The following is a 57,671-nucleotide window of genomic DNA, read 5'->3' as shown; positions in this document are numbered from 1 at the left end:
AAATCGACCCTCGGGTGGCTTACCTTCTGAGCCTCACCGTCCCAGAGCTCATAGGTCATCTCTTGATAGGTCTTCTCCTGTCGCCCCATGAAGCTGCGCATCGGGCCTCTCGCGCCGGGAGACTTCAGGCCGGATGTCTTCTTGGCGGGATGACCGACCAGGAGATTTCGAAAGTCGCGAATTTCTCTCCAGGCCGCACCGCCGGACACTGCGGGAGCGCCCACGGACGCCGTCAGTTCGGCAAGCGCATCCTGCTGGATGATCACTGCCTGCACGACCCCCCAGAACTCGATGTAGGCTATCATGGGCGACGGAGAAAACTCACGCCGACGGTGCGTCCACAGGGCTTCGCCGGTGTCCTGCAGCAGAAGCATCGCCGTTTCGTACTGAGCGAACCGATCCCGGTGGCCTGGCAGGAGAAAATAGCCCTCTCGTATGTCGGAGGCATGGAAGTGATCGTAGATCGCGCTACGGATACGGAGAAGCCGATCCATCAGCCTTTGCCTCCCAGCTCAGGCCGCTCGTCATCAGCCTGACGCGTCCAGGCCTCGAACTGCTCCTCGGTCATCCAAGTGGCGTCATGCATGGCTTGTCCCCCTCGCGAAAACGCCCTGCTGGCCGCGTCGCGAAGTCGGATGAGGACATTCATCCCGGCGAGTTTGTCGACAGACCAATTGGGACCAAGGAGCGGTCCAGTGAGACGAACTAGACTGTAGGCAGTCTCAGCACCGGCCTCATGAAGCCCTGCGATGCTGGCTGCGCCGGGCGGCCCTTCACCGAACACGTCCGCCACCGAGACGGTCAGGCCTTTCGTGCCAGCGTGAACGCCGTAGCTGGCGGCCTTGTACCGAAGCCGCATCTGGGCCTGATCCGCGGCCTCCTCCAAATGCTGGAAGCTGGGCTTCTCCTTGCCCAAGGCCTCCGCCGCCCACCCATATGGCGACTTAAACGCTGGCCCATACCGGGCGACGACCTCATTATAATCCGCCAAGGTCTGCTTCAATGCTGCGGCGTTTTTCCGCTTTGCCGCGTCTTTGGGGTGGCATCGTTGGTAGACTTCGGCACCGCGCTGGGCTTCCACAAGATCGTGGTCGAGGTAGCGGATCGCCAGCGCTTCTCCGTGGTCGCCCAAGACGATCGCGACGACGGAGATCTCATGAAGCGTCCGCCATCTGGAGAACGCGGCGTCGGCGAAGCCTTCGCGCAGCAGCGCCAAGATCTCGTTGGCCACCTGGATGCCGCGGATATGAAGACGATCGAGCGCCGTGGTCACCGCAACGCGCTTCTTGGAGCGCGACGCCCGGGCCACCGCGATGGCCTGTCCGCCGACGCTCTCGGCGGTCGCGATGAGCATGTCGAGCTTGTCGAGCGCATCACCCCAGAGGAGCTGGATGGTTTCAAGGAACGCCACGCGATCCTTGTCATGTTCGGCCTTGATCGCCGGCCATCGCTTACGAATCGACCTCAGCAGCACGTCCGCAGACTTCTTTACGACCCCTTCCACAGCCCCACTCATGGCGGCCTCAATCTGGTCGGGTAACCCCCGGATCTCAGCGGCGTCTTCCGCCGTAAAGGTGAGCTTCGCCTCGGTGAGGCCGGGGCGTTCGTCGAGTGTGATCGGCCCCTTACCGCCGGCGAGAAGGTGTTTAGCCAAGGCTTCAGTCTCATGCGGATGCAATTTGATCCCTGAGGCTTCAGCGCGGCGCGCGAGGATTTTCTGGAGCTGCAGCTCGGGTAATCGCCGCGCGCTTGCTTCGAGCGCCGCCTGCATGGGCTCCAGAGGCTTGGGTCGGGTTCTCGCTCGGGGTCTTGTCGCCACGCCCGCCTCTCCTATTCGCGCCAGCACTCCACTCAGCCCGTCTTGACCGAGCAAAGAGCCCTTAACACCCTAGTATAGAGTCAGTAGCTCTATCCGCCCGGCTTCCGGCTGATACATCAAGCCCGCCCGCACCCGATATCGGGTCGCGCCCTCACCCAGCTCCAGCACGACATTGAACCGGCTCACGTTCCAGTCGCTGTCGTGGGTCATGTCGTACAGATAGTTCTGCACGATCTTGGATTTGATCAATGCCGTCAGCTCCGCCGTCGATTGCGCCTCGCCCTGTCGGACTCCATGGCCGGGCGTAGCCTGGAGGTATTCGAATCGCTCCGGGCTGGCATGGACTTCCAGATCGCTGAGCTTTAGCGGCGTGGCGTGCAAGGCGTTCAGCGAGAACTCCGTGTCCTCCTCGAACCCCTGATAAACCGGGCGCTCGATCTTGTAGGTCAGCAGCACCCCAAACGGGTTCCCCGCGATGCTGCGCAGCTGGTAGCCGAAGTCCTCGAACGGGAAGCCGGGCAAGTTCCAGTTCTCGTCGGGCGGCGCGTCGTCCTCATGCTGGCTGACGATGACATTGCGGTGCTGAATGTAAGACGTGCCGATAGTGAACGACAGGTGGGTCTTGAAGGGCGACGAGAACGTCGTGTCCACGCAGCCGACGTAGGGGTGGTAGCCGTCGAACGCCTTCGTCAGGGCGTTGACCATGGGGTCGGTCAGGTTGTTGACGTAGACGATGTAGAACTGCGTGCCGTGGTGGTAGTCGACGTCCCGAACCGGCTGGAGCACCTCGACCAGATTCTCAAACATGGCGTCCTGGTTCTTGCCGATGTAGTCGCCGTGTAAGATCGACCGACTGCTCTTGCGGTGCAGGGCCGGGAGCAGACGCTCGTGGATCGGCAACGCGTAGAAGCTCTCCTTCATGTCGAGGGTGTCGAAGATTAGGGCGATCTCGCGCCGGTTGGGTTGGGGCACGAGCGCCTTCTGCAGCTTTTTGTAGTCAATCCCTTTCTCGTCCAACAGCCGAACCGTCTGGGCGACCATGCCGCGGATTTCACGATGCATGCCGGCCGACGACACGCCGAAATAGCTCCGCATCACCTCCAGCATGATGTTGTCACGGGCGTTGATGGTGTGGATGCTCAGCTTGGTCATGGCCGCTGAAGCTTAACAGACGAAACCGACGCTGGCCCGAGGGTAGGTTTTGGGCCAGAACGGGTCTGTGAACGAGGCTCTCCTGACCCGCCTGCTGTGATATCTGGATCGCGACGAGACGGCCCAGGCTGATGAAGTCTTCCTGCGGACGGATTCGCGCCCGAGCGTAATGGACCTTCGGGCCGGATGTGTTGTTGGCGGGATGACCAGCGTGCCCCTTTCCGCACGTCAGATTGCCTGCACCGCTCAAAAAGAACTGCCATGCTGTCCATTCGCTACCCTCACCTCTTCGCGGACATCCAGCGGTTCCGCTACGGCCTCATGCCGATCCGGCTGCCCGACGAGGAGAACTTCCTGGTCGTCAAAGCCAGCAAGGAGGCGATCCTCGCAGCTCGGCTCAAGGGAGGCTTTCGGATTTATCTGATCTCCGACATCGACGGCGCAACGAGTCACCTCGGTCTGGTTACGGCCTTCTTCGATGACCACGACGAACCGATCACGATGACGACGGCGCTCTTCGACGGCGACGGGCTCACGATTGATGTCTCCGCCTTGCTCGTCCAGCCGGCGTTCGATGTCTACTTCATCGATGAGCATGATCGGGAACTGCTGAGCGTCCGGGTCGATAATCCGGGAGCACCTCGGTTCGAACGTGCGATCCGATCCGCCTCGTTCCCCCAGTATGAGCAGGACGGCTTTGCGCAAGTTATGGGTGGGCTCAATGATCGCTTCGCCACTCGCGTGGCCGCGGACGATGACGCGGCGTTGGAGCTTCGGATTGTCGATCACCTCGCTCCCGAGGATCTGGCGATCTTAGACGCACGTCCCACAGCCGCAGCATTCCAATCGGCCGCTCCCGGTCCTTCCATCGCCACACTCGTACGAGAAGATCCCGGCCCGCCACAGGAACGCGACATCGCCGTGATGTTCGGCCGTGTCTTCCCAGCGGACGCCATCTACCTGAACCCTTTCCGTTCCGACACGGGGAAGGAGTTGTGCGACGTCCTGGTAGTCACAGACACTGAAATTCTGTTCGTGGAGGCTAAGGACAGCCCGAACACCGAGGCGTCCCTCGCCCGGACGCTAGATCGCAAGCGACAGACTATCCAAAGCCAGATCGACAAGGCGACCAAGCAGTTGACCGGGGCGCTCCTGTACGCCCGAAAGGGAAACGGCGTCGTCATCAAATCGGACGCGGGCCCGATAGCGCTGTCGCTGGAGGGCCGCCAGCCCCTCGGTCTGGTCGTTGTGCGGGAGATGTTCGACGACACTCAGATCGAGAATAGCGAGCCGATCCTCGCCGCAGTGGAGACCGTTCAGATCCCCTTGATGTTGATCGACTTCCCCGGCCTGCATATGGTGACGCAGAACCTTCGAACACCGTATCAATTCATCGGTGCCCTGCAAAACCTCTTCAACATGGCCCTTGAGCATGGCCGATTTCCGCGATCGATTTGGGGTGGACCGCCACCTGAGGCCTAGCGTCAGTCAAGGTGCGTGCGGGGTTGGGCTTAGCGAGAGCTGCCAGCAGGATCTGTCAGCTTCGCGCAGAGGCTCATGTCGCAGGTCGACTTTCAAACCAGCCTCACCTCATGCCCTGAAGCGGGCCCGATTGCCGCTTTGTAAGCAACTGAACTTATCAACCTAGTTCAGAATAGGTGCACTACACTTCCGGGAAAGCCTCTGTACGATGGCAGCTGGGGGCACTATTATCTTTCAAATCTTAAGATCGAGAATTTCCGAGCTTTCGGCTTAGAAGCGGCAGGCACGTCGCTGGACCTCACCCTGTCGCAGGGATTGAACCTGCTGGTCGGTGAGAACGACGCCGGGAAGACTGCCGTCGTCGACGCCATCCGCCATCTGCTCTGGACCACGAGCCAGGATTTCCACCGCCTGACCGAGGACGACTTCCATGTCGCTGGCGACCAGCGCGCCCTGGACATGAAGATCACCGCCCGCTTCGAGGGGCTCAGCCTGCTTCAGCAGGCAGCATTCCTAGAATATCTGACGATTTCCGATGGTGCCGAGCCTTCCCTGTCCATCTCTCTGTTGGCTCGGAGACAAGATGGAGCGGGCGGACAGAAGGGCCGCGCGAGCGTCTTTTTTCGCGCCGGGGCCGACGCCAAGGGCCCACCGGTCGAGGGGGCCCTAAGGGAGTTCCTACGCTGCACCTATCTCAAGCCGCTCCGGGACGCCGAAGGGGAACTCACCGCCGGCAAAAGCTCGCGGCTGTCGCAAATCCTGAAGTCGCACCCCAACTTTGCGGCAGAGGCGAAAAGCGACTGGTCCGCCGAGGCGCCGACAATCTCTCCCGCCACCCTCGTGGGCATAATGAAGCAGGCGGAATACCTGATCCGATCCAACACCGTCGTCCAGGCGGTGCATACCAACATCAACACCCAATTCCTCGAGGACCTGTCCCTCGGGACCGAGATTCTCACCGCGGCTATCTCTGTGGCCCGCAGCGCCGATCTGCAGCAGATCCTCGAGAAGCTAGAGCTGGCGCTCGACTCCAAAGCCGGCGTTGGTCTCCCGACGCGGCGCGGCCTCGGGTTGAACAACGTTCTGTTCATGGCCACCGAACTCTTGCTCCTCCGGGCGTCGGATGGCATGCCGTTGCTGCTGATCGAGGAACCGGAGGCTCATCTTCACCCGCAGATGCAGCTCCGCCTGATGGAGATGCTCGAGACACGAGCGGCGCCTCCCGCGTCGCCCCCCTTCTCCTCGAAACTCGATCCTCAATCGGAAGGCGGTGCTGAACCGGCCCCCGCCTTGCCGCCTCCGTCGGAGCGGGTTCAGGTCATCGTCACCACCCACAGCCCCATTCTAGCCTCCAAAGCTGATGTCGAGAGGCTGACCCTGATCACCCAACACCAAGCCTTCTCCTTGGCGGCGACCTGCACCCAGCTCGACGGGAGCGACTATGCTTTCCTTCGCCGGTTCCTGGATGCGACCAAGGCCAATCTGTTCTTCGCGAAGGCGGTCGTGGTCGTCGAAGGCGACGGCGAGAACATCATCCTTCCGGCCCTCGCCAAGGCGCTAAAGCGGTCTTTCTCGAAGTACGGGGTTTCGGTCGTGAGCGTGGGCCACCGCGGCCTGTTCCGCTATTCACGGATCTTCCAGCGTAACGACGAACGTAAGATTCCGATCCGTGTCGCCTGCGTTGCGGACCGAGACGTGCCGCCCGCCGCCGCCAGGGTCTATGTTCCACAGCCTTCGAAGCCCAAAGAAGGCAAGCCGGCTGAGAGGAAATTCGCCGACGAGTTCAGTCCGAAGGAGCTTGCCGATCTCGAAAACGAGTTGAAAGAAAGGGACGGCGAGCCAGTTGTCACCTTCGTCTCCCCAAGCTGGACCCTTGAACACGATTTGGCACTTGGCGGCCTGCGCCCTCTCGTACATCGCGCGATCAGGCTGGCGCGACGCGCGAAGAACAGCGGGGCACCGCTCAAAGATGAGGTGATGGCCCAAGTTCGCACCAAGGCCGACGAAGAGCTGGCGGCCTGGATCGTCGAGAGCCTTAGCGACGCTGAGATCGCCGCCAAAATCTACGAGCCCCTGTTCGACAAGAGAGCCTCCAAGGCGGAGACGGCCCAATACCTCGCTGACGAGCTCGAGCGCGCTGACCTGTCTCCGACGGAGCTGCTCGTCCGCCTGCCAGCCTACTTGGTCAGCGCGATCGAATACGTCACGGCGCCGATCGAAATCAACGAGGCCATATGATCCCCGTCGAGATCGAGGATGTCGACATTGACGAAATCGCCGGCTTCATGGGCCGGGAGTTCGATGCTGCGGACTGCCGACAGATCCTCAAGGCGCGCGAGCCCCTTGATGTCCAAGCAGCCCCGGGCAGCGGCAAGACGACCCTGCTGGTGGCCAAGCTCGCTCTGCTGGGCGCGCGCTGGCCCCACGCAAGGCAAGGCATCTGCGTCCTCTCCCACACCAATGTGGCCCGTATGGAGGTCGAAACGAGCCTCCACGATCACCCGGCGGGCCGCGCCTTGCGGGGCTATCCGCACTTCATCGGCACGATCCAGACCTTTGCCCACCAATACTTGGCTCTGCCGTACCTACGGGGTTTGGGCATCACCCCCCGCAGCGTCGATGACGCGCGGTTCACGGCTGCTGCAAAGCGGCTGGCGAAGCTCAACACGTTCTGGCGGGTTAGAAGTCATCTCGAGAGACACCCAAACACTGCAGACCTCACTCTTGCAACGCTGACTCTCTCAGGTCCCGATCTCGATCTGGTTTGCGAGGGGCCCCTCCCCGGACCCCACACCGATACCTTCAAGAGCTTCAATGAACTCAAGACACAGCTCGTCGCGGACGGCGTCTTTCGCTTCAAGGATATGTTCGCGATCGCCCAACGCGCCCTAACGGAGGTGCCCGAACTTGCCGAGGCCGTGAGCACGCGGTTTCCCGTCGTGTTCTTCGACGAGATGCAGGACACCGACGCCCTTCAGGAAGCCTTCGCCCAAGCTGCGTTTGGCGACCGATCGACGATTCAGCGTTTCGGGGACTGCAATCAGGGTATATTCGACGGAACGGACCGCTCCGAGACACCAAGCAGCTTCCCCGCCAAAGCCGCAATCGCCCTCTCTCACAGCCGCCGCTTCGGCCCGCATATCGCCGCGGCGGCGTCTACCCTCACGGTCATCCGCTCCCAGACGATTGTTGGAAATACCAAACGAGCCGAAAAGAGGCACGCTATCTTCCTGTTCGACAAATCCTGCGTCGACCGCGTGCTGCCCGCGTTTGGCGACCATATCCTCGTGGAGTTTCCCGAGCCGCTTCCCACCGGTTTTGTCGCCAAGGCGGTTGCTCTACGAAAAACGGGGGAAGGCACATACTGGCCCCGCCACCTCGGCGACTACTGGCCAGATTTCGATGCGACCCAGACATCGCGGTCGAACGGCCTAAACGCCTTGATCGGCTATGTCCGCAGAGCTCGCGCGGTCCTCAGGGAAGACGGGGCGCTCCATGCGGCGGCACCGATCATCTGGGAGGGCGTCACCGCTTGGCTCCACAATCACGACTGCGAGCTTCCAACGGGCGAGTCGATCGGAAAGAAGTCCGTGCTCAGGGCGCTCGATGAGGCAGATTCCGAGACCTCGGCCTGTCTGCTCGCGGCTGTGCACGACTGCTGCCTCGGACCGGTGCTCGTCGAGACATCCTGGAAGACGATCATTCAGAACGTCGTCACCTCACTGAAGCCATTGATCCCGACCGCCTCGGTGACCGACGACTTCCTCCTCTGGGACCCCGACACTCCGGTGGTCGACCAGAAGGCGACCCAACGCCGAAACACCTACGAGCATCTCGGGGAAGACAGAACGGTCGCAATCGACCTCAGCACCATCGCGGGGGTCAAGGGCGAGACGCACGATGCGACGCTTGTGCTGACGTCCTCCAAGAGCAAGCTTTACGACCTGAAGGAAGCGCTGGACCCACTATCCGGCACGGCCGCCGCCAGGTCAGCGAAAACGATCCCGGCCCAGCTGATGAATCTCTTCGTCGGGATCACACGGCCCAAATCCCTGCTCTGCCTCGCCGTCGTCGGTGATCACATCACGGAAGCCCAGAAGTCCGCTTTGATCGGCAACGGATGGCTGATTCAGGACCTTCGTCCGCTGGGGTGAAGCCAGCAAGGCGAGCAGCGCACGGGTATAGCAAGCCGGAAGGCTTCTTCGAACCAGCGCCAGTCTGGCAAGCCGCTAGAGTGCGCCGCCGGCTGACTTTGGCGGAGTGGTGGGTTGGTTAATCGCTGCCTCAAGCGAGCTGAGCGCCATCAACAGAGGTCCAAGATCGGCACCGCTTGATCTGGAGCCCTCGGACATTTCTGAGAAGCCGCGAGCCTTCGAAGGTTTCCGCTGCTGCATCCTCGTGTGGTCGCCAGCTAGCGCCTGCACGGAACGCTCGTCGGCATCGCTCTCAACCCGCCATCCGCGGTAGATCGGCTGGAAGTCGAGCTCATGATTTACGGCCAAGCGAGCCGCACGATTTATATCGGCGAGTTGCGCCGCGGCCCCAATTTCGAGGAGCTCTTTCAGAACACCCTCTTCGTCGTCATCAAGATCCAAGGAGATGGCGTCTAGCGCTTTGACGACGGACTTCAGAGACACTCCCCCCGAACGGTCTCTGGGCCGCCGCTCGATCCAGATCGTATAAAGTACGGACGCTTGGCGAGGTGTCAGCGGCTCGGACGCCAAGTGTTGGCTGATGGACGCGAGGAATTTTTCCTCATACTCGTTCAGCAGGCCTGCCTGACTTAGGGCCGTCACCCGATCCGCAAACGCCCCTGCCGCTCTCCGATCGGCGACCAGTTCGGCAATCCTCCAGAACGACACGGCGACACTCCGATGGAGCCAAGCTCGAAGAACAATGTTCTGATTCCCCATCGACGCAAATCTGGCGGCATTGGCACGCGCGCATGGCACCCTTCCGAGCTCGGAAAACCAGCCGACTATGCTGCGATCTGACGCGCTCGTTTCTGCGGCGCACAGATCGAGACACCCAACCTGTTCAAAGCATCCCCGGCAATCGCCGTCAGCCTGGTGAAGCCGGTCTCGGTGCGGCAGATGACGCATTTCTCCTGATCGTCCCATCGCGATCCGTCGAGATAGCTCACCGCGGCTGCTTCGCCCCCGAGATGGCGAACAAGCAACCGAATGTCCGAACGCTCGAATGGTGGCGGCAGCCCCTTCGAGGGCACCACGGGGCGCCGCGCCCTAGCAAACTTATCAATGGAGTCTTCAAGGTATTGTCGGCCATCCAAGTCCGGTTTTCTCGTCGAACCTGTCCGGTTTCGGCCCGCTTGAGCGGACGTTGCTGACCGCATTTCCACTGGTTCAGCGGCCGCTGGCGGCCGATTATGTTTCGGCTCAGATGGTCGATCCAGCGGAAGCGTGGCACGGCAGATGTTTGTCCGCCCTCGGCCCCGCCGAACCTCAATCTGAAGGTATCCCGCTCGGGAAAGGTCATCCATAAGCCGGCGGAGTTGGCGAACGCCGATCCCAAGCCCCTCGGCCATACCCTCCTGGCCCCGCCAAGCGCAGCCTTCGCGGGCATTCAGATCATGAAGAACGAAGCCGGCGACAGCCTTTGCTTGCAGTGAGAGATCGGGATCCCGAACGATGCACTGGTGCCAAGCGAACTTGGCCGCGACGAAGTTCTCGGGATCGAGCAGTTCCCGGATCACAGGCTGCTGCTCGCATCAGTGGAGAAACCGGATCCATCGGTGATTTCCAGAGTAGCCAGAGACCCGAAAACCCATTTGCAATCAATGGCCCCAATCGACCTCGTTAGACGGGCCAAGCGTCTGTTATTTCGGCGAAATACGGCTCCCTCTCTGTCCGCCACGGCTCTTCCTGGATAACTGCCGGGTTCCTGCAAACCCGGACGTAGCCCGACAGGAACGCGCCTTCGTTCACCGGAGACAGACAGACTGTCCGTAGTTGGCTTTTCAATCCGCGCCGCCGTGACCGCGCTCGGCGGTCTCAGGGGTCGGGATGAACCCGCGCCGCGACGACGTCGTCCCGAACATGGTGAGGCCGTCGAAGACGGTAGAGCCTGACGCCGTGGTAGTGATCGAGCCGGGCCTGCAGCTCTCCGGCGGTCGCGCCACGGGAAGCGCCCCTCCAGCCGGCCGAAAAGCTTCCGCGATCATGCCGACCCCGGCGCTTGCCAAGGCGGTGCTCGATGCTGTCGAAATAGTCGCGCGCATCGCCGGGCTCCTGACATGCTCGCCTACGCCGTCCTGAAGCAGGATGCCGACATCCTCCGGCGCCGGGTGCGCCCGACAAGGTCGAACACCCGGCCCGTTCACCGGGCGGGCAGCATTCGCCATGGAAAGCCGGGCAGCCGCAGCCCCCGATGGTGTCGGTTCGGAGTCTCCGCAGGACGGCGACGCTGCACGGACGGACTGGGCGGTGGTCCAGCGTCCGGTTCGGCGTGGTTCAGGGACCTGCTCCGGATCCCGGCGCAGGGACGCGTGGCCGCCGGGCCCGCAAGAACCCGGCGGCGGATCCGTCTAGAAGCGGTAGCTCAGGCCCAGCTTGTACGAGGCCCCGTAGCGGTAATAGCCCTGCGGCAGCAGCGGATTGCCGTTGATGCTGTAGGTATTGGCCTCGTCCAGCAGGTTCTGGCCCTCGATCGAGATGTCGATATTGTCGTTGATCTTGTACGAGGCGTGGGCCGTGACCCAGGTGATCGGGTCGGACTCTTCGTTGTAGCCTTCGCCGAGCACATTGATCGCCGTGGTGAAGCCATCGGTGTGATCGGCCGAGACGCTGAGCGACAGCGGGCCGCGCTCGTAGAAGGCGCCCAGCGAATAGACCGACGGCGCGATGCCTTCGAGCGGCCGCTCCTCATCGCCGACGAAGCTCTTCGACCAGTTGCGCGTATATTGCGCGCGCAGGCCGAAGCCGTTGTCCATGAAGTGCTGCAGCCCGACCTCGACGCCATGCACCTCGGCCGTGTCACCGTTGATCGGACGGCTGACGTTGAACAGATACCCGGGGACCCCGATGTCCTGACCCGGCTCCCAGCTGGTGGTGATCTGGTCCTCGATATCCTTCTTGAACACGGCGATGTTGAAGATCGAGTCCGGGCGGAAATAGTACTCGAGCGACGCGTCGTACTGGACAGCGGAATAGGGCTTGAGCGCCGCGTTGCCGCTGTAGATCTGGGTGAACTCGCCCCAGGACACGCTTTCGGTGGTGTTGGTCGGCGCCAGGGTCTCGACCGACGGCCGGGCCATGGTCTTGGCCGCGCCCAGTCGCAGGCGCAGCTCTTCGGTGAAGCGATAGTTGAGGTTCAGCGACGGCAGGACGTAGGTGTATTCGTTCTCCTGGGTGATCTCCGTCGGGTCGTCGTAGATGGCCGTATAGTTGAAGGCGCCGTTCTCGATGATCTCAAGGATTTTCGCGTCCCAGGCCTGGGCGTTGGTGGTCGTCTGCACGACGCGCACGCCGACATTGCCGCTCCAGCGCTCGGCCTCCAGATTGGCCTGGACGAAGCCGGCCCAGGACTCCTCGCCGACCCGGTAGCTTTGCAGCGGGTTCCAGGTCGGAGCCGCGGCGGAATAGTCATAGACCCCGCCGCCCGGCCGCGGCGTGCCGTCATAGGCGGCCAGCGCCGCCTGATAGGTGGCGATATCGAAGGCGAGGAAGGTGCGCGGGAACTGGGCGTCCACCTCGCTCATGAAGTTCGGCAGGTTGAAGCTGTTCGAAATCACGCCGCCGCCGAGGTCGCCGACGTTGATCGCATAGTTGCCGGAATAGTAGTCGGCCCCGCCGGTCAGCGAGTTGTTGACCAGGTCGCGCGACTTGGTGCGGTCGGTGTAGGTGACGCCGAACTGGACATTGGCCAGCCAGCCGCGTTCGACCTCCCACTGCCCCTTGAACGAGGCGCCGGTGATCTCGTCGTCGATATTGTCGCCGGCGAGCGAGAAATAGTGGGTGTTGAAGTCGGCGTCGGTGAACTGGCCGTTGGCCAGACCGGTGGCCAGGTCGCGTCCGTCGGCGAAATTCACCGTGACGTTCGGCACCCGGGCGCCGCTCAGCTCTACGCTCGCCGTGTTGGGCTGATTCATGCGCAGCACGACATAGCTGTCCTGCCCGCCGGAGCTGCGGCTGGAGGTCGAGAGGTAGACGTCGCCGGTCAGGGTCAGGGTGTCCGACACATTCCATTCGGCGTTGACGCCATAGAGCTGGGTCTCGACGACGCGGTAGGTGGTCTGGTTGAGCAGCTCCGGATTGAGGCGCAGTTCGGGATCGGGGTTCGTCATGTCGAAGCTGGTGACGATGCCGTCATTGATCTGCATGTTCGACCAGCGGCCGGGCGCATACAGGGTGTAGAACGACTGTTGGTAGCCGACCTGCGGGGAGTCGAGCTTGGTCGACAGCCCGTCGACGACGAGGCGGAAATTGTCCGACGGCCGCCACTCCAGCTTGGCCGTATAGGCGTTGCGCTTCTTCTCCTCGAGGATCGAGCCGACGCGGAACTGTCCCGGACCGATGAGGCCGTACTCCGCCGGATCCAGCACGCCGTTGTTGTTCGGGTCGATCGCGCCGCCCCAGGTGTTGCCCCAGAGCCAGCTTTCGTCGGTCGGATCGGCGTTGCGCGACCAGCCGCCGTCATTGCCGGCGACGTCCGTGCGGTCGTCGCGCTCCTCGGCCACGATCCCGACCAGAAGGCCGAGTGTGCCGTCAAGGAAGGTGTTGCTGTACACGGCCGACAGCTTGCGGCCGTCCAGCTCGGACATCCGGTTGCGGTCGCCTTCGAGGCGGATGATGCCCTGCTGGCCCGGGGAGTCGAACGGGCTGGCCGAGCGCAGGTTGATCAGGCCGCCGATGGCGCCTTCCGTGTTCGCCGCCTCGGCGCCCTTGATCACATCGGCGCCGCTGATGACGTCGGACGGCAGCACGTCATAGGCGAAGTCGCGTCCCGCGCCGTCGGTGGCGAGGATGCGGCCGTTGAACGTCGACAGGGTGTATTCGGGACCGAGGCCCCGGACGCTGACCGACTGACCCTCGCCGCCGGCCGTCCGGGAAATCGAAACCCCGGTAATGTGGCTTAGCGAGTCGGCGACGTTGTCGTCGGGGAACATGCCCAGTTCGAGGGCGCTGATCGAGTCCTGGACCGTGGCCGCGTCCCGCTTCAGCCGGACGGCGCGGGCGACGCTGCCGCGCACGCCCATGACGATGATCTCGTCGAGCGCCTGGGCCTCCTCGGGGGATTGGGCCTCGGCGGCGCTGGTCGCGGGGTCGGGGATCGCGGGGGCGGTTTGCGCCTGGGCGGCGCCCGCGGAAAGCAGGGCGGCGATGCCGACGCCGGCCATAATGGCGCTACGGTGAGATGGACGACGTGACATGGCGAACCCCTATTCTCGCATGATCGACGATGATTACCCCGACCGCGCCCGACATTTCGGTTCGTGGCCAAAATATGATACAAAAAGTAACTACTGTTTCGCGAAACTGTCAAATCGCTACGTAACGAAAGTTCACACCACGATGACCTTCGTTGCGAAAATGTCGAGCAGGGCCAGGCGGCAAGTCTCTGGCGCGGAGGCGGAGCCCCCGGGTTTCCTTGCGCCAGACAGGCCGTCAGACCTCGACCGGCAGTTTGAGACCATGGCCGCTGAGACGCGCCGCATGGATGACAGCGCCGATCGCCGGGCTGTAGCGCGGCGTCACCAGACGATAGTCCGGCGACCAGGCTGAAAGCCGCCGCCGGAAGGGTTGGAGGATGAGCTCGCCGCTGGCGAACACCCCGCCGGAATAGGACAGGTTCACCGGCTCGCCCGGCGGGTACTGCAGCCGCCGCCGGATGGAGTCCACGACCGCCGCCAGCTCCTGACCCGCCTGGGTGAAGACGCGCCGCGCCGCCTCGTCGCCCTGCGCCGCCGCGACGGCGACCAGACGCGACAGGGCGGCGATGCGGTCCCGCTGGGCCGTCGTCCGGGAATAGACATAGGCGCACAGGTCGAGCTCGGTCTTGAGCTCAAGCTCGCGCATCAACAGGTCGTACAGCGGTCCGCGCGGCAGCCGGCCGTCGGCCATGCGCGAGAACAGGTTGAGCCCCTGAACGGCGATCCAGTAGGCCGAGCCTTCGTCGGAAAAGACCTCGCCCCAGCCGCCGCCGCGGGCGGACAGGCCCTGGCGCTCGCCATAGCCGATCGAGCCGGTGCCGGCGACGATGTTGATACCGTCCTCGCCGCCCAGCGACCCGGCCCAGCCGCAGATCATGTCATTTCCACACGCGTATCGATGATGGCCGAGCAGGGCCTCGGGGATCACATCGAGGAACGGCTGGATCTGGGAATCCTCGCCGTGGGCGGGCAGGCCGAAGAAGGCGAAGATGACGTCATCCGGCGAGGCCCCCGCCTGGCCCAACACCGCCTCGACGCCTTCCTGCAACAGGGTGTGCAGGCCTTCGACGCCGATCTGGATGTAGTAGCTGGACCCACCCTCGTGCCGGGCCAGCTCGCGCCCGGCGCGGTCGGTCAGGACGAAAGCGGTCTTGGTGCCGCCGCCGTCGACGCCCAGAAAACACCCGTCGGACCGGCCCGTCTTTCCCGTCTCCCCCTCCCCCGTCATCAACCCAGCTCGTGGATGCGCACGCCCTGCACGACACGGTTGACCGTGCCCGAGGTATTGGGTTTGTCCGGCCTCAGCCCGAGGCGCAGCGACTCGAAGAAGGCCAGGATCTGCGGCGCGACGATGAAGGGCACGAGCAGGTCGGCGTCATCCGCCGTCTCAAGTCCAGGAATGCTGATTTCGTCGCCCTTGTTCAAGCCGACGCCGTCCTGGGCCGTGATGGCGACGACCCGGGCGGCGGCGTTGTCGCGTCGAAGCTCGTCGAGAAGATCGACATCGTAGCTGCGCGTATAGGCGTTGTTGGAGAAGAAGACGACGATCAGCGTCCGGTCGTTGACGATGGTTTTTGGCCCATGGCGGAAGCCGAGCGGTGAATCGAACATGGTCACCAGGGCGCCATTGGTCAGTTCGAGAAGCTTGAGCCCCGACTCGCGCGCCAGCCCCTTGAAGATGTGGCTGCCGAGGTAGACGACGCGCTCGTAGTTTTCCGCCGCGGCCGCCTGCATGACAGACGTATAGTCGGTGATGACGGTCTGGGTCGCCCGCGCGATGGCGTCGACCCGCTCGTCCATGACCGCGATGCCGCTGAACACCGCGAGGGCGGCGTAGGTCATGGTGGTGAAACTGGACGTCATGGCGAAGCTGCGGTCATGCGTCGGTTCGGGGAGTTGCACGGTCAGGCCGCGCGCGCCCTGACCGTACGCCGCCAGGGCGCCGTCGGCGTTGCAGGTGATGACGAGGTGGCCCAGCGTCTTGACGAGCCGGTCAGCGAGCTCGATGGCCGCGACGCTCTCCGGGCTGTTGCCGGACCGCCCGAAGGAGACGAGCAGGGTCGGCGTGTCCGCCTCCAGATACAGGTGCGGTGCGGAGACGATGTCCGTCGTCGGGACGGCCTCTACCCGGCGGCCGAGACGCGTGGACAGCACCGGCGCCAGGCACTCGCCGGCGAAGGCGGACGTGCCCGCCCCCGTCAGGATGATGCGAAGATCGCGGGCGGCCAGAAGCGGGGCGAGAAAGGCCTCGATCTCAGCGCGGCGGGCCATCAGCAGCTTTTGCGTCTCGCGCAGCATGGTTGGCTGCTGGGCGATCTCGCGCGCCGTCCACAGCGCGCCGAGGCGCTCCAGTTCGGACTCTTCGAGGCCAAGGTGGGTGATGTCAGACATCGACATACTCCGGCTCAGGGGTGCAGGCCGCGCGATAGGCTTCCAGCGTCGCGCCGATATGGGCGATCGTCAGACGGGCCGGATCGGGGCTCAGGGCGCGGTCGCGCAGGGCGGCGTTGGCCCCTGGCAGATACTGGCTGACCAGCGGCAGGGGCGGCGGATTGGCGGTGAGGTTGGCGAACATCCTCTCCTGGGCGGCGGCGATCTGCGGGTCCGGCCAATAGTAGCGGATCCGGTCCGAGAAACTGTACTGGAGGTCGAACTCCAGCTCTGCGCCGGCGGCGTGATAATATTTGGCCCAGTTGCGCGGATCGGCCTTCATCCGTTCGATGGCGATGCGACGGAAGCCGGAGGCGCGGTCCTGGCCGATCCATTCGCGTTCGATGGCGTCCAGCGCCCACAGGGCCTCGCGCAGGGCGAAGGTGACGCCCGGCCCGACCTTGAGGATGGCGAAATGGTCCTCGACCAGCGCCTTCAGCGCACCCGGGGTCTGGTAGTCCGTCGAATGGGCCTCGAAGACGATATGCGGCTCGTCGTCGAGCGCGGCGCTCAGTCTGATGGCCTTCACCCGATCGTAGTCGATGACCTTGTGGTGGTCGAACTCGACGCCGGGCTGGACGACCACGGCGATAACGCGCGGCCAGGCCTGCGACAGCCCCTCCTCCGCGAAGATGGCGCGGTGGGCCTCGATGGTGGCGATCGCCGCATCGGGCGTCGTCACCTCAAGCTCGGGCAGGTCCTCGGCCGCGCCGCCGGGCACGGGCACTTCGGTGCCGATGACATAGACGCAGGGCTCGCCGCCGACCCGCTGTTGCGTCGTCTCGGCGACCTTGATCAGGCGGGCGGCGCGGCGGGCGATGACATCCTCCGGCAGCGGGACCGGATCGTCGGCGCACGACATGGAACAGTCGGCGTGGATCTTGCGGAATCCGGCCGCGACATACTGCTGGATCAGCACCTCGGCCTTCGCCATGGCGTCTTCGGCGGCGAGGCCGGTCCACGGATTGGGCCCCAGATGGTCGCCGCCCAGCAGGACGCGTTCGTCCGACAGGCCGACCTTGCGGGCGATGGCGTGGACGAAGTCGCGGAACATCTCCGGCGTCATGCCGGTGTAGCCGCCGTCCTGATTGACCTGGTTGCAGGTCGCCTCGACCAGGACCACGTCGACGCCGGCGTCGAGGGCATGGACGAAGGCCGCCTCGATCACCAGCGGATGGGCCGAGCAGACCGAATAGACGCCGCAGGCCTGACCGGACTTGTGCCGGGCGACCAGGTCGAGCATCGCCTTCATGAGAATTTCCTTCGGTAACGGACCGCTCCCTCGGTCAATATACGGTCAACCGCAATCAAAACAAGGAAACCGAAACCTCGGTTCAAAAATAACGTCCGGTTGGGCGACCTCCCGGATGCCCCGACGACAACCGACGGCGGCCTCCTTCGAAGAACGCCGAACTGCCGCCTAGGGGGCCGTGGCCAGAAGCGCCGAGGCGATAACGGCCAGCGCCAGGCCGACCATCTTCAGGTCGCCGGGCACGACGCCGATGATCAGCAGCGAGATGACCGCGGTGGCCAGCGGCCCGCCGGCGTTGGTGAGCGGCGCGACCACGATCGCCTTGCCGTAGCGAAAGGCATAGACGAGCGAGAGGGCGCCGAGGGCGTTGAGCATCTGGATTCCCGCGGCCAGCCAAGGCCCGTCCCAGCCCCAGTTGATCGGCCTTGAAAAGTCCGTCATCGCGAGGGCCACCGGCGCCAGCAACAGGCCACTCAGCATCATGTAGAAGAAGATGCTCTCGGCGCGCATGTGGGTGTTGGCCAGCTTCATGAAATAGGCCTGGACGCCCCAGCAGGCCATGATGATCAGGGCCAGCGGGAACCAGGTCGAGCCCTGGGCGAACGAAAATCCCTGGGGCGAGAAGTCGAACAGCGGCAGGGCGATCAGCGCCAGCACCACGCCGATGGCCCCCAGCCGCGACGTGCGCTCCTTCAGCAGGACGAACGACAGCAGGATGGTGATCAGCGGCGACAGGGAAATGATCGGGAAGACGAGATAGGCCGGGCCCGTCGTCACGGCATAGAACAGGATCATCTGGCCGCCGGCGCCGGTCAGGCCGATCAGCAGGCCGTAGAAGATCGACTTTGGGTCGCGGTCGAGCTTCCATTTCTCGCGCTGCATGACGATGACCGCCGGCAGGATCATGGTCACCGCCCACACGCAGTAGACCAGCGTCTCCGGGAAGCCGCGCTGGGCGGATATGCCGGCGAACGCCCCCCACACGCCCCACAGGGCGACGGTCAGGAAGGCGAAGATCAGCCAGCGCCGGGACGTGACGGCGGGCGCGGGCGGCGGGGTTGCAGGCGTCTGGGCTGCGGGCGTCGGGGCCGCGGAGGTATCGGTCATGCGCGGCCGCCTTGCACGGGAATGGCTTCAATCAGCAGGGATTTCTCGAACCGGGCGGGGATGCGGGCCATCGGCCCTGTCACCGCGCCCAGATCCACGCCGTTGACGTAGTCGGTCAGGCGATAGCCGCCCGCGCCAAGACCGCGCAGTTCGACCGGCCCGTCCCACTGCGGGGCATAGAAGGCGTAATACAGCCGGCCGTCCTTCTCGATCGCATGCGCCTCGGGCTTGTCGAAGCCTATGTCATACAGCTCCCCGAGGTACTGGCCCTTGGGCAGCATCTTCGCATTGTAGAGGTCGGCCCATTTGCGCCACACCGCTTCGCGCTCGGGCGTCAGGCGGAAATTGGCGTCCTTGCCCCGGCCCTCGTTCGGCCAGGTGAATTTGGTCGAGATGACCGCGCCGATGCCGACCGACGAGGCGAAGTCGTTCCCGCCGTCGCTGAGTTCGACGTGGTCGCCGGCATAGGCGGCGTCGCGCCCCATCAACGCCTTCAGCGACTTGCCCTTGAGCCGCACCTGCCACGACGACAGCGGATCCGACGACGGGACCTGGTTGGTGTAGGGCAGGTTGTGGAAGGCGTAGGAGGTGCCGCAGGGACAGAATTCGACGACGGCCTCGGGATTGGCCTCCCGCGCCGTGTCGTAGACCATCTTCCAGAAGTCCTGCAGCTTCTCGACCGACTCCTCCGGACGGGCGTGGTTGTGCGCCGGATTGTGGCAGGGCGCGACGCCGTTCATGTGCTGTCCGTCCAGCTTCAGTCCCTCATAACCCCATTCGCCGATGATCTTGCGGATCAGGTTCCGGGTGTAGTCGCGCGTCGGCTGATAGGCGGGGCACAGATAGAAGGCGTTCCACCAGGTCACGTCCTGCACCGCGCCGTTCTCGTCCAGCAGCAGCATGTCGGTGTGATCGTGCAGCAGGTCCGAGCCCGGATCGACCGCCAGCGGGGCCAGCCACAGTTTGGGCTTGAGGCCGGCGGCGCGGATCGCCGTGACGAAGGAGACCATCTCCGCCTCGGTGCGGAATTTGCGCGGGTCGAGGGCCCAGTCGCCCTCATTGGTCTGCCAGCCGTCGTCGAGCACGGCCCATTTGAAGCCCAGTTCCTTGACCTTGGCGTAGGTGCCCTCGACCTCGGCGACGGTGAAGTTGCGGTCATAGCCCCAGGCGCACCAGATCGCCTCGTACGACCCCTCCGGGGCCTTGGGCGCCGCCAGACCGCGGTCGGCCATGACGCGGCGATAGGCGTCAAGAGTCGCATAGTAGTCGCGCCGGTGCACGGCGACGAAAGCGTCCAGCGAACTCAGGCTGTCGCCGGCGGCCAGGGTCACCGCCCTCGCCTCCTGCAGCGCCACGGAGGCGCCGGCCGGCGAGGCGATGATCGGCAGGGAGATCAGCTTCGGCGTCAGCTCGACATGGCCGACGGCGATGCCGATGTCCGGCCGCCAGACATCAGCGACCGGCGTGCCCGACCCGTAATCGGAGGCGTTCATGCCCATGAAGTTGGGCTGCTCGAAGCCCTCCCCCACCGGCTGCACCCAGTCCCGGCGATCGGCATGGGTCGAGCCGGACCAGGACCAGAAGCCGGCGCCCGATGACTTCAGCGTATGCCCCCCGACGCGCCAGCTCTCGATGGCGACCGGCTCCCCGCGCGTGTGACGCCAGGTGACGTTCAGCAGCGGAAAGCCGGGATAGCGGTCGTAGAAGGTCAGGTTTACGGTCTTCTCCAGACCATCGGCGGAGGCGCCGCGCACCGTGTGGCGCACCCCCTGGCCGTGGCGGTCGCTGACCGGCTGCTGGCTGTGTCCGGTAAAGAAGAAGCTGTCGACGACCTGGCCGCCTTCGAGCGTCACCGTCTCGGAGGCGTCGAAATCGGTCAGGGGCGCGCCCTGTCCCTCCGGCCCGGAAATCAGCCGGCTCTTCAGGGCGGAATCAAACTCGATCGTCAGGGCGCCGTCACCCACACGCACGACGGCCGGAGCGGCCCACACCCGGCCGGCGCCGAGCGCCCCCGTGGCCAGTATGGTCCCGCCGCCGAGGGCCAGAAGGCCGCGCCGGTTCACAAGGTGTCCCGTGATCATCGCCCCACCCTTTTGTTACCTGTGTCTGGAAATGATCTTGCATAAGCCGATTTCCAAAGGCAAACAAAAAGACGCACACCGAAACGTTCAGCTTCGTTTTCGTTGCGTAGAGATATGTGTTTGGGGAATATGGAGGCGGCCATGAGGATCAACCGGCGCTTGCTACGCACTCTTGTGGCGCCCTTCGCATTACTCGCCTGCGCACTGTCGGCTTGCAGCACACCCGCCGGGGGAACCTACAGCGTGGCGGACTTCGCCACGGTGCGAAAGTTCGACTCGCACGTCCACGTCAATGTCGCCGACAGCGCCTTCCTCGAACAGGCGGCGGCCGACAATTTCGAAATCCTGTCGATCAACGTCGACTATCCGACCTTCCCGTCCGTCAGCGATCAGGCCGCCGTCGCCCATCATTTCACCCGGATCGACCCGCAGCGCTTTCACTACGCCGCCACCTTCTCGATGAAGGGCTTCGGCGACGCCGGCTGGGCCCCGGCCGCCAAGGCGTCTCTCGACTCCGAATTCCGTCAGGGCGCCGTGGCCGTGAAGGTGTGGAAGAACATCGGCATGGTCGAGCGTGACGCCGAGGGACAGCTCATCTTCATCGACGACGCGGGCCTGAACCCCGTCTTCAGCCATCTGGCGGCGCTGAACATCCCGTTGATCGCGCACCAGGGCGAGCCGCGCAATTGCTGGCTGCCGCTCGATCAGATGACGACCGAGAACGACCGGCTCTATTTCAGCAACCACCCGGAATACCACATGTATCTCCACCCCGAGATGCCCAGCTATGAAAGCCTGATGGCGAGGCGCGACGCCATGGTCGCCGCCCATCCGGACCTGCGGGTCGTCGGGGCGCACATGGCCAGTCTGGAGTGGAGCGTCGACGAGGCGGCGAAATTCCTCGACGCCCATCCGAACGCCGTCGTCGAACTGGCCGCCCGCATGGCCCAGATCCAGTATCAGTCGGTTCGCGACCACGCGAAGGTGCGCGACTTCTTCATCCGCTATCAGGACCGCATCCTCTACGGCACCGATCTGACGCTCAATCCGGGCGAGGACGCCGAAGGCTTCCGCAAGGTGGCCCACGACTACTGGCTGAAGGACTGGACTTATCTGGCGACGGCGGAAAGGCAGCGCGTCGACGACATCGACGCCGACGCCGTTGGACTGGCCCTGCCCCGGTCGGTCATCGACAAGATCTACTACAGCAATGCGAAGCGCGAGTTCTTCGCCAGCCGCAACTCCTGACGAACAGGCATCCGATGACCGTGCGCTCCCTGCTGACGTCCGCCGCCCTCTGCTGCGTCCTGGCCCTGTCGACGCCCGCCGTGGCGCAGGTCGACCCGCTGGCGGCCTCCGGCGAGTGGTCCATCCCGGAACGGTCGCAGGCGCGCACTCCGCCGATGGGCTGGAACTCGTGGAACGCCTTCCGCACCGAGGTCGATGAGGCCAAGGTCCTCGGCTCGGCGAAGGCCATGGTCGACAGCGGCCTGGCCCGGCTGGGCTACACCTATGTCAACATCGACGATGGCTGGTGGCTGAAGCGGCGGCAGACGGACGGGCGGCTGGAGATCCGCACGGGGCTGTTCCCGTCAGCGGCGGTCGAGGGCGGCGACACCAGCTTCCGGCCCTATACCGACACCCTGCACGCGATGGGACTGAAGGCCGGCATCTACACCGACATCGGCCGCAATGCCTGTTCCCAGGCCTATGACCTGCATTCCCCGAACCTGCCCGAGGGCACGACGGCGGAGCGCGAGGTCGGACTGCAGGGCCATGTCGATCAGGACATCGGCGTCTATTTCCGCGAGTGGGGCTTCGACTACATCAAGGTCGACGCCTGCGGCATCAATGTCTACGGCCCGGACACCGAACTGGTGCGCGAGCACGCCTATACGCCCGTGCCGCCGCTGATCGACCAAGCCGCGATCAATCGCACCGACGTGGACGCCGTCAAAGCCCTCTACGCCGAGGTGGCGGAGGCGCTGACGCGGCACAATCCGGACGGCGACTACATCCTCGCGATCTGCAACTGGGGTTCGGCCGACGTCCGGTCCTGGGGCAAGGACGTCGGCCATATGTGGCGCACCAGCGGCGACATCACCCCGACCTGGACGCGGATGCTGCACAATTTCGACAGCGCCTCGACCCGCGCCCTCTACGCCAAGCCGGGTGCCTGGAACGACCCCGACATCCTGTTCATCGGCCACGGCGAGTTCGATCATACCCACCTGACCGAAGCCCGGTCGCATTTCTCGCTCTGGGCCATGATCAATGCCCCGCTGCTGATCAGCTACGACCTGCGTCAGGCGCCGCAGACCCTGATGGACATCTGGGGCAACGCCGACATCGTCGGGCTCAACCAGGACCCGGGCGGGCACCAGGGCGTCATCGCCTATGCCTCGGACGACGTGCAGATCCTCGTCAAGACGCTGTCGAACGGCCGCAAGGCGGTGGCCCTGTTCAATCGCGGCCTCGGCCAGACCGACGTGACCCTGACGGCTGCGCAGATGAAGTTCGCCGGCGACGCGCCGGTGCGACTGCGCAACCTGTGGGAGCCGGGCGCGACATCGACCTTCACCGGCGAGACGAGCTTCACCCTCGAGCCGCGCCAGACCCTGGTGTTCGAGGCGTCCGGCGTCCGGCAGCTGGCCGACGGCGTCTATCTGTCCGAGATTCCCGGCGACGTGAACGTGGCGGTGGATGGCGTCATCGCGCCCGAGCCGGATCCGGTCGTGCACCGCATGCGCAATGCCTGGGGCCCGACGCGCGGCTCGGGCGAGCGTCCGACCTATACCGGCTGGGGCGGCGCCCAGGCCGATACGACGCCCTACGACCAGGCGCTGCGCATCGGCGGCGAGACCTTTGAAACCGGCATCGGCGTGCTGACCAACTCGCGTCTCGAGGTGCGCAACGCCGGACACACGCGTTTCGAAGCCCGGGTCGGCGTCGACGATTCCACGCGCAACACCCGGGACGTCGTGCGCTTCTCCGTCTATGGCGATGGCGCGCTGCTGGCGGAAACGCCGCCCATGCGCTTTGGCGAGGCCCCCCGTTCGCTCACCGCCGACATCGACGGCGTCCACCTTGTCGAGATCGTCGCCCGGTCCGAAACGCTCAGCAGCGACCTGCCGCTGGTCGTCGCCTGGGGCGACGCGGCGCTGCGCCGCTGACGGCGTCAGGCCTTGAAGAGGCCGACCCCGAGTCGGTCCGCGGCTTCGTCGATATAGGACGGCGCGGCGGTGTCGGTGACCAGCACGTCGAGGTCGCCGACATCGATGATGCGGTGCAAGCAGACCCGGCCGAATTTCGAGGCGTCGGTGACGGCGATGACCTCGCGCGCCGTCTCGACCATCCTGCGGTTCAGCTGCGCTTCCGCGTCATGATGCGTGGTGATGCCGCGCTCGATGTCGAGCCCGTCCACGCCGAGGAACAGCTTGTCCAGCAGCAGATCGTCCAGCGCCGCCACCGTCTGCGCCCCGTAGAAGGCCATGTTCTTGCGGCGCAGCTCGCCGCCCAGCATGACGATCTTGATCTTCCGCTTCTGGTTGAGAACGCCGAGCACATCGAAGTCGTTGGTGACGACGGTGATGTCCTCTTCGTCCGGCAGGAAGCGGGCGATCTGCAAGGTGGTCGTGCCGGAGTCGAGCATGATCGACTCCCCGGGATTGACCATGCCGGCGGCCAGTTTGCCGATCCGTTCCTTGGCCTCGGTATGGCTGACGCGCTTGGTCTCGATCGCCGGTTCGACATGGGCGTTGACCACCTCGGAACTGATGGCGCCGCCATAGGCGCGGGTCGCCACGCCGTGATCCTCGAGGTAGTGCAGGTCCTTGCGGATGGTCTGCATCGACACGCCGAACAGTTCGGAAAGGGCGGCGACCTGAACGCTGCCGCGCGTGCGGATCATGGTCGTGATTTCACGCCGCCGCTCGGACGTATCGCGCGTCACCACACGGGAACCATCCGCCATCGACCGCATCTCCCTGACCGGATCGCGGCTCCGCAGCCGCGCTTTCGGTATATGTTTCAACCGTTAGCGTCCGACCTCTGCAACCGTCAATAACGGAGCAAGGGGTCGCCCGACCGGGTAAGAGGACAGATTATAACGTCCTGGGTTTCAATTTCACTACAAAACGAAAGCCGCCCCAGCCCTGCTGCGGATGGTTATTGCTCGCTGCCGGACCGCCACAGATTGTTGGTCAGGGGCTCTAGCAGATAGGCCAGCGCTGTCCGCTTCCTGAGCAGGATGATCACCTGGACCGGCGCCCCCGGGCGCAGTGAACTCGCCGCCCGCCCGAGAGTCTCGAGTTCCGAGGCCGGGACCACGATCTCGGCCCGGTAGTAGGTCTCGCCCGTCTGATCCGAGGTGAAGCTGTCTGCCGATATCCGGGTGACGCGTCCGTGGATCGTCGGCGGGTTGCGCTCGCGCAGGCCGGGGAATTGCACCTCGGTCGACAGCCCGACCCTCAGGTTGTCGATGTCGTTGGGGTTGACCTGGGCGATGATGACCTGCGAGGCGTCCTGGGGCACGACCTCCATCAGCGTCTGCCCCGGCTGGATCACGCCGCCCTGGGTGAAGATCGTCAGCCCGACGACTTCCCCCGACGCCGGCGCCCGGACCTCGGTGCGGGCGATCTGGGCCCGCAGTTCGGTCATCCGCGGCCGCAGTTCGTTCAGCTGTACGTCGATCTGGCGCAGCTGGTCGGCGACATCCTCGTTCAGCTCGGTCGAGACGCCGGACATCTGCAACCGGGTCTCGCCGATGGCCTCGCGCGACCGCGCGACCTGGGACCGCAGCGAGCCCATCTCACCGTCCAGCTGCGCCGCCGTGCGCTCCAGCGCCCGGACCCGGGTCAGGGGCGCGTACCCCTGATCGGCCAGGCTGCGCATCCCGGCCAGCTCCTCCTGGATCAGGCGCTGCTGTTCCAGATTGGCGTCGATCTGGCGCTGGTAGCCGGCGATCTGCTCGTTCAACTGGGCCACCCGCTGGCTCAGCACGCCCGTCTCGGTCGAGCGGCCGCTTCGCCGGGCGCCGAACTGCAGCTGCTGGATGCGCAGGGACTCCCGCGCCAGGGCGAGGTCGTCGGCGGGCAGGTCGGCGAACTCGGGCGGGGTCGGAATGGCGCGCAGCCGGTCGCGCTCGGCGGTCAGTCGGGCGCGTTGGGCGATCAGGGCATAGACCTGGCTGGTCACGCCGCGCTCGGTCGCCCTCAGCTCGCCCGACGACAGCTGCAGCAGGATCTGGCCGCGGCGGACCGTGTCCCCCTCGGCGACATGCAGGGCGCTGACCACGCCCCCCTCGCGGTGCTGCACGGCCTGGCGGTTGCCCGAGACCGCGATCTGACCCTGGGCATAGGCGCCGGCGTCCAGCGGGGCGAGAGCCGCCCAGCCGAGGAAGAGGCCGAAGAACAGCACGATGATGCCGCCGCCCGTCACCAGCTCGCGGCGCGGGTTGTCAGGCTCCAGCGCCGGTTCGGCGCCGGGCCGCAGGGGAGTGTCGGCGTGGGTCATCGGGGTCGCCTCGAGGTCGATGCGGCACGCACCTCGGCCGGGCCCGGCTCCGGGGCGGCCGTCGGCGCCCCGGGCCGGCCGGAGGTGGCGCGCATCTTCTCCAGCACCGCCTCGCGCGGCCCTTCCAGCCGTATGGCGCCGTCCTGCATCATCAGCAGACGATCGACCCGGGCCAGCACCCCGGCCCGGTGGGCGATGACGACCACGGCGGCTCCGCGCGCAGCGGCCCCGACGATGGCCTGCATCAGGGCGGCCTCGCCCTCCTGATCGAGGTGCGAGTTGGGCTCGTCCAGCACCAGCAGGACCGGATCATTGTACAGCGCGCGCGCCAGGGCGACGCGCTGGGCCTGACCCGCCGACAGGCCCTGCCCGAACGGTCCCAGGACCGTGTCGTATCCTTGGGGCAGGCGCAGAATCATCTCGTGCGCTCCGGCGGCCACGGCGGCCGCCACGGCGGCCCGGTCGGCCGTTTCCTGATCGACCCCAGCCGAGGTCGAGAAGCGCGAGATATTCTCCTTGATCGAGCCGGCGAACAGGCTGGGAACCTGCGGCAGATAGCCGATCCAGCGCGCCAGATCGTCGCCCTCGCGGGCTTTGTACTCGGCCCCGTCCAGCCGGACCGCCCCGGCCTGCGGGTTCAGGGCGCCGGCGATCACCCGGGCCAGGGTTGTCTTCCCCGAACCACTGGGGCCGACCACGCCCAGCGTCTGCCCGGGCGCCAGGGCGAAGCTGACGCCGCGCAGCTGCGGCTGTTCGGTGTCCGGGAACCGGACCGAGACGCCCTCGACCTGCAGCCGGCCGAGCGGGTCGGGCAGCCGGGTCCGTTCGCGCTCCACCGCTGCGGTGCTGGCGAACAGATCGGACAGGGTGTTCCAGCTGGTGACGCCGTGCACCAGGCTGGGCCATACGCCGACCAGCATTTCGATGGGAGCAACGGCCCGGCTGAGCAGAACCGAGGAGGCGATGATCGCGCCCACCGAGATTTCGTTCTTGACCGCCAGCCAGGCGGCCAGACCCAGGGCGGCCGACTGAAGCACCAGGCGCAGGAATTTGATCGCACCGTTATAGCGGCCCCCGGCCAGCTGGGCGTCGGCCTGAGCCGCGGTGGCCCGGCGGCGCTGCTCGACCTGACGGGCGATCGAGGACTCGCGCATGCCGAGGGCGCGGACGACTTCGGCCTGGCCGGCCACCGCCTCCTGCGCGGCATAGGCCGAATTCTGCGACTGCATCGCCTGCTTCAGGCGCGGGCGGGTATCGCGCTCGTTCAGCCAGGCCAGACCGAACAGCACGCCGGCGCCGACGAGGGTCAGGGCGCCGATGGCCGGGTGCAGCAGGAAGCAGCACAGCAGGTAGATCGGCGTCCACGGCGCGTCGAACAGCGCCAGCATGCCCTGACCGCTGATGGCGCCCCGGACGTGGTCGAATTCACGCAGCGCCTGCGTGTTCGGCAACCGCGCCTGCAGGTCGACGACCCGACCCAGCACCTTGCCGGACAGCATGCGGTCGAGACGCAGACCGGCCCGCAGCATCAACCGCCCGCGCAGCCAGTCCAGCGCCGCCAGGGCCGCGAGCGCGAATACGGCGACCACGGTGACCAGCACCAGCGTCATCAGGCCGCCGGTCGGCACGACGCGGTCGTAGACCTGCAGCATGTACAGGGTCGGCGTCAGATACAGCAGGTTCACAAAGGCCGAGAACACCGCCGCCCACACAAAGTGCGGGCGGCAGGCCCTCAGTGCTTCGGCCAGAGGCTCGGTCCCCGGCTTGCCGGGCAGCAGGTGTTTCAACAAGGCCTCGGTCACCGATCGTTCTTCGTGTGTCGCCGGGGATGGGCAACAACAGGTCCGGGGTCAACCCGCCGGGCTGACCCTGAAGACCGCCCTACAGGTAGAAGTCGCTGGAGCGCAGGGCCGCGTTGGTCTCGACGAGGAATTGGAAGTCCGCGATCCCGTCGCCGTTCAGATCGCCGGAGACGTACTGGCCGTCCTCGCCGAATTCGAACCTCAGCTCGCCGGCCCGGCCGCTGAAGTCCCGGTCGCCGATGAAGCGGAACGACTGGTTGCCGGACCGACCGAGGTCGGCGTCCAGATCCCTCAGGTCGATCCGGTCCCCGCCGCGGCGATCGAAGTCGGTGATGACGTCCAGCGAGGTTCCGGTTCCGAAATCGTCCAGCGCGGCGAACACGAAGGTGTCGCGACCCGAACCGCCGGTCAGGGTGTCGCCACCCTCGCCGCCCAGCAGGAAGTCGTCGCCCGATCCGCCTTCCAGCACGTCCGCTCCGCCGCCGCCGATCAGGGTGTCGTCGCCGGCGCCGCCGCGCAGCACATTGGCCGCCGCATTGCCGGTGATGACGTTGTCATCGCGGTTGCCGGTTCCGTTCAGCGCGCCCTCCCCGGTCAGCACCAGGTCCTCGAGGCCCGACCCGAGCTCATAGGAGATGCTGGCCTGGACCGTGTCTGTTCCGAACAGGCCGTCTTCGATGACCAGGTCGCCGGCGTCGTCGACCACATAGGTGTCGCCGCCCCAGCCGCCGTCCATGGTGTCCGCGCCGCTGCCGCCATCAAGGAGATCGTCGCCGAGGCCGCCGTCCAGTTGGTCGGCGCCCGCCCCGCCAAACAGGCTGTCATCGCCCAGCAGGCCCGTCAGGGCGTTCGCCCCGGCATTGCCCTGGAGGATGTTGTCATCACCGTTGCCCGTGCCGGACAGATCGGCCTCCCCGGTCAGGGTGAGGTTCTCCAGCTCCGCGCCCAGCGCATAGGAAATCGAGGCCAGGACCGTATCGTTGCCGCCCTTGCGCGAACCGAACAACCACAGAAGCTTGTCCTTGAGCGCGCCGAGTCCGCCATGTCCGCCATGTCCGCCGTGTCCGCCGTGGGACTCGCTGACGCGATCCCCGGCGTTGTCGACGACGTAGGTGTCGTCGCCATCGCCGCCGTACATGACGTCCGCGCCCGCGCCGCCATCCAGAAGGTCGTCGCCGTCGCCGCCTTCCAGCCTGTCGTCGCCGGACCCGGCCCGGATGACGTTGTCGGCGCTGTTGCCGGTGAGACGCTGTCCGGTCGAGGCCGTCCCGACGAGGTTCTCGAAGTTCTGTTTGAGCGTGTAGGAGGCGAGAGAGGTGCGAACCTCATCCGTCCCGGCTCCGGAGCCCTCGACCACCTGATCCGCGACCTCATCCACGACATAGATGTCGTCGCCGGCCCCGCCGGTCATCAGATCGACGCCGACGCCGCCATCCAGCGAGTCATTGCCGTCGCCGCCGTTCAGCGTGTCGTTCCCCTCGCGCCCCACGATGACATCGTCACCGGCGTTGCCGGTCAGGATGTTGTCGACGGCGTTGCCGATGATCGCATCCGCGCCGGAGCCGCCGACGGCGTTTTCGATGGTCGTGCCGTAGGCGATGCCGACATTGTCCGTGAGGCGGCCGACGACCGGATTGGCGGTCAGGGCCGCGATATTGGCGTTGTAGGTGGCGAGCGGCACGGGCGGGAGACCCGCGGCGGCGCGATTCGCATTGGTCTCCTCGAACGTCGGGGCCGAGGCCGCGGTGACCCCGCCGATGCTGCTCAGGGCCCCGGGGGTGAGGTCGATCAGCTGGGTGGTGTCGTAGCCGGACGCGTCGAGGGTATCGATGCCGCCCGCATCATAGATGGCCATGACCGGGGCGGGCGTCACGGTGAAGTCGAAGGAGTCACGACCGGCGTTGCTGTTGAAGCCGTAGGTCGTGTCTCCGACCCGCGTCGTGGGGTCGGCGCCGTAGATCGCCTGGATGGTGGCGATGTCATGGATCAGCGGGGTCGCGGCGTAGACGGTGGTCGAGATGTTGAAGTCGAAATGCCGCGCGCCGAGCGAGGACGCATTGAAGTAGGACATCACGCTGTAGGCGCGGGTGTCCTGGGCGTACTCCGCATTGGCGGCGTAGGTGATGCTGAGACCCGGCGCCGCATTGTACGCGCCCGGATGGCTCAGGCCCAAGGCGTGGCCGGCCTCGTGGACCAGGGTGTGGATGCCATACAGGCCTTCGTCGAGCTGGAAATTGCTGGCTTGGGCGGTGCTGATCCAGACGTCGCCGCCGATCCTGACGACCTGTTCGTTGAGAGCCGGGTCCGCCGTGAGGGTCGCGGCCGGGAGTCGGGCGTAGGCCTGGGTGTTCGGCGCGTTCAGCAAGTTGCCGAAGTTTATGTCGCCGTCGTCCGCCGAGGTCTCGACGAAGGTCGTCGCTATCAGGTCGTCCCACGCGGCGATCGCCTCACGTGTCGCGTCGCGCTGCTCGGCGGTGAAGGCGGCGAAGTTGAAATACTCGCTGAAGGCGTAGAGCTGGCCACCGGACTCATAGACGTAGCCGTTGTTGAACAGCTCGTCCTGGTTTTCGAAGAAGGCGAAATTGATTACCGCGGCGCTGCCGCTGGTGGGCACGGCGTTGTTGGGTCCCGGGGTCCACGAAATCCCTGTCCGGTTCAGGTTGGCGGTGACCTGCTCGAGCGTCCAGACGGGCTTGCCGGCGACCGTCCCGCCGGTGCCGTCGATGTTGGCGTCGACGGGCGAGGTGGACATGTCCGGGCCCGGATCCGGGTTCTGGACGCAGCCCGGGCAACCGCAACCCGCCTCGCCGGTGTGAGGGAGGATGTTCTGGAAAGCCTCCAGATTGAACGTCGACCCGGAGTGGATCGAGACCTGGCCCTTGGCGCTTTGGTTCGTCTGCATGATCGTGTCCTGTTCAAGCTATCGTTCAATGAGGGGCTGGGGTCCCGACGGCGCCTCGTCGGCGCGCCAGGGCAAGGTCTCGGAAAGCACCGCATCGATGGCGGCGTCCAATGCGGCGCTATCGGCGCCGAGCGCTGCGGCGCGAGGCGGGGCGCTGAAGAGTTGCGCGGTCTGCTCGGCCGTGGCGCGGAAGGGCCGGATCGAAAACGCGACGAGCGGCGTGGGCTCCGGTCCGGCCTGGACGGACGCATGGACCAGCAGCGCGACCGTGTCCGACGCGATGACCTGAGGATCGCCATGGGCGATTTCGGTCACCGGAAGCGGTGAGTTGCGCGCCGCATTGGCGACCACGCGGCGGCAGATGTCAGATTGAAGATCGCGGTTGTCCAACAGTCGCGTCGGCGCGACGAGGCAAAGCACGGCGACCTTTTTGGCATCACGCCAAAGGAGTGTCGGCGTGGACGCCGTCACTGGCCCGCAGCCCAGGAGTAGAGCGGCGGTGGCGATAAATGTCGCGCGCAGTCTGGCCATGAACTCCTCCGCACGAACTACTCCCGACGCGAAGCCGATAACTCTGCCCGGCCCCGCATGAATGACCGGTCCGTTGGGGTACTGGAGGTTGCTGTGGGGCCTTCGTCAAGCGCCATGCGCGAATGATGACGAAATTATGTGCGTATGCACCCATTACGTCCGATGATCATTGTTCAGGTATGGGCCGACGGGCTCGTCGGGCCCTTGGCTTCAAGGGCGCGGCGACAGCAGTGGTCCATCAGCAGGAAGCTGGAGGCGAGGAATTTGCCCACCCCCTCGACCAGAGGCGGCAGCACCGTCACCGGATCGCCCTCGACCTGGCCGCGACGCAGCAACCCCTGCTGCTGGGCGTCGCACAGCACGCTGATGACTTGGGCGCGGGAGACGTGGAAGCGCCGCGCCAGCTCCGAAACCGACAGCTCCGCCACCGCCTCGCCGCCCGCGCCGCGCCGTCGGGCGGCGTACAGGCTGAACAGGATCACGATCGCCGCCTTTCGCTGACCGATCCGGCTCAACTCCGGCACATTGGCGCCGATCAGCCGGAAGCCGGCGAGGTAGTGATCGAACAGATCGCTGACCAGCGACCGGTCGAAGGCGGGGTCGCCCATGGCGGCGAGATAGCGGGTCGCATCGGGCCGGATATGGGCCAGGGCCTCGAGTACGCAGCGCCAGCGTTCCCACTGACCGTTCATCAGCCGCTCGGTCGGGATCAGCCGCCGCTCGCGACGATCGCTGGAGGCCAGGGGCGCGAGATAACCCGTCGCCCGCATCAGGCCGATGATGGCGGCGGCCCGCCCCGCGCTGCAGACACGGTGGCGTCGGCACAGGGCGATGATCCGCGCCGCCGTCAGCCCCTCCCCGCCCGAGAGGTGCAGGTAGATCGTGAACCAGCCGATCACGACCCGTCCCTGGTCGTTGATGACGAGGTTCAGCAGGCCGCTGTCGCGGTAAAGCCCGACGACGCTGAGCGCGCAGAGACGCGCGGCTTCGTCGAAGCCGGGCTCGGCCCGCATCGCCGCGATCGCCGCGGGCGAGACCACGACGAGGCCCGGATCGGCGCATCCGTCACCTGAACCCATCCCCGTCCCTCCCCGATACACCCAATTTTCTACAGTTGAGGGGGCCGGACAAGCGATATTGATTAACCGCCTTTCTCGGGAAGGGCTGCGTGACATGACTGCTTCAGGACCCCGGCGAGCGGTCGCGCCCGCGACGCGCGTCCGGCCTTCGCGGCTGCGTGGCGGCCTGCTCGCGGGGGGCGCGGGCGCCGCCGTCCTGTGCGGCTGGGCGATGCTGCCTTCCGAGGCCGCGGCGCAGGCGACCTGTTCCAGCGGGACCGCCTCGGGCGCCAACGCCACCGCCTGCGGCCCTCTGGCGACCGCCAGCGGCGGACAATCCACGGCGGTCGGCTATTCGGCCAACGCCACGCAACAGAACGCCACGGCCGTGGGCTCCAACGCCGAAGCCGCCAACACCGGCGCCACGGCCGTCGGCCTGAACAGCACCGCCGCCGGGGTCAACGCCACCGCCCTCGGCTCGGGGGCCGACGCCGGCGGCTCCGGCGCGGTCGCCCTCGGCGGCGCCCTCGCGAGCCAGCAGAACACCATCGCCATCGGCGCGGGCGCCGAGGCGGTGTCGACCAGCGCGATATCGATCGGTCACGAAAGCGCCGCCTCCGGCGTCGGCGCCCTGTCGTTCGGCGTCTCCGCCTACGTGGACGAGAGCAACGGCGTGGCGATCGGGACAGGGGCCGCTGTTGAGGCCGTCAGCGGTCTGGCCCTGGGCGCCGGCGCGAGCGTCGACGGCGCGCGCGGCACGGCCTTGGGCGCCCGCGCCCACGCCGGCGCCGAGCATGCGATCGCCCTGGGCGGCGGCCTGAACAGTTCCATCGACGGCGCCCAGGCCACCAACACCGGCGCCGTCGCCATCGGCACGGACAGCGTCTCCAGCGGCTTCAACAGCGTGGCGCTCGGCTTCGGTTCGGCGGCCAGCGCGCAGGAAAGCGTCGCCGTCGGCGAAGGCAGCGAAGCGACCGGGACCTTCGCCGCGGCCTTCGGGTCGGGGGCGACCGCCAGCGGTGCGGACTCGGTCGCCCTCGGCCATGGCGTCGCCGCCAGCGATGTCGGCGCCATAGCCCTGGGGAGAAGCGCCAGCGCTACGGCCGCCGTGGCCATGGCGCTCGGCTACCAGAGTCGCGCCACAGCCCTCTACGCGACCGCCACCGGCGCCTCCAGCCTCGCCGATGGCGAGGGCGCGCTCGCCTCCGGCTACGGAGCCCGGGCCGCCGGCACCTCCTCGGTGGCCGTCGGCCAGGATTCGCTCGGCATGGGCATAGAGTCGGTCGCCATCGGCATGGCCGCGAAGGCCGGCGGCGACGCTCTGAACGGCATCGTCAACGACGCCACCATCGCCATCGGCGCGGGCGCCCAGGCTGGAGTCACAGGCCTCAACCAGGGTCAGGCCATCGCCATAGGCGATCAGGCCTTGGCCAACGCCGCTGCGGCGACGGCGGTCGGCGCCGAGGCCGATGCCTCGGGCCTCAGCGGGGTAGCCCTCGGCGCCAGAACGACGGCGGCGGGTGTCGGCGCCATCGCCATCGGCGGCTCGGACACCGTGGGCGGCGGGGCCTATGTCGACGCCGGCGCCGACCGCGGCATGGCCCTCGGCGTCGGGGCGAGGATCGGCGCCGACGGCGACCGGTCGATCGCGATCGGCAATGTGGCGATCGCCAGCGCCGACTCGAGCGTCGCCGTCGGCGACTCCGCGCGCACGAACTTCTCCAATGGCGTGGCCGTGGGCTACCAGGCGCTCTCGAACGCCAGCCTGAGCACCGCCATAGGCCCGAGCGCCGTCGCCGGCGGCATCGCCAGCTTCGCCGGCGGCTCCGGCGCGGAGGCGGGCGGAAACTACGCCATCGCCATCGGCTTCGGCAGCGGGGCCGGAAGCGCCAATTCGATCGCCTTCGGCAACGACGCCAGCGCCAGCGCCAACCATGGCCTCGCGCTCGGCGCCAACGCCGCCGTGACCCAGGTCGGCGGTCTGGCCCTGGGCGCTAGCAGCGCTGCCGGCGGCCTGCGCGGCGTCGCGCTCGGCTTCGGCGCGAACGCCGGCGGCGAGAGCGGTCTGGCCCTGGGCTACAACAGCAACGCCAGCGCCCTCGGCGCCATCGCGCTGGGATCGGGCTCGGTCGCCAACACCGCCAACACCCTCTCAGTCGGCGCGGTCGGCAGCGAGCGGCGGATCGTCAATGTCGCCGCCGGGACCTTGGTCGCCGGGGGGACCGAGGTGGTCACCGGCGGCCAGCTCTACGACACCAACCAGTTCGCCACCGGCCTCGACACCCGTCTGGGAACGGCCGAGACCTCGCTGACCTCGCTCGGCGGGCGGATGACCACCGCCGAGACTGACATCAACGCGCTCGAGGCCTCCGTGTCCGGCGGCGCCATCGGCCTTGTACGGCAGGACGCCGGCGATCTTACCTTGAGCGTGGCCGCCTCAAGTGGGGGCTCGGTCATGAACATCTCCGGCACCGCCGGACCGCGCCGCCTGACCGGCCTCGCCGACGGGACGGTGACGGCGGGCGGGACCGAGGCGGTCAACACCGGCCAACTCTACACGACCAACCAGTTCGCCGCCGGCCTCGACGGCCGCCTGGGCGCCGCCGAGACGTCCGTGACCTCGCTCGGCGGCCGGGTCGGCGTCGCCGAGGCCGACATCGTCGACCTGCGCGGCCAGCTCGGCGCGGTCGGGGCCGGGCTGGTGGTCCAGGATCCGGGGACGGAAGAGATCAACGTCGCCGCGGCGACCGGCGGCGCCAGCGTCGACATCGAGGGGACGGCCGGCAAGCGCACGCTCCGCGGCGTCGCCGCCGCCGAAATCTCCGGAACCAGCGACGAGGCGGTGACCGGGGCCCAGCTGTTCGCCACCAACGCCACCGTGGCCGCCAACGGCCAGGCGATGGCCGCCGGCCTCGGCGGCGGCGCGGCCTACAGCGCCGCGTCCGGTGTGTTCACCGCCCCGAACTACGTTGTGCTGGGCGCTTCCCACAACAATGTCGGCGGGGCGCTGACGGCGCTGAGCGGCCGGGTCGAGACCAACACCACCGACATCGCCACGTTGCAGGCGGGCGGCGGACCCGCCGGGGGGGCGGACCAGACCGCCGAGATCGCCGCCCTGCAGGCGCAGCTGGCCGCCCTGCAAGGCATGATCGGCCCGTTGCAGGCCGAGCTGCAGCGGCTCGCCGCGGCCCAGGGGACGACCTCGGGCGCCGGAACCACAGCCGTCGGCGCGGGCGCGGTGGCCAGCCAGCCGGGCGCCACGGCCGTCGGCGCGGGGGCGCGGGCGACCGGCGATCCGACCACGGCCGTCGGCTATATGACGCTGGCCTCGGGCCAGCACGGCACCGCCATCGGCGGCAACGCCGAGGCCACAGGCGACCTGTCCACCGCGCTGGGCCAAGGCGCGATCGCCAGCGGCCAGTCCAGCACCGCCCTCGGCCAGGGGGCCAGCGCCACCCACGCCAATGGTCTGGCGATCGGTCAGGGCGCCCGGACCAGCCGCGCCAACCAGGTGGTGCTCGGCGGCGGCCAGCACACCTACACCCTGGCCGGGATCGCCTCCGCCGCCAGTCGCGAGGCCCAGAGCGGCCCGACCTGGGTCGTCACCACCGACAGCGGCGGCAACCTCGCCAGCATGGATATGAACCCGTGGTTCGACCGTGTCGAAGGCGTCGAGGCCGCGCTCGACGAGCAGTGGCGGGTGACGAGCGAGGAATTCGAGCGTCAGGCCGACGGCATCGCCATGTCCCTCGCGCTGGGCGGCGCCCAGGTGCTGCAGGCCGACCAGCGCTTCGCCCTCTCGGCCAACCTCGGTCATTTCGACGGCGCCAGCGCCGCCGGCTTCGGCGCCATCGGCCGGTTCAGCGACCGGGTCAGCTTCAATGTCGGCGCGGGCGTGGGCTTCCGCACCGGCGTTGTCGCCGGCCGCGCTGGGGTCAGCATGGCGTGGTAGCGGGCGGCAGCCCGCCTACAGACTCCAGCGCAGACCGAGGCTGAAGCCGCGTCCGGCCCGGCCCAGTTGCAGCAGGCGGCTGCGATCCCCCTCCCACGCCAGGTCGGTGGTGTCGGTCAGATTGGTCGCGGCGAGGACAAGTTGCGCCGAGGGTCCGACCGCCCACGTCGCCTGGGCGTCCAGATAGCCGGCCGGGGCGACGACGAAGGAGGCGATGCCGCCGCCCTGCATATCGGCCTCGGAGACGAAGGCCGAACGCCACGACCAGGACAGGTTCAGGCCCAGCGGCCCGCGTTCGAAATACGGGTTCACCGACCAGGCCAGGTCCGACACTCCGGCCAGATCGCGCCTCTCGCCCGTGGTGCGGTCGGTCGCTTCGGCCTCCGTCAGGGTGGCGCTGGCCCACAGGCCGAGGCCCGACGGCAGGCGATGGTTGAACCCCAGCTCCAGCCCCGTGGTGCGGGCGCGGCCGACGTTGCGCGGCCGCGACATCATCACCTCGGCGGCGACCGGCCCGCCGTCCCGGGTCTCGAACACCAGCCGTTCCGGCGCCTCGACTGTCAGGATGAAGTCGTCGATCGACTTGTGGAACACCGCCACGCTCAGCGCGCCGCGCGGGAAGCTCCACTCCCACGACAGGTCGTAATTGGTCGACAGGTAGGGCCTGAGCGTTGGGTTGCCGCCGACCCCGGTGAAGATCGTGCCCGGCTCGGGGTCGTCGATCGCCGCCTGGCCGTGATCGTAGATGGACCGCACCAGGGTGCTGGCCGGCACCGTGGCCGAGCGCAGGTCGGCGAGCGAGGGCCGGGTGATCGAGCGCGACACCGCCAGCCGCAACAGCTGGTCCTGATCCAGCTCAATGGCCAGATTGGCGCTGGGCAACCAGACCCCATGAGATCCCGAATAGGCTTCCGGCCGGACCTCGACGGCCCCCGCCGCGTCGACGCCGAGAATGGAGCCGTCGACCTCGGTCCAGGTTTCGACCCGCCGGACCCCGAAATTGCCGAAGACCGGGTGCCCGGCGAGGGCCCCGGCGATGTCGAGCCGGACAAAGGCGGCCGCGACCCGCTCACCGACGGCATAGGAGTTCTGCAGGTCGGCCCCGGTTGGGGTGAGGTCGCCCGGGCGCGGCGAGACCCCGTCGAACGCCCCCGGTATGTCGAAGGCGGCGTCGAACCAGCCGGAGTCTGCGGCGATCCACGGCCCCGGGGGCGCAGCAAGCAGGCCGGCGAACACATCGCCGGGCGTGGTCAGGGCATAGGCGGCGGCATCCATGTCGAGCCCCGGCCGCAGCAAGGCCTCGCGATCGCGTCGCTGATAGTCGCGGCTGCGGTCGCTGAGCTGGACGCCGAACTGAACCGCCGACAGGCCCGGGACGCCCTCCAGCAAGCGCCGCGCATCGACCCTCGCCGTGATGTCGTCGTCGCGGGACTCCACCGCCCGCACATGAAGGCGCGGCAGAGCGAGCAGCGTCGGGTCCAGCAGATCAAAGGCGGTGGACAACGAAGCCGCCCGACGGCTGTCGGCGGCGTCGCCGAGGTCGAAGGCGTAGGCGACGCCGTCCGGCGACGAAGCCGAGATGCGCTGCAACGGCCGGTCGAGCACCGAGCGCGCCAGCGAGCCGCTGACTCGCGGGGTGATCCGCCACGGGCCCGCCCGCCAGACCGCCCCGGCCGAGACGGCCAGGTTCAGATGCGACTGGTCGGAAAACTCGGTGTTGTTGTCGATCTCCCCGTCCGCGATCCGCCCGGCGGTCACCACGCCGTCGCGCACGGTCATCGCCGAGCCGGCCGCCCGCAGCTGTTCACCGAGACCGAACACCAGCCGGTCCTCGCGAATGGCGTTGTCGAAGGTCGAGACCAGGGCGTCGAGATCGAGCGACAGACCGGGCAATACGCGCCAGTCGGCGCCGAGGAAGGCGCTGCGCCGGCGGCGATCCTCGCGCTCGAGCGTGGTGCGCACGTCGTTCGGCACGGCCACCGTCTGGCCGTCGACGACGACGTCGCGATAGCGCTGGATCTGGAACCGGTCGTACATCACCGACCGCTCTTCCTCGGCCAGGCCGGCGACCACCCCGCGATCTCCGTCTGCCGAGACGAGCCGGCCGGCGAGCGACATGTCCGGGCTGATGCGGCCGGTGCGTTGTTCGAGGCCGGCGCCCGCCCGCAGGGTCAGGAAGGGTTCGTCGTCGAGGCCGCCCACGGTCTCGATGTCGATATTGGCGCCGATGCCGCCGTCGATCAGGTCCGGCGTCGACGACTTGGTCAGTCGGGCCCCGGCCAGCAGGTCGGCGGACAGGGCGCGAAAGCGAAACTGGCGGCCGCTCTGGGTCGAGTTGCGGATATTCTCGTTGAAGGCCACCGGCGCGCCGTTCAGCGTCACCGACTGGAACAGCGGTCCCAGCCCGCGCACGCTGACGAACTGCCCTTCCCCGACCTCGCGCTCGATGGCGACGCCGGGAACGCGCTGCAGGGCCTCGGCCAGGTTGGCGGCGGGCAGCTCGCCAATCCGGGCGGCCGAGACCCCGTCCGAGATCACATCGGCCTCGCGTTTGCGGCGCACGGACTCGTCGATCTGGTCGGACAACCGGCCCAGCACGACCACCGGCTCCAGCTCGGTTGGCGTCGCGTCCGGCATGGGAGGAAGGATGGCGGGCCGAGTCCGGGTCTCCGCCCAGACCCGTACCCCGCGCGCGCCCATGAACCGGTATCGCAGGCCCGCGCCGTCGAGCATTCGCCGCACCGCCGAGCGCCACGACATCCGTCCCCGCACCGCCTGCGTGCGCTGATCGGGCCGGGGGCCGATGAACACCAGCTCGCAGTCGGCGACGAGGCACAGCTCGACCAAGGCGGCCGAGGCTTCCTGCGCCGGAATGTCGAGGTCGCGCACCTGGGCGTCCTGGGCCGACGCCGGCGCAGCGGCCAGCGCGAGGCCGAACGCCGCCGCCACGCCGACCGGCAGCGATGGTGCAAGCGGTTTCAAGCGACGATACCCAGTCGAGACAGAGGCAGGGAGAACCCCACGCCCTTAGCGTCCGGGCGTGACAGGTCTGCGATGGCCCTATTCGGCGCGGATCAGGGTCCGCCCGTCCGGCGTGTCCTCGACCGAGATCGGCAGCAGCTCGTCCATCCGCTGGACCAGCGTCCCCTCCCCCGACAGCGGCAGCACGGCGGTGACGCGGGACCGGTTCAGGCGGCCGTCGGCGATCACCAGCGGACGGTCGGCGTAACGGCCGGCCGTGGCCACGACCTCGGACAGGGGGACGTCGCGGAACACCAGCCGCCGCTTGCGCCACGCCGTGGCCGTCTCGAGATCGGCCGGTTCGGGGCGGCCCGGGCCGTTCGCCGTCAGCCTCAGTCGCTGGCCCGGCAGCAGGCCGACGGCGCCGGCCAAGGCGTCCCTGTCAGCGGCGTCCCGCGCCCCGACCGAGACCCGGCCTTCCAGCAGGGAAACCTCGCCGCCGCCGTCAGTCAGGGCGGTGACGAACCGGGTGCCGGTGACAATCACCCGCTGCTCCATCACCGTCACCTGGAATGGCAGGGCGTCGGCGTGCGCCACGTCGAAATAGGCCGCGCCGCGCTCCAGCTCGACCCGTCGCACATCGTCGGCGAGGGCGACGCGGATCGCCGAGTCGGCGTCCAGCGTCACTCTCGATCCGTCGGCCAGCTCGACGTCGAGCACCTCGGTCGGCGGACTCTGGAACAGCTGGCCCCGGGACGGCGACGTCGGCCACAGCAGAAGGGCGGCGACGAAGGCGGTCGCGAGGGTCGCCAGCCCGCCGGCCAGGACCGGCCATGCCGGCCGGCGCGGCGCGCCGCGGGAGCGCCCGGCCCACGGCCTGATGTCGGCGAGGTCGCGGGCGAAGGCCGCGCGCAGCGGCTCCAGCGCGAGGCTGTCAGCCCTGGCCGCCTCATAGTGGTCGAGATGGGCGGGGTCGGCGTCCAGCCAGTCCATGAAGGCGGCCTGATCGCGCGCGTCGACGTCCGGCCGGCTCATGCGCGCCAGCCAGTCCTCGGCCGTCCGCGGCCGTCGGTCGAACAGGGCCGTCAGACGGTCCATCATGGGCGCTCGCATCTCCTCATCGAAGGCGCTCCCGGACGGTCGCCGCGATTCCCTTCACAAGTCACAACGATCCAGCGGCCCGACACCTCAGCGCTCCCGGGATTTTTTCAGTTGGCGGAGCGCTTCTGCGACGTATTTCTCGACCATGCTGACCGAAACCCCCAGCCGCGCGGCGATCTGGCGATAGGTCAGGGCCTCGAAACGGTGCAGCAGGAAGGCGTCGCGGCAACGCGGCGGCAGGGCCCGGATCACCGTCGCGGCGGCGGCCAGATTCTGGCGCTGGATCAGGCGGTCATCCGCCGGACTGGCCTCGCTGGCGAGGGCCCGGGGGCCGGCGTCCAGCGCGTGCACGTCGTCGTCCGTGCGCCGGCGCGACTCGCGGCTCTCGGCCTTCCAGCGGTCGTGCTGCAGATTGCGGGCGATGACGAACAGCAGCGGCCGGGCGTCCGGCGAGTCCAGCTGGTGGCCGGCGCGGTGGAAACGCAGAAAGGCGTCCTGCACCACGTCCTCAACATCCGCGGCCGCGCCGCCCTTGCGGGTCAACCAGACGATCAATTCGCGGCGCAGGTCGGCGACGACGGCTTCAGGCGACATGACGCCCTTTCCGCCGCGCCGGACATGCGAAGACGCCCCCTCGCGAGGAGGGGGCGTCCATGCAGGAGGGACTTGCGGGGATCAGAAGCTTGCCCGCAGACCGAAGGACACGCGCCGGCCCGACAGTTCGTAGGTCGTCGGGAACGACGGATCCATCGTGTAGCCGGTGGTGGCCTCGTCGGTGATGTTGATGCCCTCGACGCTCAGCTGGATGGAGTCGTTCAGATTGTAGCTGAGCGAGATGTCAGTCTGGCCATAGGCGTCGCGCCAGATCGGGTACATCTCATAGCCGATGCCTTCGACGTACTTGTCCTTGAAGTTGTAGGACGCGCGCGCCTGGAAGCGGTCGTTCTCGTAATAGAGGGTGACGTTGTAGGTCGAGTCGGCCAGGCCGACCGGCGGGGTCGGGATGTCGAGGTCCGACTCCCCCGTCAGCGAGCTGTCCAGCAGGGTGTAGTTGGCGTTGATGCCGAAGCCTTCGAGCGGCTCATAGATCAGGCCCAGCGGGACGATGGCCACCAGCTCGACGCCGCTGACCTCATACGAGCCCTCGGCGTTGACGGGCTGGTAGACCTCGAAGTCGTAGACGCCGTCAATCGTGCCGTTGGCGTTGTATTTGGTCACGTTCGGCACGACGCCGGTGAGCTCGCTGCGGACGACGCCCTCGATTTCCTTCCAGAAGTAGGAGACCGCCAGCAGACCACCGCCGCCCAGGTACCGCTCCAGACCGACTTCCCACTGTTTGGCGTAGGTCGGTTCGAGGTTCGGGTTGCCGTCGGTGAAGCGGAACGAGTTCCAGTTGGCCGTGCGCTTGTAGGCCAGGTCGGTCAGCGCCGGACGCATCAGGGTCTCCGAGGCGGCGGCGCGCAGCACCAGGCTGTCGGTCAGCTCGGCGTTGATGTTGAGGCTGGGCAGAACCTTGTCGTAGCCGCCGTCGCTCGACACCGGCTCCGGCGTATAGGTCGTGCCGCCGGTCGGGGTCTGGACCTGGTGGTAGCCCGACGAGGTGATCGAGGTGTCGACGTAACGGGCGCCGCCGTTGATCGCGACCGGGACCGGGCCGATGTCGAAGTTGAAGTCGGCCATCGCATAGAGGCTGAGCACCTCCTCCGACACTTCGTAGTACTGGCCCGGGTTGAAGGGCGTGGAGAAGCCATCGTAGCGGAAGGTCTGACGGGCGTATTCGTTGGACACCTGGCTCCAGGTCAGATCGCGGGCGCTGTAGGCGCCGCCGGGCACCAGATCGGCGATCGGCGTCAATTCGCTGTCGGCCAGGGTGCGGGTGTTGACCCACGAGGAGTCGCCCGGTCCGGGGCCCTGGATTTTAAGCTCGCCGTACTGGCGCTCCTTGGAGCGATCGGTGTAGCGGGCGCCGACCTGGACGCTGGTCAGGGCCGGGAAGGCCTCGAGGTCGAAATAGCGCGTCAGGTCGCCCTGGGCGGCGTATTTGTCGTCAGAGATCTGTTCCAGCGTGGTTTCATACGCCTCGAACAGATAGCTCGTCGGAGCGTCGTACATATCGATCGTCGCCGGGTTGGCGCTCGGGATCGTCTCCCCGCCACGCTCGGTCCAGCGAGTGCGCGACGGCGCATAGGCGACGTGCTTCAGGTTGGCGTAGTCCAGCGTCTTCTCGGCGCCCGAGTAGCCGGCCAGCGCGTGCGCCTCCCAGCCGTCGCCGCTCCAGTCCATCTCCGCGCCGAACTGGGCGTATTCGGTCTCGTTGATGCGCTCCTTGCTCAGGAACTCGTGCTGGGTCGCGGTGTAGGAGACGTCACGCAGCACGACGATGCCGTAGTCGGCCAGGGTGGTGTCGTCGTACTCGTGGATGGTCTCCAGGGTGCTGCGGCTCGAGGCGGAATAGGCCGCGGCGTCATATTCGTCCTCGACGGTGTCGTAGCCGCCCAGCATGGCGTCGAACGAAAGACTGAAGGTCGACGACGGACGGTACTGCAGCGACAGGGTGCCGCCCCACTGGTCCTGGGTGTTCAGATAGGCGCGGTCGCCGACCTTGTCCTGGAAGATGATGAGGTCGGTCTCGTCGGTGTCGGTGCGGTCCTGAACGATGATGCCGGCGTCGCGCTCCAGGACGTCCATCGCCTGTTCGCCGCGGACGCCCGTGTTCGCCGACAGGAAGCGGGTCAGCGAGCGGAAATTGATGCCCGAGTTGGAGTCGGTGCGGTTGGTCCGGCGAGCGGTCGAGAACGACGCCAGCGCGCCCCAGTCCCCCCAGGTGTTGCTGGCCAGGAACGAGACCTTGGGATCGATCTCTTCGGAGATGGAGTTGTAGGCGCCCTCTACGGCGCCGACCAGTTCATGGCCGCTGTAGTCGAACGGACGCGCGGTCGAGATGTTGACTGCGCCGGCGATGCCGCCTTCCTCGTCGGCGGCCCGCGGCGACTTCTGCACCGTGACCTGCTGGATGACTTCCGAGGCGAAGATGTCGAGTTCGACTTCACGGCCGCCGCTGCCCGAGGCGGTCGCCAGGTCGTTGATGGTGACGAAGGTGAAGTCGGCCGGCAGGCCGCGGACGCTGACCCGGCCGCCGAGGCCGCGGTTGCGTTCGATGGTCACGCCGGGGATGCGCTGCAGCGCCTCGGCGAGGTTCTGCTCGGGGAAGTTGGCGACGTCGGTGGCGACGATGGAGTCGGAGAAGCCGACGTTTTCCCGCTTGATGTCGACCGCCCGCTCGAGGCTGCGCTGATAGCTGCCGGTGACGATGACCTCGTCCAGCTGGGCCGCGTCCTCGGCCGGGGCCGGGGCGTCCTGGGCGGCGGCGGCGCCGGCGCTCATCAGGCCGGCGAGGGCGCAGCCGCCCATCAGCCAGGCCATGTTCGGACGGCGGCCCACGCCGCTGGTGTTGATCGATCTGGTCATTGGAAATCCCCGCTGGTCGATGACGTCGGCGGCCGCCGGCGTGGATCGCCGGCCTTCGCCCCCGCAGGCATCAACGACGGTCACCGGACGCCCCTCAGCGTGTGACAGCGGATTTCACCCAATCTTCACCGAGGTGTCGCGTTCGCCGCCGGCGACCGCCGGACGCGGGCCGCCTCGACCTCGGCGCGGGCCATTTCCATGTCGCGACGGAAGATCTCCGACGCCTGTTCCGCCCCATAGATCACCGCGCCCGACAGGATCCCCGCCTCGGCGGCGGTGTAGCTGTGCGACCCGCAGATGTAGCGGCTCTCGGCGAATTCGCGCCCGCGGGCGTACAGGGCGTCGGCCCGCCACGGCGCCAGTTCCGCCAGCACCATGGCCACATGCATGCCATGGGCCGCATGGCCCGACGGATAGTCCGGATTGCTGGCCAGATGATCCGACTTCGCCTCGCAGATCGGCAGGTCCGTGCCGACCCACGGCCGCCGCGTGGCCCAGTGGGTCTTGGCGTCGCCGACAACCGACCGGTCGTTGCCCGACCGGTGCAGCAGGGCCGTCAGGACCGGCGCCTCGTCCTCGCTCAGCCGCAGGCCGAGGGCCTCGGCGAAATGGTCGTACATGGAGCCGGTGACGTCATGCGCGGCCAGGGCCCAGCGCGGCGAGCCCTCCAGCGCCCGGGTCTCGCGGAACAGGTCGGCGTCGGCGCGATGGCGCGGCGAGCCCGGCTCGGGCGGAGCCGCCAGCACCGTGGTCAGGTCTGGCCGGTCCGTCGGGGCCAGATAGCCGCGCGCCGGAGCGCCTTCGGTCATCTCGACGGCGAGGTCGTCGCAACGCGCCGCGCCGCGCACCGGATTGCAGGCCGCCGCCGCCCCACCGGCCAGCCGCGCCTGATAGGTCGGAAAGCGCGGATCGGCCCACAGATAGTCGGTCGACACATACTGGGCCCCGCTGGCCATGGCGGCGCTGCGCCGGTCCGGATCGGCCTGACGCGCCTCGCGCGTGTCGGCGTCGGCGCGGGTGCGCACGACGAAGCCGGCCGCCACCGCCGCGCGGATGCGGTCCTGTTCGGCGACCGGATCGTTGAGCGTCAGATAGGCGGCGGCGGGCGAGGCCTCGTCGGTGTTGACGAACATAGCCCGGCCTTCCAGCGACGGCCGGCCGGCGGAATAGGCGGCCACCTTGGCCGGCCCCTCGTCGAGGGCGAAGAACACCTTGCCGCGCGCCCTGGCCAGGGCGGGCCAGCCGCCGGCCAGCACCGCCTCCCTGAGCGTCGGGCGATCGCCCCGGATCGCGTCCGGGGTGATCAGCCGATCGGGGCCGAACACCGAGCGGATCTCGGCGTCCAGCGCGTCCCAGGCCACAGAGTCGAAGTCCAGCAGCGCCGTCCCGTCCGGCATCGACGCCCGGCCCGTCTTGGCGTTGAGCATGATCAGGATCGGCGCATGGTCGGGATGGGCCGCCGACCAGTCGCGGACCTCGCCCAGACAGGCGACGAAGGTCAGGCACGAGCTGCGGAAATCGACATCCGGCATATGCAGGGTCTTGAAGCCCGGCCGCGCCATAGCCGCCGCGAAGGCCGGGCTGACAGGCGCGCCGCCGCCCAGCGCCGTCAGCGGCCGGGCGTAGCGGCCGCCCTCGGGGTCGTGCAGCACGTCCAGCTCCAGCTGGCGGGCGCCGGCGTCCAGCTGTTCCGCCAGCGGCCGGTGGGCGTAGTCGAGGCCCAGCGCCCCGGCGCCGCCCGCGGCGACCATGGCCGCCAGCTCGTCGGCAGGGATGGCCAGCTTGTAGCTGTTGTGGGTGCCGACGGCCTGCAGGTCGTTGAGCCGCAGGGTCCGGTCCATCCATTGGCGGGCGCAGGCGTCGCCGCCCGCGGCGCGCACATCCGCGGCCTCGGGCCGGCAATCCGGCAGATCCACGGGCGTGGACGACAGAACCAGCGACAGGAGCAGGGCGTGCATGAAGCCTCCGAAGCAGCGGCGGAGGCCTGACATCCATTCGCGACAGCGGCGTTACGGAGGGCCTCGTTCCCTACAACGGCGGCCGGCCGATCGACCTCAGTGCGTCGGCCTGCACGCCGGTCAGGTCCGGACCGTCTCCGGCCTCTCGTCCGCCTCCGGGCGCGGCGGCCCGACGTCGGGGGCGGCGGTCGTCATCAGCCGCTCGATCCGGTGCAGCGCCCCCGCCAGCTGGCCGCGCTCGGCGTCGTCCAGTTCGGCGAAGGCGGCGAGGAACCCCGGATGCAGCAGATGCGGCGCCGCCTTCAGCGCCTCGGCGCCGGCGGCCGTCAGACGGGTGTGCACCACGCGCCGGTCGATCAGCGAGCGGTCCCGGTCGACCAGCCCCTTGGCCAGCAGCCGGTCCAGCACCGCGACCACGGTCGAGGCCGACATGGCCGCCTCGCGCGACAATTCCTGGGTGGTGACCTGGCCGAGACTGCGCACCGCCTCCAGCACCATCAGCTGCGGCAGGGTCAGGCCGGTCAGTCGGGCGATCTCGCGCGACCGGACGTCGATGGCTTGGGCGATCCGGCGCATCGACCGCAGCAGGGTCGTGTCCGGATCGGTTGGATTTCCGGCCGGGGAGGGAGAACCAGCAACGCTCATTCGGGTTGTATTCCTTGGTGCACGAACCATTTGTGTACGCATCACCCACAACACAAGGCGAATTCATGTGCGGTCTGAGCGGCGAGATCAATTTCGACGGCAAGCCGGCCGACGCCGGCGCGCTGCAACGAATGACCGATACGCTCGCCCCGCGCGGACCTGACGGCTCCGGGATCATCCTCAGGGGTCCGGTTGGCTTCGGTCACCGGCGACTGAGCGTGATCGATCTGTCCGAGAAATCGCAGCAGCCGATGGCCGATTCAGAGCTGGGCCTGACCGGCGTCTTCAACGGCTGCATCTACAACTATCCGGAACTGCGGGCGGAGCTGGAGGCCGAGGGCTACCGCTTCTTCTCCACCGGCGACACCGAGGTGGTGCTCAAGGCATGGCGGGCTTGGGGCGACCGCTGCGTCGAGCGATTCCACGGCATGTTCGCCTTCGTCATCCACGAGCGCGACAGCGGGCGGACCGTGATGGCGCGCGACCGGTTCGGCATCAAGCCGCTGTACGTGGCCGAGGCCGGCCAGCGCCTGCGCTTCGCCTCCACCCTGCCGGCCCTGCTGGCCGCCGGCGATGTCGACCGCTCGATCGATCCGGTCGGGCTGCATCACTACATGAGCTTCCACGCCGTGGTGCCGCCGCCGCACACCATCCTCAACGGCGTCAAGAAATTCCCGCCGGCCACCATCCGGGTGATCGAGCCGGACGGCAGCCGCCGCGACCGGGTCTACTGGCGCCCCGAATTCACCCGCGGCCCGGACGACGAGGCGCGCTCGTTCGAGGAGTGGCGCGACCTCGTGCTGGACAGCCTGCGGGTGGCGGTCAGGCGGCGCATGGTCGCCGACGTGCCGGTCGGGGTGCTGCTGTCGGGCGGCGTCGATTCCAGCCTGGTGGTCGGCCTGCTGGCCGAACTGGGCCAGAAGGATCTGATGACCTTCTCGGTCGGCTTCGAGGCGGCGAACGGCGAGAAGGGCGACGAATTCGTCTGGTCCGACCTGATCGCGCGCCACTACGGCACCAACCACCACCAGATCTTCGTCCCGCACGACCGGCTGATGGAGGCCCTGCCCGGCACCATCGGGGCGATGTCCGAGCCGATGGTCTCCTACGACAATGTCGGCTTCTACCTGCTCAGCCAGGAGGTCTCGAAACACATCCGGGTGGTGCAGTCGGGCCAGGGCGCCGACGAGGTGTTCGCCGGCTACCACTGGTACCCGCCGATGACGGACGGGAGCGACCCGGTGGAGACCTACGCCCAGGCCTTCTTCGACCGGTCGCACGAGACCCTGTCGAAACAGCTGAACCCGCAATGGCTGGCCGACACGGACGTCAGCCGCGCCCTGGTCGAAGCCCATTTCGCCCGCCCCGGGGCGACGACGCCGGTCGACAAGGCGCTGCGGCTCGACAGTCAGGTGATGCTGGTCGACGACCCGGTGAAGCGGGTCGACAACATGACCATGGCCTTCGGACTGGAGGCCCGGGTGCCCTTCCTCGACCACGAACTGGTCGAACTGGCCGCGCGCATCCCGCCGCAGCACAAGCTGTCGCACGGCGGCAAGGGCGTGCTGAAGGAGGCGGCCCGCAAGGTCATCCCGGCCGAGGTGATCGACCGCAAGAAGGGCTATTTCCCGGTGCCGGCGCTGAAATACATCCAGGGCCCCTATCTGGAGATGGTGCGCGACACCCTGACCAGTCAGGTCGCCCGGGAACGGGGCCTGTTCCAGACGGGTTATCTGGATGCGCTGTTCGCCGATCCCACCGGACATATGACGCCCCTGCACGGTTCGGAACTGTGGCAGGCGGCCCTTCTCGAAATGTGGTTGCAGACCCATGGCGTCTGACATCAGGACCGGCCGCAACCAAGCCCACCGGCTCAAGCGCTTCCGCGACGAGGGGCTGAAACCGGTCATTTCCGGCGCCGCGGCCGGCGAGATGGCCGATCGGGCGGTGCTGGACTGCGGCTGGGGCCGGCTGCTGTTCGCCCAGACCTTCGCCGAGGCGGGGCCCCTGATCGAGGCCCTGCGCGCCGAGGGGCCAGACTGCCGCGACATCGCCTTCTACGTCCGCAACCCGCATGTCCTGCTCGCCTCCGCGCCGCAGGAGGTCTTCCTCGACCCGTCGCACAGCTTCCGCCTCGATCTGGGGACCTATCGCCCCAGCCGCAGGCAGCCCCGCGGCTTCGTCGTGCGGCGTCTGTCGTCCGAGCAGGATGCGGAGGAGATCAACCGCATCTACGCCGCGCGGAAGATGGTCCAGGCCCGGCCGGGCTTCATCTGGTCCCGTCGCGACGACCGCAGCCTGACCTATCTGGTGGCCGAGGACTCCTCGACGGGCGCTGTCATCGGCACGGTGACCGGGGTCAATCACGACCGCGCCTTCAACGATCCGGAGCGCGGCTCGTCGCTGTGGTGCCTCGCGGTCGACCCCCAGGCCGCCCAGCCAGGCGTCGGCGAGGCGCTGGTGCGCCGGCTGGCCGAACATTTCTCGACCCAGGGTCTGGCCTCGATGGACCTGTCGGTCATGCACGACAACGACCAGGCCATCGCCCTGTATGAAAAGCTCGGCTTCCGGCGCGTCAGCTTCTTCGGCGTCAAGCGCAAGAACCCGATCAATGAGTCGCTGTTCGTCGGCCCGGCCGAGGCCGACGGCCTGAACCCCTATGGCCAGATCATCGTCGCCGAGGCGCGCCGCCGGGGCATCCAGACCGATGTGATCGACGCCGCGGGCGGGCTGTTCCGCCTGACCTGGGGCGGGCGCTCGATCCGCTGCCGCGAGAGCCTGTCGGAGCTGACCTCGGCGGTGGCGCTGAGCATCTGCGACGACAAGCGGCTGACCCGGCGGATCGTCGAACAGGCCGGGGTGACGACGCCCGAACGGATCGACGCCGACGACCCGGACGCCCTGCGCGACGCCCTGACGCGCCACGACGCGCTCGTGGTCAAGCCGGCGCGGGGCGAACAGGGAAAGGGCGTCTTCGTCGGCCTCAAGACGTTCGAGGACGTCGCCGCCGCCATCGAGGCCGCCCGGGTCCAGTGCCCGGAGGTGCTGGTCGAGCAGCAGGTCCAGGGCGACGACCTACGGCTGGTGGTGATCGACTTCAAGGTCGTCGCCGCCGCCCTGCGTCGCCCCCCGCGCGTGGTCGGCGACGGTCGCTCGACCCTGCGCGCCCTGATCGAACACCAGAGCCGCCGCCGCGAGGCCGCCACCGGCGGGGAGTCGAAGATCCCCGTCGACGGCGAGACCCGGCGCACCCTCGCCGAGGCCGGCTACGACCTCGACGACATCGCCCCGGAGGGGGCGGAAATTCAGGTCCGCAAGGCCGCCAACCTGCACCTCGGCGGCACCATCCACGACGTCACCGACGAGGTCCATCCGGCCCTGATCCAGGCGGCCATCGCCGCCGCCCGGGCGATCGACATTTCCGTCACCGGCATCGATCTGATGGTGCGCAACCCGCGCGAGCCGGACTATGCCTTCATCGAGGCCAACGAACGGCCCGGCCTCGCCAACCATGAACCCCAGCCGACGGCCGAGCGGTTCATCGACCTGCTGTTCCCGCTGTCGCAATCCCCGGCGGCGCGGGCCTTCCACGCCAACGCCTGAACATTGACCAGAGGGTGATCCTGACCTTGGCCTCCATCGACGCTGGATATCTGTGCGACCGACTGCGGACCCTGCTGGCCATCGCCAGCCCCACCGGCCTGACCGACGAGGCGGTCTGGGAGGTCTGCCGCGAGCTGGACCGGCTGGGCGTGCCCTATGAGCTGACCCGGCGCGGCGCCATCCGCGCCTGCCTCAAGGGGCGCGAGACCGCCTCGGCCCGGGCCGTCGTCGCCCATCTCGACACCCTCGGCGCCCAGGTCAAACGCATCAAGGAGACCGGCCGGCTGGAAGTGGTCCCGATCGGCCACTGGTCGTCGCGCTTCGCCGAGGGCGCCCGCTGCACCATCTTCGCGGAGGACACGACCTGGCGCGGCGGCATCCTGCCGCTCAAGGCCTCCGGCCACACCTTCAACGAAGAGGTCGACGAACAGCCGGTCAGCTGGCGCCAGGTCGAGCTGCGCATCGACGCCGAGGTCCGTTCGGCCGAGGACGTGCGGCGCCTCGGGATCGACGTCGGCGACATCGTCGCCATCGATCCCCAGCCCGAGTTCCTCGACAACGGCTTCATCGTCTCGCGCCATCTGGACGACAAGGCCGGCGTCGCCGCCATGCTGGCCGCGCTCGAGGCGCTGGTCCGCGAGGGGGTCCCGCCGCCGGTCGACGTCTTCTTCCTGTTCACCATCGCCGAGGAGGTCGGCTCGGGCGCCTCGTCGGTGCTGGTGCCGGACGTCGCCTCCATGCTCACCATCGACAACGGCACCACCGCCCCGGGCCAGAACTCCGACGAGTTCGGCGTCACCATCGCCATGGCCGACCAGACCGGACCGTTTGACTGGCACCTGACGCGCAAGCTGGTCGGCTTGGCGCGGGAGCACGAGATCCCGTTCCAGAAGGACGTGTTCCGCTACTACCGCTCGGATTCGGCCTCGGCCCTGGAGTCGGGCGCGGACATCCGCACCGCCCTGATCACCTTCGGCGTCGACGCCAGCCACGGCTATGAGCGGATCCACACCCACGCGCTGGTGTCGGTGGCGCGGCTGACGGTGGCCTACGCCATGAGTCCGGTCGAGATCGGCCGCGACCGGGCCTTGCTGTCCAATCTCGACGGCTTCACCCACCAGCCGCAGGCCGACCCCGCCGGGTAAGGCGCGGCCGCTAGCGGTCGCGGAATTTCCATTTCATGGCCATTACTCCCGCCGCCATCAGCAGGGCGCAGGAATTGGCGACGGTGACCGGCCAGGCGCCGGTCATCACCCCGTACACCACCCACAGGGCGAAACAGGTGACGGTCAGGGAATAGGTCTTCAACGATACCGACGACGCGTCGCGGTTCTTCCAGATCTTCATCATCTGCGGCGCGAAACTGGTGACCGAACAGACGGCGGCGGCCGAGCCGACCACATTGGCGACGAGGCTCAAGGGGCGGTCCTTGCGAAATGGCGGCTGTCCATTGCGGCCTAACCTTCGCCCCCTGACGAAGGTTGCACGCCGAGCGGCGGGATCGTCGCGGCCGACCGCTGGTTCTGGTGGTCTGCGCCAGAACGCGCCGGTCGGTTCAGGGCTCGACCGGGGCCAGAAGCGGGGCCAGCGCCTCGCCCTCCCCGACCGACCGCAGGAAGGCCGGCGGCCGCATCGCCCGTGTCAACTGCTCGAACGCATACCCCAGCGACAGCACCCTGGCGTCCTCCCACCGGCCGGCGATGAAGCTGATCCCGACCGGCAGGCCGTCGACGAAGCCCATCGGCACGGTCAGGTGCGGATAGCCGGCGATGGCCGGCATCTGGCTGGCCGAGCCGGCATAGTGGTCGCCGTTGATGACGTCGGTGGTCCAGGCCGGTCCGGTCGTCGGCGCGATCAGGGCGACCACCCGATGCTCGCGCATGAGCCGGTCGATACCCTCGGCGCCAGCCAGCCGCAGCGACGTGGCCCGGGCCTCGACATAGGCCGGATCGTCCAGCCCGCCCTTCGACTGCGCCAGCAGGAACAGCTCCTGGCCGAACAACGCCAGTTCGCGCGGCGTCCGCTCGTTGAAGGCGATCACCTCGGCCAAGGTCCGCGTCGGCACCTGGGCCGGGTCCGTCGAGGCCAGATAGGCGTTCAGGTCATGCTTCAGCTCGTACATCAGCACCTCGAACTCGGCCCCGCCCATGGTCTCCATGTCCGGCCCCTCGGCGATGTCGACGATCACCGCCCCGGCCGCGCGCATCGCTTCGAGACTGGCCTCGAAAACCGCATCGGTCTTGGCCGAATAGCCCATGGCGAAGCGCATCACCCCGATCCGCGCCCCGGTCAGCGATCCGGCGTCCAGCGCCGCGCGATAGTCGACCTTGCGCGCGTCCGCCTCGGCTGTCGCCGCGTCCAGCGGGTCGGAGCCGGCGATGGCGGTCAGCACGATGGCGGCGTCCTCGACCGTCCGCGTCATCGGCCCGGCGGTGTCCTGCGAATGACTGATCGGCACGATATGCGTCCGGCTGACCAGCCCCACCGTCGGCTTGAAGCCGACGATGCCGTTGATCGCCGCCGGACAGGTGATCGAGCCGTCGGTCTCGGTGCCGATCGCCGCCGGCGCCAGGCCCGCCGCCACCGCCGCCCCGCTGCCCGAGGACGAGCCGCAGGTGTTGCGATCCAGCGCATGCGGATTGCGCGTCAGCCCGCCGACCGCGCTCCAGCCGCTGGTCGAGTTCGACGAGCGGATATTGGCCCACTCCGACAGATTGGTCTTGCCGAGGATCACCGCCCCGGCGTCGCGCAGACGTGCCACCAGCGGCGCGTCCCGGCCGGGGGCGTTGTTCACCAGCGCCAGCGAGCCGGCCGTGGTCGGCATGTCGGCGGTCTCGATATTGTCCTTCAGCAAGATGGGAACGCCCCGCAGCGCACCGGTCCCCGGCGTCTCCATTTCCGTGATTGCGATCGTTCTGATGACCGCGTTTGTGCCCTGTTCATACCGCGACTGCGCCTCCGCCGTCATCGCGGCGCAGCCCAGCCCGCCGAACACCTCGTCCGGACGATCGACCAGATCGGCGACCGAGTATGAGACCCGCGCGATCCCGCATGGCCCATGCGAAACAAAGGACTCCGTTGAAGCACAGCCGGCGAGGAGCAGCCCCGCCAAAGCGCTGGCGGCCAGCGCCGCTGAACGGCCGCCGCCCACGAAAGCCCTCCCCTCGAGGGGGAGGGTTGGGTGGGGTGTAGGCAGGATGCATGAGGTGGCGCTCGGATGGGCTCCGTCACCCCTGCCGACCAGCCTCTCGCGCCACGTCCTGAACATCACTGCCACCGCCCCATCCCCGGCCCCTTCCCCCTCGAGGGGAAGGGGAGTCCTTACTCAGCCCGCGACCCGATCGTCCGGTCGAGGAAGTCCAGATACGTCCGCCACTGCTGCAGCTGGCGCTCATTGCCCCGCACCCCGTGGCGCTGGCCCGGATACAGCATCATCTCGAACGGAATGCTGCGGCTCTGCAGGGCGTCGATGACGCGGGTGGTGTTCTCGAAGATGACGTTGTCGTCGGCCATGCCGTGCAACAGCAGCAGCCGCCCGGTCAGGTCGTCCAGCCGCGGAATCGCGTCCGAGGCGGCGTAGCCCTCGACGTTCAGCTCCGGCGTCGACATGAACCGCTCGGTGTAATGGGTGTCGTACAGGCTCCACTCGGTCGGCGGCGCGCCCGAAATGGCCGAGGCCAGCCCCATCTCCGGCTCGGTCAGCGCCATCAGGCTCATGAAGCCGCCATAGGACCAGCCCATCATGGCGATGCGGTCGTCATCGACGAACGGCAGCGAGCGCAGATAGTCCGCCGCCAGCACCTGATCCTCGATCTCGGGCTGGCCCATCTTCAGATACAGCGCCTGTTTGAACGCCGCCGAGCGATAGCCCTCGCCGCGGTTGTCCAGACGGAAGACGATATAGCCGGCCTCGGTCAGCAGCTGGCTGGTCGACCCCTGCCAGCCCTTCTTGACCCCGCCGCCCGACGGTCCGCCATAGACCTGCATGACCACCGGATACTGTTTCGACGCGTCGAAGCCCGGGGGCGTCGTCATCTGCCAGACCAGGGTTTCGCCATGGCTCTCCAGCGTGCCGAAGGTCACCTCGCCCCGCCGCGAGACATAGGGGAAGGCCGGGTGGTTCTCGTCCAGCCGGTTCTCCTCGATCCAGCGGACGAAGGTCCCGTCGGCGCGATACAGACCCGACTGCGACGGCGTGTCCAGGTCGGTGTAGTTGCCGACGAACGCCGTCCCCGTCCGGTTGACCGAGGCGCTCCACCAGCCGCCCGCCGGGGTCACCGCGACCGGCGTCATGTCCTCGCGCAGGCTGGCGCGGAACAGCTGCTGCTCGATCGGCAGTTCCTCGCCGTCGCGCATCGAGGCGGTGAAGAAGATCTCCCCCGTCTCCTGATTGACCCCGTCCAGCGACTTGACCGGCCAGTCGCCGCTGGTGATGGCGCGCAGGCGGCGGCCGTCACGGTCGTACAGATACAGGTGGTTCCAGCCGCTCTCCTCGGACGACCAGATGAAGGTCCCGTCGTCCAGCGCCTTGAAATTGCTGTTCAGCGGCACCCAGGCGTCGGAGCGCTGGGTGGCGATTACCCGCGACGCGCCGGTGGCGGGGTCCACGCTCAGCAGGTCCAGCGTCTTCTGGTCGCGCGACTGACGCTGCACGTACAGCGTCTCGCCGTCCGCCGACCAGTTGACCCGCGCCAGATAGATGTCGGTATTGGCGCCCAGGTCGACCTTGGTCCGCTGGCCGCTCTCGCGGTCGTGCACGTACAGCTCGACCACGGCGTTCGGCCGCCCGGCGCGCGGATAGCGCTGCTCGATCACACTCGCCCCGCCCCCGGTGATGTCCAGCCGCGGGATGACGTCGACCGTCGATTCATCCGTCCGCTGCAGGGCGATGTAGCGCTCGTCCGGGCTCCACCAGTAGCCGGTGTCGCGATCCATCTCCTCCTGGGCGATGAACTCGGCGGTGGCCCAGGTGATCAGGCCCTCGCCGTCGGTCGTCACCGCCGTCTCGCGGTTCGCCGCCAGGTCGTAGACGACCAGATCCTGATCGCGGACCCACGAGACATAGTTTCCGTCCGGCGACACCTTGGCGTCGATCTCGTCGGCCTCGGTCTCGGTCAGCCGGCGCACCGCGCCCCCCTCGCGCTCGGCGAGGAAGACGTCGCCCTCCAGCGGGGCGAGGATGTACCGGCCCTGTTCGTCCCATGAATATTCGACCACGCCGCGCGCGCTGATCCGCATCCGCTCGCGCCGCGCCTTCTCGGCCTCCGACAGCTCGCCGGCGTCCGGAACCATCGCCCGGGCGTCGATCAGCTTGAACGGCTCGCCCTCGCCGGTCGGCGCGGCCCACAGGTCCAGCACATCGACGTCGTCCTCGCGCGACCGCAGGAAGGCGACCAGCTCGCCGTCGGGCGACAGCGACACGCCCCTGGCCACGGGCCCGGACAGGGACGGATTGGCGAAGACCCGTTCCGGCGTGAGCACAGCGGGGTCCGGCGTTTGCGGCGCGCTCTGGGCGTGAGCCGCGGTGAACGGCGACTGGGCCGCGAGGAAGAGGGTGGAGGCGAGGAGAATGTTGCGCATGGTCGCGACGCTAGAGACGAATCCTCCGGCCGTCATCCCCTTGTTACACCCGCGCGACACCGCATCCCTTCCCCCTCCGGCTTCCGCCCCCTAATAAGCCCCCGATGACCGACGTCGCCGTCTCCGCCCCGCCCGCCAAGGCCTCGCCCTTCCACGAGCTGGAAGTGCTGTGGGTCCATCACTGGACCGACCAGCTGTTCAGCTTCCGCATCCGCCGGCCCGAGGATTTCCGCTTCCGCTCCGGCGAATTCGTCATGCTCGGCCTGCCGGGCGAAGACGGCGGAAAGCCGATCCTGCGCGCCTATTCCATCGCCAGCCCCAGCTGGGACGAGGCGCTGGAGTTCCTTTCGATCAAGGTCCCCGACGGCCCCCTGACCTCGCGCCTGCAGGCGATCCAGCCGGGGGACACGGTGTTGATGGGCAAGAAGCCGACCGGCACCCTGGTGCTGGACGCCCTGACCGGCGGCGAGCGGCTGTGGCTGATCGGCACCGGAACCGGCCTGGCCCCGTGGCTGTCGGTGGCCCGCGACCCGGATACCTATTCCCGCTTCGGCGAGGTGATCGTCTGCCACACGGTGCGCAACGTCGCCGACCTCGCCTACCGCGACTTCTTCACCTCGGGCATCCACGACGACCCCCTGATCGGCGACGAGGCCAAGGCCCAGCTGCGCTACTATCCGACCGTCACCCGCGAGGCCTTCGAAACGCCGGGCCGGATCACCGACCGCATCGGCTCCGGGGCCCTGTTCGCCGACCTCGGCCTTCCGGCCGGCTTCTCCCCGGCCACCGACCGCGTCATGCTGTGCGGCTCCATGGCCATGATCAAGGAAGTCGGCGAACTGCTCGAGGGCTACGGCCTCAAGGAGGGTTCGAACGCCGGGCCCGGCGACTATGTTCTGGAGCGCGCCTTTGTCGGTTGATCTGAAGGCCGCCCCGACGACCGTCGCCATCGACGCCCGCGTCGCGCCCGAGGCCTGCGTCTCGATGACCGAGGTCCGCCACGGCGTCGACGCCCTCGACCGCGCCCTCGTCGCCCTGCTGGCCGAGCGCCAGCGCTATATGGACGCCGCCGCCCGCATCAAGCCGGACCGCTCGGTCGTCCACGACGACGCCCGGATCGAGGACGTGGTGGCCAAGGTGCTGGCCGCCGCCGGTCCCGCCGGCCTGTCGCCCGCCATTGCCGAGCCGGTCTGGCGCACCCTGATCGACCGCTGCATCGCCCACGAGTTCGACAGCTACGACCGCACCCGCGGCTAGGCCGGACTGTCTCCTCCCCCGCAGGGGGGGAGGGGGACCATCCGAAGGATGGTGGAGGGGGCCCGCTACCCCCTCAATCCCCTCAGCATCAGCTCGTGCCGGAACGCCGCCACATCGGACAGGGCCAGGTCCAGCGCGTCGCGCACCCGGTCCAGCAGGGGCGGCGCCCCGGCCTTGTCCGCCGCCTCCGCCCGCTGACACGCCTCGGCCAGCGCGCTCGCCCCGATCCCCGCCGCCGCGCCGCGGATCGTATGCACCCCGTCGCGCCAGCCGGCTTCGCGCACGTCCAGCATCGGCGACCACATCGCCGCCTGCTGCACGAACAGGCCCAGCACCTCCTCGCTGATGGCGTCGTCGCCGCCGGTCATCCGCTCCAGCACGGCGAAGTCGACCGCTCCCGACAGATTCCGTCTCGCCATCGCCGTCACGCCCCTGATTCCGGCGCAGACTAGCGCGCCTCCGCGGGCCACGAAATGGACGCTTGCGCCGGAGGGTCCGAGCCAGTATCAGGAGCGCCCTTCGGAGACCGGCTCGCCGTTCCCCGAAGCCGCGTCCCGAGGGATGCGCAGACGCATGGTCCGGGTGATTAGCTCAGTTGGTAGAGCAGCTGACTCTTAATCAGCGGGTC

39 protein-coding genes (1 of these 39 running past the window's edge) are annotated in these 57,671 nt (G+C 67.8%); 12 read left to right on the top strand and 27 right to left on the bottom strand.

Going from position 1 to position 57,671, the window contains the following annotated elements; all coding sequences use genetic code 11:
• The 3 genes from ACK4JY_RS10870 to ACK4JY_RS10860 all read right to left on the bottom strand — a co-directional run.
• Window positions 1-494 carry the 5' portion of a hypothetical protein gene (locus tag ACK4JY_RS10870; RefSeq protein ID WP_409605559.1) on the bottom strand. Its footprint begins 166 nt before the window's first position, so only the first 494 of its 660 coding nucleotides appear in the window; its start codon is at window positions 492-494; the stop codon falls past the left edge of the window.
• On the bottom strand, window positions 494-1,771 hold the full coding sequence (locus ACK4JY_RS10865) for a DUF5677 domain-containing protein (RefSeq protein WP_409605557.1): 1,278 nt from the start codon (window positions 1,769-1,771) through the stop codon (window positions 494-496). Before ACK4JY_RS10865 ends, ACK4JY_RS10870 begins: the two co-directional genes overlap by 1 nt.
• Window positions 1,772-1,888: 117 nt before the next feature.
• Window positions 1,889-2,971: a hypothetical protein gene (locus tag ACK4JY_RS10860; RefSeq protein ID WP_409605555.1), complete on the bottom strand. Its 1,083-nt coding sequence runs from the start codon at window positions 2,969-2,971 to the stop codon at window positions 1,889-1,891.
• A 261-nt stretch (window positions 2,972-3,232) separates the two neighbouring features.
• Here ACK4JY_RS10860 and ACK4JY_RS10855 point away from each other — a divergent pair, with 261 nt between their 5' ends.
• The 3 genes from ACK4JY_RS10855 (at window position 3,233) to ACK4JY_RS10845 (ending at window position 8,607) form a co-directional block, all read left to right on the top strand.
• Complete coding sequence (locus tag ACK4JY_RS10855) at window positions 3,233-4,453, top strand: hypothetical protein (RefSeq protein WP_409605553.1); 1,221 nt, start codon at window positions 3,233-3,235, stop codon at window positions 4,451-4,453.
• Window positions 4,454-4,609: 156 nt separating this feature from the next.
• Window positions 4,610-6,691, top strand: coding sequence for an ATP-dependent nuclease (locus ACK4JY_RS10850; RefSeq protein ID WP_409605609.1), 2,082 nt, complete (start codon window positions 4,610-4,612; stop codon window positions 6,689-6,691).
• A complete protein-coding gene (locus tag ACK4JY_RS10845) occupies window positions 6,688-8,607 on the top strand; it encodes a UvrD-helicase domain-containing protein (protein ID WP_409605551.1) in 1,920 nt (639 codons plus the stop codon). The genes ACK4JY_RS10850 and ACK4JY_RS10845 overlap by 4 nt, the downstream gene beginning before the upstream one ends.
• A 75-nt stretch (window positions 8,608-8,682) precedes the next feature.
• On the opposite strand, the gene ACK4JY_RS10840 is transcribed toward ACK4JY_RS10845, so the two are convergent.
• Together ACK4JY_RS10840 and ACK4JY_RS10835 are read right to left on the bottom strand one after the other, a co-directional pair.
• The gene (locus tag ACK4JY_RS10840; RefSeq protein ID WP_409605549.1) at window positions 8,683-9,315 is read right to left on the bottom strand and encodes a hypothetical protein; all 633 of its coding nucleotides are present in this window, start codon (window positions 9,313-9,315) and stop codon (window positions 8,683-8,685) included.
• A 116-nt stretch (window positions 9,316-9,431) separates the two neighbouring features.
• Window positions 9,432-10,166: a hypothetical protein gene (locus ACK4JY_RS10835; protein ID WP_409605548.1), complete on the bottom strand. Its 735-nt coding sequence runs from the start codon at window positions 10,164-10,166 to the stop codon at window positions 9,432-9,434.
• A 310-nt stretch (window positions 10,167-10,476) separates the two neighbouring features.
• Between ACK4JY_RS10835 and ACK4JY_RS10830 the strand changes: the two genes are divergently transcribed.
• Window positions 10,477-10,728 carry a hypothetical protein gene (locus ACK4JY_RS10830; RefSeq protein WP_409605546.1) on the top strand — a complete coding sequence of 84 codons (252 nt, stop codon included), beginning with the start codon at window positions 10,477-10,479 and terminating at the stop codon, window positions 10,726-10,728.
• A 269-nt stretch (window positions 10,729-10,997) separates the two neighbouring features.
• On the opposite strand, the gene ACK4JY_RS10825 is transcribed toward ACK4JY_RS10830, so the two are convergent.
• From ACK4JY_RS10825 to ACK4JY_RS10800, 6 genes are all read right to left on the bottom strand, one after another.
• Entirely contained in the window at window positions 10,998-13,808 is a 2,811-nt protein-coding gene (locus tag ACK4JY_RS10825) for a TonB-dependent receptor (protein WP_409605544.1), read from the bottom strand.
• A 268-nt stretch (window positions 13,809-14,076) separates the two neighbouring features.
• Window positions 14,077-15,069, bottom strand: coding sequence for an N-acetylglucosamine kinase (locus ACK4JY_RS10820; RefSeq protein WP_409605542.1), 993 nt, complete (start codon window positions 15,067-15,069; stop codon window positions 14,077-14,079).
• A complete protein-coding gene (locus ACK4JY_RS10815) occupies window positions 15,069-16,232 on the bottom strand; it encodes an SIS domain-containing protein (RefSeq protein ID WP_409605540.1) in 1,164 nt (387 codons plus the stop codon). The genes ACK4JY_RS10820 and ACK4JY_RS10815 overlap by 1 nt, the downstream gene beginning before the upstream one ends.
• Window positions 16,225-17,523 (bottom strand): D-tagatose-bisphosphate aldolase, class II, non-catalytic subunit, encoded by a 1,299-nt coding sequence (locus tag ACK4JY_RS10810; protein WP_409605538.1) that lies wholly within the window; start codon window positions 17,521-17,523, stop codon window positions 16,225-16,227. Before ACK4JY_RS10810 ends, ACK4JY_RS10815 begins: the two co-directional genes overlap by 8 nt.
• A gap of 168 nt (window positions 17,524-17,691) precedes the next feature.
• Window positions 17,692-18,630 (bottom strand): EamA family transporter, encoded by a 939-nt coding sequence (locus tag ACK4JY_RS10805; protein WP_409605536.1) that lies wholly within the window; start codon window positions 18,628-18,630, stop codon window positions 17,692-17,694.
• Window positions 18,627-20,711 (bottom strand): glycoside hydrolase family 36 protein, encoded by a 2,085-nt coding sequence (locus ACK4JY_RS10800; protein ID WP_409605534.1) that lies wholly within the window; start codon window positions 20,709-20,711, stop codon window positions 18,627-18,629. The genes ACK4JY_RS10805 and ACK4JY_RS10800 overlap by 4 nt, the downstream gene beginning before the upstream one ends.
• A 243-nt stretch (window positions 20,712-20,954) precedes the next feature.
• Between ACK4JY_RS10800 and ACK4JY_RS10795 the strand changes: the two genes are divergently transcribed.
• Both ACK4JY_RS10795 and ACK4JY_RS10790 read left to right on the top strand, forming a co-directional pair.
• A complete protein-coding gene (locus ACK4JY_RS10795; RefSeq protein WP_409605532.1) occupies window positions 20,955-21,959 on the top strand; it encodes an amidohydrolase family protein in 1,005 nt (334 codons plus the stop codon).
• Between the two features lie 14 nt (window positions 21,960-21,973).
• Entirely contained in the window at window positions 21,974-23,884 is a 1,911-nt protein-coding gene (locus ACK4JY_RS10790) for an NPCBM/NEW2 domain-containing protein (RefSeq protein WP_409605530.1), read from the top strand.
• 5 nt (window positions 23,885-23,889) lie between these two features.
• Here ACK4JY_RS10790 and agaR read toward each other — a convergent pair whose 3' ends face one another.
• The 6 genes from agaR to ACK4JY_RS10760 all read right to left on the bottom strand — a co-directional run bounded on the left by agaR (window position 23,890) and on the right by ACK4JY_RS10760 (window position 32,539).
• On the bottom strand, window positions 23,890-24,684 hold the full coding sequence (agaR, locus tag ACK4JY_RS10785) for a transcriptional repressor AgaR (RefSeq protein WP_409605528.1): 795 nt from the start codon (window positions 24,682-24,684) through the stop codon (window positions 23,890-23,892).
• A 194-nt stretch (window positions 24,685-24,878) separates the two neighbouring features.
• Window positions 24,879-26,225: an HlyD family type I secretion periplasmic adaptor subunit gene (locus ACK4JY_RS10780; protein WP_409605526.1), complete on the bottom strand. Its 1,347-nt coding sequence runs from the start codon at window positions 26,223-26,225 to the stop codon at window positions 24,879-24,881.
• Window positions 26,222-28,027: a type I secretion system permease/ATPase gene (locus ACK4JY_RS10775; RefSeq protein ID WP_409605524.1), complete on the bottom strand. Its 1,806-nt coding sequence runs from the start codon at window positions 28,025-28,027 to the stop codon at window positions 26,222-26,224. The genes ACK4JY_RS10780 and ACK4JY_RS10775 overlap by 4 nt, the downstream gene beginning before the upstream one ends.
• A gap of 79 nt (window positions 28,028-28,106) precedes the next feature.
• A complete protein-coding gene (locus ACK4JY_RS10770) occupies window positions 28,107-30,929 on the bottom strand; it encodes a M10 family metallopeptidase C-terminal domain-containing protein (protein WP_409605522.1) in 2,823 nt (940 codons plus the stop codon).
• Between the two features lie 18 nt (window positions 30,930-30,947).
• Complete coding sequence (locus ACK4JY_RS10765) at window positions 30,948-31,460, bottom strand: hypothetical protein (protein ID WP_409605520.1); 513 nt, start codon at window positions 31,458-31,460, stop codon at window positions 30,948-30,950.
• Window positions 31,461-31,633: 173 nt separating this feature from the next.
• The gene (locus ACK4JY_RS10760; RefSeq protein WP_409605518.1) at window positions 31,634-32,539 is read right to left on the bottom strand and encodes a hypothetical protein; all 906 of its coding nucleotides are present in this window, start codon (window positions 32,537-32,539) and stop codon (window positions 31,634-31,636) included.
• A gap of 211 nt (window positions 32,540-32,750) precedes the next feature.
• On the opposite strand from ACK4JY_RS10760, the gene ACK4JY_RS10755 reads away from it, so the two are divergent.
• Window positions 32,751-36,470, top strand: a complete 3,720-nt coding sequence (locus tag ACK4JY_RS10755) for a YadA family autotransporter adhesin (RefSeq protein WP_409605516.1) — start codon at window positions 32,751-32,753, stop codon at window positions 36,468-36,470.
• A 15-nt stretch (window positions 36,471-36,485) separates the two neighbouring features.
• On the opposite strand, the gene ACK4JY_RS10750 is transcribed toward ACK4JY_RS10755, so the two are convergent.
• The 6 genes from ACK4JY_RS10750 to ACK4JY_RS10725 form a co-directional block, all read right to left on the bottom strand.
• Window positions 36,486-39,452, bottom strand: coding sequence for a TonB-dependent receptor (locus ACK4JY_RS10750; RefSeq protein ID WP_409605514.1), 2,967 nt, complete (start codon window positions 39,450-39,452; stop codon window positions 36,486-36,488).
• A 78-nt stretch (window positions 39,453-39,530) separates the two neighbouring features.
• Window positions 39,531-40,532, bottom strand: a complete 1,002-nt coding sequence (locus tag ACK4JY_RS10745) for a FecR family protein (protein WP_409605512.1) — start codon at window positions 40,530-40,532, stop codon at window positions 39,531-39,533.
• A gap of 87 nt (window positions 40,533-40,619) precedes the next feature.
• Window positions 40,620-41,126, bottom strand: a complete 507-nt coding sequence (locus ACK4JY_RS10740) for an RNA polymerase sigma factor (protein ID WP_409605510.1) — start codon at window positions 41,124-41,126, stop codon at window positions 40,620-40,622.
• A gap of 81 nt (window positions 41,127-41,207) precedes the next feature.
• Window positions 41,208-44,000, bottom strand: a complete 2,793-nt coding sequence (locus ACK4JY_RS10735; protein ID WP_409605508.1) for a TonB-dependent receptor — start codon at window positions 43,998-44,000, stop codon at window positions 41,208-41,210.
• Between the two features lie 125 nt (window positions 44,001-44,125).
• Window positions 44,126-45,958 carry a Ca2+-dependent phosphoinositide-specific phospholipase C gene (locus tag ACK4JY_RS10730; protein ID WP_409605506.1) on the bottom strand — a complete coding sequence of 611 codons (1,833 nt, stop codon included), beginning with the start codon at window positions 45,956-45,958 and terminating at the stop codon, window positions 44,126-44,128.
• 120 nt (window positions 45,959-46,078) lie between these two features.
• Window positions 46,079-46,603: a MarR family winged helix-turn-helix transcriptional regulator gene (locus ACK4JY_RS10725; protein ID WP_409605504.1), complete on the bottom strand. Its 525-nt coding sequence runs from the start codon at window positions 46,601-46,603 to the stop codon at window positions 46,079-46,081.
• A 65-nt stretch (window positions 46,604-46,668) separates the two neighbouring features.
• Between ACK4JY_RS10725 and ACK4JY_RS10720 the strand changes: the two genes are divergently transcribed.
• Genes ACK4JY_RS10720 through ACK4JY_RS10710 form a run of 3 tightly spaced genes read left to right on the top strand, consistent with a single transcriptional unit; the run spans window position 46,669 to window position 51,351 of the window.
• Window positions 46,669-48,444, top strand: a complete 1,776-nt coding sequence (locus ACK4JY_RS10720) for an N-acetylglutaminylglutamine amidotransferase (protein ID WP_409605502.1) — start codon at window positions 46,669-46,671, stop codon at window positions 48,442-48,444.
• Window positions 48,434-50,206 (top strand): N-acetylglutaminylglutamine synthetase, encoded by a 1,773-nt coding sequence (ngg, locus tag ACK4JY_RS10715; RefSeq protein ID WP_409605500.1) that lies wholly within the window; start codon window positions 48,434-48,436, stop codon window positions 50,204-50,206. Before ACK4JY_RS10720 ends, ngg begins: the two co-directional genes overlap by 11 nt.
• Window positions 50,207-50,220: 14 nt before the next feature.
• Window positions 50,221-51,351 (top strand): osmoprotectant NAGGN system M42 family peptidase, encoded by a 1,131-nt coding sequence (locus ACK4JY_RS10710; protein ID WP_409605498.1) that lies wholly within the window; start codon window positions 50,221-50,223, stop codon window positions 51,349-51,351.
• A 10-nt stretch (window positions 51,352-51,361) separates the two neighbouring features.
• Here ACK4JY_RS10710 and ACK4JY_RS10705 read toward each other — a convergent pair whose 3' ends face one another.
• The 3 genes from ACK4JY_RS10705 to ACK4JY_RS10695 form a co-directional block, all read right to left on the bottom strand.
• Entirely contained in the window at window positions 51,362-51,625 is a 264-nt protein-coding gene (locus ACK4JY_RS10705) for a SemiSWEET family sugar transporter (RefSeq protein WP_409605496.1), read from the bottom strand.
• Between the two features lie 136 nt (window positions 51,626-51,761).
• Window positions 51,762-53,102, bottom strand: coding sequence for an amidase (locus tag ACK4JY_RS10700; RefSeq protein ID WP_409605494.1), 1,341 nt, complete (start codon window positions 53,100-53,102; stop codon window positions 51,762-51,764).
• 425 nt (window positions 53,103-53,527) lie between these two features.
• Complete coding sequence (locus ACK4JY_RS10695) at window positions 53,528-55,786, bottom strand: S9 family peptidase (protein ID WP_409605492.1); 2,259 nt, start codon at window positions 55,784-55,786, stop codon at window positions 53,528-53,530.
• 104 nt (window positions 55,787-55,890) lie between these two features.
• Here ACK4JY_RS10695 and ACK4JY_RS10690 point away from each other — a divergent pair, with 104 nt between their 5' ends.
• Both ACK4JY_RS10690 and ACK4JY_RS10685 read left to right on the top strand, forming a co-directional pair.
• The gene (locus tag ACK4JY_RS10690; RefSeq protein WP_409605490.1) at window positions 55,891-56,706 is read left to right on the top strand and encodes a ferredoxin--NADP reductase; all 816 of its coding nucleotides are present in this window, start codon (window positions 55,891-55,893) and stop codon (window positions 56,704-56,706) included.
• Window positions 56,678-57,043: a chorismate mutase gene (locus ACK4JY_RS10685; protein WP_409605488.1), complete on the top strand. Its 366-nt coding sequence runs from the start codon at window positions 56,678-56,680 to the stop codon at window positions 57,041-57,043. The genes ACK4JY_RS10690 and ACK4JY_RS10685 overlap by 29 nt, the downstream gene beginning before the upstream one ends.
• A gap of 65 nt (window positions 57,044-57,108) precedes the next feature.
• Here ACK4JY_RS10685 and ACK4JY_RS10680 read toward each other — a convergent pair whose 3' ends face one another.
• Window positions 57,109-57,462: an Hpt domain-containing protein gene (locus ACK4JY_RS10680; protein WP_409605486.1), complete on the bottom strand. Its 354-nt coding sequence runs from the start codon at window positions 57,460-57,462 to the stop codon at window positions 57,109-57,111.
• Window positions 57,463-57,671: the final 209 nt, after the last annotated feature.

Source organism: Brevundimonas sp., assembly GCF_046295595.1.
Taxonomy (GTDB): Bacteria; Pseudomonadota; Alphaproteobacteria; order Caulobacterales; family Caulobacteraceae; genus Brevundimonas.
The sequence above is the reverse complement of the archived record's forward strand: the minus strand, read 5'-3'. Positions and strand labels throughout refer to the sequence as shown.

Bases quoted from the DNA above. Each gene is read 5' to 3' on its own strand.
- ACK4JY_RS10810 (WP_409605538.1), bottom strand. From the start codon at position 17,523: ATGAAGGCGATGCTCGACCTGGTCGCCCGGCACAAGTCCGGTCAGGCC.
- ngg (WP_409605500.1), top strand. From the start codon at position 48,434: ATGGCGTCTGACATCAGGACCGGCCGCAACCAAGCCCACCGGCTCAAG.
- ACK4JY_RS10830 (WP_409605546.1), top strand. From the start codon at position 10,477: ATGAACCCGCGCCGCGACGACGTCGTCCCGAACATGGTGAGGCCGTCG.
- ACK4JY_RS10685 (WP_409605488.1), top strand. From the start codon at position 56,678: ATGTTCTGGAGCGCGCCTTTGTCGGTTGATCTGAAGGCCGCCCCGACG.
- ACK4JY_RS10680 (WP_409605486.1), bottom strand. From the start codon at position 57,462: ATGGCGAGACGGAATCTGTCGGGAGCGGTCGACTTCGCCGTGCTGGAG.
- ACK4JY_RS10760 (WP_409605518.1), bottom strand. From the start codon at position 32,539: ATGGGTTCAGGTGACGGATGCGCCGATCCGGGCCTCGTCGTGGTCTCG.
- ACK4JY_RS10825 (WP_409605544.1), bottom strand. From the start codon at position 13,808: ATGGCCGGCGTCGGCATCGCCGCCCTGCTTTCCGCGGGCGCCGCCCAG.
- ACK4JY_RS10800 (WP_409605534.1), bottom strand. From the start codon at position 20,711: ATGATCACGGGACACCTTGTGAACCGGCGCGGCCTTCTGGCCCTCGGC.
- ACK4JY_RS10805 (WP_409605536.1), bottom strand. From the start codon at position 18,630: ATGACCGATACCTCCGCGGCCCCGACGCCCGCAGCCCAGACGCCTGCA.
- ACK4JY_RS10740 (WP_409605510.1), bottom strand. From the start codon at position 41,126: ATGTCGCCTGAAGCCGTCGTCGCCGACCTGCGCCGCGAATTGATCGTC.
- ACK4JY_RS10855 (WP_409605553.1), top strand. From the start codon at position 3,233: ATGCTGTCCATTCGCTACCCTCACCTCTTCGCGGACATCCAGCGGTTC.
- ACK4JY_RS10755 (WP_409605516.1), top strand. From the start codon at position 32,751: ATGCTGCCTTCCGAGGCCGCGGCGCAGGCGACCTGTTCCAGCGGGACC.
- ACK4JY_RS10690 (WP_409605490.1), top strand. From the start codon at position 55,891: ATGACCGACGTCGCCGTCTCCGCCCCGCCCGCCAAGGCCTCGCCCTTC.
- ACK4JY_RS10720 (WP_409605502.1), top strand. From the start codon at position 46,669: ATGTGCGGTCTGAGCGGCGAGATCAATTTCGACGGCAAGCCGGCCGAC.
- ACK4JY_RS10780 (WP_409605526.1), bottom strand. From the start codon at position 26,225: ATGACCCACGCCGACACTCCCCTGCGGCCCGGCGCCGAACCGGCGCTG.
- ACK4JY_RS10700 (WP_409605494.1), bottom strand. From the start codon at position 53,102: ATGGAGACGCCGGGGACCGGTGCGCTGCGGGGCGTTCCCATCTTGCTG.
- ACK4JY_RS10765 (WP_409605520.1), bottom strand. From the start codon at position 31,460: ATGGCCAGACTGCGCGCGACATTTATCGCCACCGCCGCTCTACTCCTG.
- ACK4JY_RS10865 (WP_409605557.1), bottom strand. From the start codon at position 1,771: ATGCAGGCGGCGCTCGAAGCAAGCGCGCGGCGATTACCCGAGCTGCAG.
- agaR (WP_409605528.1), bottom strand. From the start codon at position 24,684: ATGGCGGATGGTTCCCGTGTGGTGACGCGCGATACGTCCGAGCGGCGG.
- ACK4JY_RS10745 (WP_409605512.1), bottom strand. From the start codon at position 40,532: ATGATGGACCGTCTGACGGCCCTGTTCGACCGACGGCCGCGGACGGCC.
- ACK4JY_RS10815 (WP_409605540.1), bottom strand. From the start codon at position 16,232: ATGTCTGACATCACCCACCTTGGCCTCGAAGAGTCCGAACTGGAGCGC.
- ACK4JY_RS10845 (WP_409605551.1), top strand. From the start codon at position 6,688: ATGATCCCCGTCGAGATCGAGGATGTCGACATTGACGAAATCGCCGGC.
- ACK4JY_RS10790 (WP_409605530.1), top strand. From the start codon at position 21,974: ATGACCGTGCGCTCCCTGCTGACGTCCGCCGCCCTCTGCTGCGTCCTG.
- ACK4JY_RS10730 (WP_409605506.1), bottom strand. From the start codon at position 45,958: ATGCACGCCCTGCTCCTGTCGCTGGTTCTGTCGTCCACGCCCGTGGAT.
- ACK4JY_RS10770 (WP_409605522.1), bottom strand. From the start codon at position 30,929: ATGCAGACGAACCAAAGCGCCAAGGGCCAGGTCTCGATCCACTCCGGG.
- ACK4JY_RS10695 (WP_409605492.1), bottom strand. From the start codon at position 55,786: ATGCGCAACATTCTCCTCGCCTCCACCCTCTTCCTCGCGGCCCAGTCG.
- ACK4JY_RS10820 (WP_409605542.1), bottom strand. From the start codon at position 15,069: ATGACGGGGGAGGGGGAGACGGGAAAGACGGGCCGGTCCGACGGGTGT.
- ACK4JY_RS10735 (WP_409605508.1), bottom strand. From the start codon at position 44,000: ATGACCAGATCGATCAACACCAGCGGCGTGGGCCGCCGTCCGAACATG.
- ACK4JY_RS10725 (WP_409605504.1), bottom strand. From the start codon at position 46,603: ATGAGCGTTGCTGGTTCTCCCTCCCCGGCCGGAAATCCAACCGATCCG.
- ACK4JY_RS10860 (WP_409605555.1), bottom strand. From the start codon at position 2,971: ATGACCAAGCTGAGCATCCACACCATCAACGCCCGTGACAACATCATG.